The sequence below is a fragment of the Streptomyces sp. NBC_00683 genome (assembly GCF_036226745.1).
Taxonomy (GTDB): Bacteria; Actinomycetota; Actinomycetes; order Streptomycetales; family Streptomycetaceae; genus Streptomyces.
The window spans coordinates 7102122-7159792 of the sequence record NZ_CP109013.1 but is presented as its reverse complement, the minus strand read 5'-3'; the positions used below and the strand labels follow the sequence as shown (position 1 = coordinate 7159792).

Below are 57671 nucleotides of genomic sequence, written 5' to 3'. Positions count from 1 at the left end.
GCACGGCGTGATGACGATGGATCCAACGGTCCGGGTTTTCGGCATGGAGCAGGTAAGACGGGCCAGGTACGCGGTCGCCGCGGTCTTCTCCGTGCACGGAGCGGTGACCGGCAGCTTCGCGACCCGGGTCCCCTGGATCCAGGACCACGCCTCGGTGAGCGCCGGACAGCTCGGCCTCGCCCTCGCCTTCCCGGCCATCGGCGCTTCCCTGGCCATGCCGCTGGCCGGCCGGGTCAGCCACCGGTTCGGCGCACGGACGGCCCTGCGCGGGCTGCTGGCGCTCTGGACGCTGGCGCTGATCCTTCCGGCCCTGGCCCCGAACCTGGTCACGCTCTGCGCGGCGCTCTTCCTGTACGGGGCGACCGCCGGGATGTCGGACGTCGCCATGAACGCGCTCGGCGTCGAGGTGGAGAACCGGCTCGACAAGTCGATCATGTCCGGACTGCACGGCTGGTGGAGTGTGGGCGCACTGGTCGGTTCCGCGGCCGGCACGGTCGCCGCGCACATCGGCGCCGACGCCCGGCTCCATCACACCCTGGCCGCGCTCGTGCTCACCGGGCTCGGCCTGATCGCCTGCCGTCACGTGCTCGACCTGCGCAGTGAGCCGGACGAGGAGCCGCCGCCGCGCTTCACCCTGCCGCCGAAGTCCGCGCTGGTCATCGGCGCGGTGGGTTTCTGCGCCGTGTTCGCCGAGGGGGCGAGCCTGGACTGGTCGGCCGTCTACCTCAAGGACATCATGGGCAGTTCCGCCGGGCTCGCCGCGGCGTCGACGACCGCGTTCGCCCTGACGATGGCGATCGCCCGGATCGCCGGCGACCGGGTGGTCGACCGGTTCGGCGCGGTGCGGACCGTACGGGTCGGCGGCGTCCTCGCGACCGTCGGCGGGCTGCTGGTGGTCCTGGCGCCGAACGCGGCGCTGGCACTGTGCGGCTTCGGCCTGCTCGGGCTGGGCGTCGCGGTCGTCGTACCGCTGGCGTTCGCCGCGGCCGGGCGCAGCGGGGACAACCCGAGCCGGGCCATCGCGGGCGTGGCCACCATCACGTACACCTCGGGGCTCATCGCCCCGTCCGCGATCGGCTCCCTGGCGGAGGCGACCTCGCTGCTGGTGTCGTTCGGCCTCGTGACGGTGCTGGCATTCGGACTGGTGCTGGGCGCCGGGGTGCTGAGGGCCGGCGATCGCAAGGTGGCGGAGGGGGGCACTCCCGACGCTGCACCCGCCACGGCACCGTCCGGGAGCGCCGCCGCCAAGTGACTCCGTACGGCGTACGGGCCCCGCGGGCGGCGCGGGGCCCGTACGCCGCGGGTCAGCCGGCGATCGAGTCGAGCTGTTCAGCGGCGGGGCGCAGGGCCCACAGGTCACCGCCGGGGGGAGTTTCGAGGCGGGGAACCGCCGCCCGGGCCTGCCGGTCGCCCGCGTCGGCTGCCGCGTGCACGATGTCGCTCGCGGCGTACCGGTAGAACTCGAGCTCGGGGTGCGGCCACGGCGCGGCCCCGGTCGCGGCGGGCAGCAGGTAGCGCACGGCCTTGAACAGGCTCTGCCCCTGCGGCCCTTCGTAGTCCCAGAGGTCCACCCCGACCTGCCTGCCGATGGCGGCGAGCCTCGTGTAGGCGACCAGGTCGAAGGTCGAGTAGTGCCAGCTCCTGGTGCGGGCGAGTTCCTGGGGCTGGCTGCCGTCCTCGCCGATCTGCGGGTCGATCCGCAGGGCCCGCGCGTCCAGGACGGTTCTGCGGGCGAGTTCGCGGTCGCCGGTGGCGAGGGCCAGTCCGGCGATCTGCATGTCCTGGAAGGTGCCGTGGTTGTTCTTCGCGGCGGACTCCTGCTTCCCGAACTCCGAATTCACCAGCCAGTCCAGGAAGTCGGTGTTCCAGGCCCGCATCGCGGCCCGGTCGCCCGTGGACCAGCCGGGCGCTCCGGCGTCGAGCAGGGCGACGGCGTCGAGCACGCTGGTGTACTGCTGCGAGAAGTCGATGATCCCGATGGCCCGGCCGTCGTACTTGCAGGGGATGAACTGCCCGTGGTCGAGGTTCGGGTTCATCCGGGTCGCCGGGTCGAGGAACCAGGTGCGCAGGATGTCCCCGGCGTGCTCGGCGTACTGCTCGCGGCCCGTGTAGTACCAGGCGAGGCTGAGCGCGGTGACCGAGTTGAAGACCTTGCCGACGTCGGGGCGGTCGGTACCGGTGTCGACCTCGGGATTGCGCTCGCCGTCCCGCTGGACGTACGGGCAGCCCCAGGGGTTGTCCTCGGTACGCGGCTGGGACGGCCACCAGTAGGGCGCCTGGCTGAGGTAGTCGTGGACATCCCCGCCGGGCGCCGGTGCGGGCTTGTCGACCACCGTCCACGGGCCCTGGCCGAGCCAGCCGTCCGCCTGCGCGGTGAGCTTCGCGACAGCCCGGCGGAGCGCCGGATCGCCCCGGTCGAGCCGGGCCTTGGTCCGCTGCATGCGCTGACCGTCGATCACCACGGTCCTGGGCGGCGCCGCGTGCGGACGGTCGCCCGGCGCGGTGGCCGCGGCCGGTGAGGCGGTGGGTACGAGTGCGGCGCCCAGCGCGGTCACGGTGGCGAGCAGCACACCGAGGCGTCGACGGCGTCTTCCGTTCATCGAGCACTCCTCAATTTCAGGTATGTGAACACTGTTCATGAGCAGGACCGTGTGAGCGTAGATGTGACTGTTCGGACTGACAATGCTTCGCGCACGATTCACGGATGGGACCCGTCGGGCCGTCGGAGTGCCCGGGTGCCAGGACGGACCGGAATCGATGACCTGGTCGCGGCGGCACTAACATGACGCTGATCATCTCCGCGGGTGGACACACCGCACACACATGACAGGGAGCGACCATGGGCCTCGGCGTGCGCTGGACCTTGCACGGCGACGGGAAGACCCCCGAACCGGGGGCCGTGGTTCGCCCCGACGAACGGCTCTCCTGGCCCCGGACCTTCGGACTCGGCGCCCAGCACGTGGTGGCCATGTTCGGCGCGTCGTTCGTCGCGCCCGTCCTGATGGGCCTGGACCCGAACCTCGCCATCATGATGTCCGGTGTCGCGACCGCCATCTTCCTGCTGGCCACGCGCGGCAGGGTCCCCAGTTACCTGGGCTGCTCGCTCTCCTTCGTGGGGGTCGCCGCCACGATCCGGGCCGGCGGGGGCAGCAGCGCCACCGTCACCGGTGCGGTCCTCGTGGTCGGTGCCGTGCTGTTCCTGGCGGGGCTCGCCGTGCAGCGGTTCGGCGCGCGGATCATCCACGCGGCCATGCCTCCGGTGGTGACCGGCGCCGTCGTCATGCTGATCGGCTTCAACCTCGCCCCGGTCACCGCGTCGACGTACTGGCCGCAGGACCAGTGGACGGCTCTGCTCGTCATGCTGTTCACCGGTCTGGCCGTGGTCTGTCTGCGCGGCTTCCTCTCCCGTATCGCGATCTTCCTCGGACTCGTTTTCGGCTACGTCCTGTCCTGGGTGCTCGACCGGGTCTTCGGGAAGATCCACTCACCGGCGGGCGGCCCCGAGGCGGTCGACCACTGGCGGCTGAACCTGTCCGCGGTGGGCGACGCCGACTGGGTCGGGCTCCCGTCCTTCCACGCGCCGAGCTTCGAGTGGTCGGCGATCCTGGTCGCGCTGCCCGTCGTGATCGCCCTGATCGCCGAGAACGCGGGGCACGTGAAGGCTGTCGGCGAGATGACCGGCGAGTCCCTCGACGACAAACTGGGCACGGCGATCGCGGCCGACGGCGCCGCGTCGATGCTGTCCACCGCTGTCGGCGGCCCGCCGAACACCACGTACTCCGAGAACATCGGTGTCATGGCCGCGACCCGCGTCTACTCCACCGCCGCCTACTGGGCCGCCGCGTGCTTCGCGCTGCTCTTCGGTCTGTGCCCCAAGTTCGGGGCGGTCGTCGCCGCGATCCCCGGCGGTGTGCTCGGCGGCATCACCGTCATCCTCTACGGCATGATCGGCCTCCTGGGTGCCCAGATCTGGACCAACGCCAAGGTCGATCTGCGCAATCCGCTGAACCTCGTACCGGCCGCGGCGGGCATCATCATCGGCATCGGCGGGGTCAGCCTGAAGTTCTCCGACGACTTCGAACTGAGCGGCATCGCACTCGGCACCATCGTCGTGATCACCGGCTACCACGTGCTCCGGGCCTTCGCCCCCGCCCACCTCAGGACCCAGGATCCCCTGCTGGACTCGGGCACCTCCGCGTACGACGAGGAATCGCCCAAGGCCTGAGGCTCAGCCGGTTGCCAGGTCGTAGGCGTAGTCCGGGGTGAAGGATCCGGCCGCTCCCTTGCAGCCGTCGGACTCCCCCGGCAGCTTCACCCACAGGTAGGCGTCGATCCGGGACGCACCGGTCCTCGTCGTCGGGGTCCGGCCGAGGGCCCTGCCCCCGGGGTCGCACCAGTCACCGGCCTGCGGCGCCCCGTTGCCGTTGCGGCTGGTGTCGATGACCGCGCCGAGGCGGGCCGGGCCGCCGAGGGCGGCCAGTACCCGGCGGGCATAGGCCGCTTCGTCCGCCGTGCTGTGGAAGTTCGACACATTGGTGAAGATGCCGTCCCCGCTGGTCGCGGCGCCCGCCTCCTTGAGCGCGGCTGCCTGCTTGGCGGCGGAGTGCCAGCCGGAGTGCCCACCGTCGAAGTAGACCCTGGCCCGCGGGTTCGCGGCGTGCAGGGCACGGCCCGCCCTGGCCAGCGACGCGAAGCGGGCTGCCCGCTGCCCCGCCGAGAGGCAGTCCGAGAGCGCGATCGCGTCCGGCTCCAGGATCACGATGACCGGTCCGCTGCCCAGCCCTTCGGCGAACCTGTCCATCCACGCGTCGTACGCCGCCAGTCCGGGCGCCCCTCCCTCGGAGGCTCCGCCGCAGTCCCGGTCGGGTATCGCGTACGGCACGAGCACAGGGGTACGGCCCGCGGCCGCGGCGCCCGACGTCACACCGCGGACCTGCGCGGTCACCGCCGACGGGTTGTAGGCCGCGAACCAGACCGCGGCCGGCTGGGCCGCGATCCGGGACTCGATGAGCGGACGGCGCGGATCGTCCCGGTGACCGCGGACCCAGTCCAGGACCTGCGACTCCGAGTGGCGGTAGAGCCCTGCGGCCGTCGCGGTTCGCTGCGGGGGCTTCGTCTCCGACGGCTCCGGAGCGGCTTTCTTCACGGCCGTCCGGGAAGGACGCGGCGAGGCGGAGGGGGACACGGTGGCCGGTGACGCGGTGGGCACCGCGGGCAGCGGTTCCAGGACCGGTGAAACGGTCGTGTCGGGGCGGGCGGTCGTCCGCTCGCCCTCCCCCGCGGTTGCGGTGATCACGCCGGTCGCCGTACCTACGGCGACCACGGCCGATGCGGCGACGGCCATGGCGTGCCGGCGTGCGGTACGCCTGCGCTGTCTGGTCTCGGTCCTGCGTTGTGCGCGTGCGCCCGACACTGTTCGTTCCTCTCCCCCGGCGCCCCTCGTTCGTCCGTTCCGATGAACCTCAGGCCGGTCGGCGCCGTGGCGAGCCTACGGCTGGGACGCTGCCCGCATGGCCCAGTTCGAGCAGTTCGCAGACCCGGCCGGCACATCCTGCCCACGCGTGGACGGTGCGGTGGCCGATGTGGGCACGGTGATCGAGCGGATGCGCACGTACCGCTCCCACTGGCCGCCGGGGGACGGCGTAGCCGTGTTCAACCAGGTCTATCTGACGGTCACGGAGGCCGTCGGCGGGCGGATCGAGGGCGGTTCCTTCCCGGACCGGGACACCGTGTCCGCCCTGGATGTGCGGTTCGCCGAGCACTATCTGACCGCCGTCGACACCGCCGCGGCGGGCGGTCGGCCGCCCGCCTGCTGGCGTCCGCTGTTCCAGCTCCGGCGCCATCCCGGCGTACGCCCGCTGCAGTTCGCGCTCGCCGGTATCAATGCGCACATCGGCCACGACCTCGCGTTGGCCGTGGTGGACACCTGCCGTACGCTCGGCTGCGCTCCGGCGGACCTGGAGGAGGAGTTCGACCGGGTGGGAGATCTCCTCGTGATGCTGGAGGAGCAGATCCGCGAAGAACTGATGCCGGGTCCCGATCTGCTGGAGGTCGCCGACCCCCTCACGCATCTGGCGGGTTCCTGGAGCCTGGAGAGGGCCCGCGAGGCCTCGTGGTCGGCGGCGCGGATGCTGTGGCGACTGCGTGGAGTACCGCTGCTGGCCGAGGAGTTCAGGGCGCGTACGGATGCGGGGATCGGCCTGGTGGGGAGGATCCTGCTCACCCCGTGCCGCTGATCCCGTTCACCCGGACGGCGGGTCATACCCTGGGGTGTCCCCCGACCTCTTCCCTGCGGAGCTCCTCATGTCCGATCCGGCCGGCCGCCCCCGCGTGGTCGTCTCCGTACCCCCGCACCTGCGCGCCGAGTTCTTCACCGCCGAGGTCTGGCAGCAGCTGGACGCGGCGGCCGAACTGACCGTCCTGGACGAGCACCGGGACCGTACGGCGCTGGCCGCGGCCCTCCCCGGGGCACGGGCACTCGTCACCTCGTGGCGCAGTCCGCGCGTCGACGCCCGGCTCCTCGACTCCGCGGACCGGTTGGAGCTCGTCGCGCACACGGGCTCGGCCGTGGCCCCGTACGTCGACGAAGAGGTGTTCCGGCGCGGCATCCAAGTCACGCAGGCGGGCGACGAGATGGCGCGGCCGGTGGCCGAGGTGGCCCTGGCGTTCACCCTGTCCCTGCTGCACCGCATCCACCGCTTCGATCACGCCCTGCACGACGGCACCCCGTGGGCCGAGGCCGTCCAGGCACCGCCGTCGCACGAGATCCACGGCAGCGACATCGGGGTGATCGGCGCGTCCCGCACCGGTCGCGCGTACATCGCCATGGTGCGGGCGATGGGGGCGCGGGTCCGCGTCACCGACCCGTTCCTGTCCGAAGCCGACGCGGTGGCGCTCGGGGTGGAGTCCGTGCCGCTGGAGGTGCTGCTCACGCGGAGCAGGATCGTCGCCGTGCACGCCCCGGTGACCGAGCGGACGCACCGGATGATCGGTGCCGCCCAGCTGGCTCTGATGCCGGACGGCGCGGGCCTGGTGAACACCGCCCGGGCCTGGCTGGTCGACGAGAAGGCACTGCTCGCGGAGCTGGCCTCGGGGCGGCTGGACGCGGCGATCGACGTGTTCGACGAGGAGCCGCTCCCGGTGGACCACGCCTTCCGTGCCCTGCCGAACGTGCTGCTGACCCCGCATCGGGCCGCGGGCAGCGTCGAGGTCAGGCAGCGTCTCGGGGCGAGCGCCGTCGGGGAGGTCGTGCGGTTGCTCGCCGGGCAGCCACTGCTCCACACGGTGACCGCCGACGCCCTGGAACGCCTGCGCTGAGGGCACCGGCCCGGTGCCTGCGCCGACGGCCGGGCCGGTGCACCGGGGCTCAGTCCTCCGGAAGCTCGACCGGTGCGATCTCGTCGAAGACGTCGCCGGGGCCGGGGTTCGTCGGGTCCGTGGCGCCGCCGAACTGGCTCATGACACCCCATACGGCGTTGAGCGCGGTCTGCACGGCGCCCTCGGCCCAGCCGGCCGTCCACGAGATGTCGTCGCCGGCCAGGAACAGGCCCCGCTTGTCCGACGGCAGCCGGTCCTGCATGAAGTGGGTGAACAGGCGCCGCTGGTAGCGGTAGTGGCCGGGCAGGTTGGCCTTGAACGCGCCCATGAAGTAGGGCTCGTTCTCCCAGGAGACGGTGACCGGGTTGCCGATGATGTGCTTGCGGATGTCGACCTTGGGATAGATCTCGCCGAGCGACTTGAGCATGACGTCCATGCGCTCCTTCGGGGAGAGCGGCAGCCACTTCAGGCTGTCGTCGCACCACGTGTAGGAGAGACAGATGACGGCCGGCTTGCCGGGTCCGTCGTCCAGGAGGTACGTGCCCCGGGTCATCCGGTCCGTGAGCGTCATCGACATGGTGTCGCGGCCGGTCGCTTCGTCCTTGTCCAGCCAGAACGGCCGGTCGACGGGCACGAACAGCTTGGACGACTCCATGTAGTGGGTGCGCTCCATCGCCGTCCAGTGGTCGATCGGGAAGAGCGCGTCGTCGCAGGCGATCTTGGAGAGCAGCAGCCAGGACTGCCCGGTGAAGACCGCGGCCCGGTAGGAGCGGATGTCGCCGGTGGCGTCCGTGACCGTGATCCGGTTTCCAGCGGTGCGGTCCAGGCGGGTCACGGCGGGGCGCGGCTGCCCGTCGTGCAGGGAGGCCAGCGACGTACCGAGCGGCCAGTGGACGATCTTGCGCGGTTCGCGGTCCCACAGGCGCAGCGGCAGCTGCTGGCTGCCGCCGACGATCCCGCGGTGGTGGTCGTCGGCCTCGGTGTAGACGACGCGGAGGATCTCCAGGATGGAGTTGGGGAAGTCGGTGTCCCAGCCGCCGGTTCCGAAGCCGACCTGGCCGAAGATCTCTCGGTGCCGGAAGGACTTGAAGGCGTCCGAGGCGCAGAGGAACCCGTAGAAGGTCTGGTTGTCGAGCTTCTCGACGAGCTTCGCCCAGATCTCCCGGATGCGCGGGACATCGCGCTCGCGCATGGCCCTGTTCATGTCGGAGAAGTCGGCGCCCTCTTCCAGGCACGAGTTCCAGGCGTCCATCACATCGCGGTAGACCTGCGGCAGATCGGCGATGGTCTCGGCGTAGTGGGACTCGCCCTTGAGGTCGACGACGGTCGACGGAGTGGCCGGGGAGAGCGGGTTGGGGAACGGCTCGGTCTCCAGGCCCACCAGGTCGATGTAGTGCTGCAGCGCCGTGGACGAGGGCGGGAAGCGCATGGCGCCCATCTCGGCGGTCAGCGAGGGGTCGCAGCCCTCGAAGCCGACCGTACGCAGCCGGCCGCCGATCTGGTCCGCCTCGTAGACGACGGGCCGCAGCCCCATCTTCATCAGTTCGTACGCGGCGATGATGCCGGAGAGGCCACCGCCGATGACGGCGACCTCGGATCCGTGCTCGGTCGCCGGTATCTGGCCGATGCCCGCCGGGTGCGTGAGGAAGTCGTCGTACGCGTAGGGGAAGTCCGGCCCGAACATGGTGATCGGCGGCTGCGCGTCGGTGTGCTGGACGGCGTTGGGCACCGTGGACGTCATGGGGTACGGACTCCTTGCACAGGTGAGAAGGGGGGACGAAGGGGAGGGCTCGGGTCAGGCGAGGGAGCCGTACAGACCGGGACGGCGGTCCTTCAGATACGGGTTGGCCGCCCGCGAGGCACCGAGGAACGCGGGGTCCACCTCACCGATGACGAGCTCCTCGCCGCGGCCGGCACGGGTCCGCACGGTGCCGTCGGGGCCTGCCAGACAGCTCAGCCCGACGAACTCGAACTCGCCCTCCGGACCGGTCCTGTTGACGTACGCGACGTACATCTGGCTCTCGAAGGCACGGACCGGGACCACCGACTCGGCGACGAACTGGAAGGGGTGCATCTGCGCGGTCGGCACCAGCAGCAGGCCGGTCCCGGCCAGGGCGTGTGCCCGGACGTTCTCCGGGAACTCGACGTCGTAGCAGATCAGCACGCCGATCCGGACGCCGTCGAGGTCTGCCTGCACCACGGCCTGCTCGCCGGGCGTGAACCACTTCTGCTCGAAGCTGCCGAACAGATGGGTCTTGCGGTAGTTCGCGAGGGCGGTCCCGTCCGGGCCGATGAGCTGCGCCGCGTTGAAGATCAGCTCGCCGGCGCGCTCCGGGTAGCCGTACAGGACGGCGATGCCGTGCCGCGCGCAGAGCTCCGCGACCGCCCGTGCTCCCGGTCCGTCCGCGGGTTCGGCGAGCGTGGGGACGGCGTCGCCGACGGCGTATCCGGTGAGGAAGAGTTCCGGGCAGACGAGCAGTCGGGCACCGGCCTCGGCGGCGCGTCCTGCGGCCTCGTCGAGCACCTTGATGTTCTCGTCCACGGAGCCGGGTCGTCCGGAGCTCTGGAGCAGGGCGGTACGCAGCGGCGGCATGGCTGACCTCGGGCGGTGCGGGCGGAGTACGGGGAGACGTATTGAAGGTACGGGGCGCCGATCGGGCCGGACAAGGCGCGAGTGTTGCGCGCACACCATCGATTCATTGCGTCGTACAGGGCTGCCGCGGTGATTCGTTGCGTACGGCGTCCACGCAGGTCAGAAGGGTGATTTCGGTCTCGTACGGGCGGGGGCGGGGCCCCGCGCAGCCTCAGGCGGGAGAGCCGGAGGCGTACCGTCGCAGAAGCGGGGAGAGGACGAGCACCGACTTGGTGCGCTCCACGTACGGCTCGCCCGCGATGCGCTCGAGCACCTGCTCGAAGTGCCGCATGTCGGCGGCGAAGACCTGCACGATCGCGTCGGCGTCTCCCGTCACGGTGGACGCGGACGCGATCTCCGGATAGCGGGCGAGGCCCTGCTTGATCGCTTCCGGTGCGGTGTTGCGGCTGCAGTAGATCTCGATGAATCCCTCGGTGTGCCAGCCGAGCGCCGCCGGGTCCACCCGCACGGTGAAGCCTGTGATGGCGCCCTCGGCGCGCAACCGGTCCACGCGGCGTTTCACGGCGGGAGCGGACAGTCCGATGATCGCGCCGATGTCGGCGTAACTGCGCCGGGCGTCTTCGGCAAGGGCGTGGACGATGCGTTCGTCGAGGTCGTTCAGGCGCACTTCAGAGGGATCACTTCTCTGCGACGGTCGGATTCGGGGGCGGCACGGGCCGCCCCCGAAGTAGACCATGCGCGCCCGCGCGGGGCGCGCTCACCGCAGAGGGCGGCCGGTCAGAAGGGGAACTGCGAGCGGCCGTGCTGCACCGAGATCCACTTCTGGGTGGTGAAGGCCTCGATCGTCGAGTCGCCGTTCAGCCGTCCCAGGCCCGAGGCCTTCTCGCCGCCGAAGGGGACGATGGGCTCGTCGTGGACCGTGCCGTCGTTGATGTGGATCATGCCGGTGCGGATGCGCTGCCCCACGCGCACCCCGCGCTCGATGTTTCCCGTGTGCACCGCGCCGCTCAGCCCGTACGGGGTGTCGTTGGCGATCCGGACCGCCTCGTCCTCGCCGTCGAAGGGCACGAGGAGGGCGACGGGCCCGAAGATCTCCTGCTGCAGGACGGGGGAATCGGGGGCTATCGCGGTCAGCACGGAAGGGCTCACGAGGTTGCCCTCGGCCCTGCCGTGCAGCAGCGCCGTCGCGCCGGCCTCCACGGTCTGGTCGACGATCTTGGACACCGCCTCGGCCTGCGAGGAGTTGATCAGCGGGCCGATATGTGTGGAGGGGTCGGCCGGGTCCCCGACGCGCAGGGAGGCGACCTTGGCGACGAACTTCTCGGTGAACTCCTTCTCGATCGCGCGGTCGATCAGGATCCGGTTGGCGGCCATGCAGACCTGGCCCTGGTGCACGTACCGGCTGAATACGGCCGCGTCGACGGCGTAGTCCACATCGGCGTCGTCGAGGACGATCAGCGCGCTGTTCCCGCCGAGTTCGAGCACGGACTGCTTGAAGTTGGACGCGCACACCGTCGCGACGTGGCGGCCCACCTTGTCGGAACCGGTGAAGGAGATGAGCCTCGGGACGGGGTGTTCGAGCAGCGCGTCGCCGATCTCGGCGATGTCGGTGACCACGACGTTCAGCAGCCCGGCGGGCAGACCGGCGTCCTCGAACACCTTGGCCAGCAGCGTGCCGCCGCAGATCGGCGTGTTCTGGTGGGGCTTGAGGACCACGGCGTTGCCGAGGGCCAGTGCGGGCGCAACGGACTTGAGCGACAGCAGGAAGGGGAAGTTGAAGGGGCTGATGACGCCCACGACGCCGACGGGCACGCGGTAGACGCGGTTCTCCTTGCCCTCGGTCGGCGAGGGGAGGATCTGCCCGGAGGGCCGCAGCGCGAGCTGGACGGCCTCGCGCAGGAACTCCTTGGCCAGGTGCAGTTCGAATGCGGCCTTCAGCCGGGTGCCGCCGAGCTCCGCGACGATCGCCTCGGAGATCTCGGGCTCGCGCTCCTCGACGATCTGCAGCGCCTTCTCCAGTACGGCCCGGCGGGTGTACGGATTGGTGTCCGCCCATTCCTGCTGCGCACGCTCGGCCGCGCGGTAGGCCTGGTCGACCTCGTCCGCCGTGGCGACGGTGATGGCTGCGAGCTTCTCACCGTTGTACGGGTTGAAGTCGATGATGTCCCAGGACCCCTTCCCCGGCCTCCACTCGCCGTCGATGTACTGGTGGGCCAGGTCAGTGAAGAAGGACATGAGATCCCTTACCGCAGAGAGGCGGGCAGCTGATTGCGACTCATATTACTTACAATTCAACAGAGTTGAAGATGGTCAATAGTGCCCGACAGTCGACTAGAAGCAGTCGTATTCGGTCATGTAACGATGCCTGAACAGACAGGTGCCCCTCCCGGCACGAACACCCGGGAGGGGCACCTGTGATGCGTGGACCGCTCGGTCAACTCCAGCTGGCGTGCAGCGGCTTGCCCTCCGCGTATCCCGCGGCGCTCTGCACACCCACGATGGCCTTCTCGGCGAACTCCTCGAGCGAGGCCGCACCCGCGTAGGTGCAGGACGAGCGGACACCGGCGATGATCGAGTCGATCAGGTCCTCCACGCCGGGGCGCGCCGGATCCAGGAACATCCGCGAGGTGGAGATGCCCTCCTCGAACAGCCCCTTGCGGGCCCGGTCGTAGGCGGACTCCTCCGACGTGCGGTTCTTCACCGCGCGCGCGGAGGCCATCCCGAAGGACTCCTTGTAGTAGCGGCCGTCCGCGGACTGCTGGAGGTCACCGGGCGACTCGTACGTACCGGCGAACCAGGAGCCGATCATCACGTTCGACGCACCGGCGGCGAGCGCCATGGCGACATCGCGCGGGTGGCGGACGCCTCCGTCCGCCCAGACGTGCTTGCCGTGCTTGCGGGCCTCGGCCGCGCACTCGAGCACGGCGGAGAACTGGGGCCTGCCCACACCGGTCATCATCCGGGTGGTGCACATGGCGCCGGGGCCGACCCCGACCTTGATGATGTCCGCGCCGGCCTCGATGAGGTCGCGCACGCCTTCGGCCGCGACGACGTTGCCCGCCACGATCGGCACGCGCGGGTCGAGCGCCCGCACCGCGGCGACCGCGCTGATCATGGACTCCTGGTGGCCGTGCGCGGTGTCGACGACGAGCGTGTCGACGCCCGCGTCGAGGAGCTGCTTGGCCTTGCCCGCGACATCGCCGTTGATTCCGACGGCCGCGGCGATGCGCAGCCTGCCCTCGGAGTCCGTCGCCGGGGTGTACAGCGTCGCGCGCAGCGCGGCCTTGCGGGTGAGGATGCCGACGAGCCTGCCGTCCGCGTCGACCGCGGGGGCGAGCTTGCGGTTGGCGCCGTCGAGCTTGCCGAAGGCGTCGCGCGGGTCGATGTCCGCGTCGAGCAGCACCAGGTCCTTGGACATGACCTCGGACAGCTGCGTGAAGCGGTCGACACCGGTCAGGTCGTGGTCGGTGACGACACCGACCGGCCTGCGCTCCGCGTCGACGACGACACCCGCTCCGTGGGCCCGCTTGTGCAGCAGGGACAGGGCGTCGGCAACGGTCTGGCCCGGGGACAGCTCGATGGGCGTGTCGAGCACGAGGTGGCGTGTCTTGACCCAGCTGATGACCTCGGTGACCACCTCGATCGGGATGTCCTGGGGGATGACGACCAGTCCACCGCGGCGGGCGATCGTCTCCGCCATCCGGCGCCCCGCGATCGCGGTCATGTTCGCGACGACGAGCGGGATGGTGGTGCCGGTGCCGTCGGGCGAGGAGAGGTCCACGGCCTGCCGGGAACCGACCGCGGAGCGGCCGGGGACCATGAAGACATCGTCGTACGTGAGGTCGTAGGGGACCGAGGGGGACGCCGTGTAGCGACCGGTGCCGGGCTCAAGAAAACGCATAACACTCATTTTTTCATACGAAACGGTGCAGGTCGTTTCCACGAAGACACAGCAATGGACCCCCGCGTTCGTGAGTTCCTCCAAGGAGGTGCTCCGGGGGGCCTGGCAAGTGGAACCTGCCTTACTCGAAGACCCTACCCGAACGCCTTTCAACCATTCGTGATCACGATCCCTGGACCGGGTGACAGGGGGTCAGGTAGCTTCAAATCCGCAGGTCTCGGGGGTGACCGCAACACCGTGCACGAGAGCGCGGAGAAACCCGTCACGTCTGTGGCCGGAGAGGATGCGGATCCGTCTGTGGAGAGCGAACTGCCCGACATCTACTGCCCGTTCCCTCAGCGGACGAACCCGCACGTAGGGCACACGCGCGAGCACATCGACGCGTGGACGCGCCGCACCGGTCTGGTGCACCGGGAGTCCGCGAGGCGCCGTTTCGAGCAGGCCGACTTCGGCGCGTTCGTCGGCATGGTCTACCCGACGGCGGGCAGTGAGCACCTCGACCTGGTCGCCGACTGGTTCGTATGGCTCTTCCTCGTCGACGACCAGCTGGACGACGGCCATCTCGGCCGCAACCCCGAACGGGTACGCGACGTGGTGGCCCGGATGCGTTCCGTGGTGGAGGGAACGGCTCCCGGCCCCCTGCCGGGCGAGGATCCGCCCGCCGCCGTCGTCGCCCTGGCCGATCTGTGGGAACGTACGATCCCGCAGGCGGCCCCGCACTGGCGCACACGTTTCGCCTGGCACCTCATGACGTACCTGATGACCGCCACCACCTGGGAGGCAGGGAACCGGGCCGAGGGCGTCGTACCGGCCGAGGAGACCTATGTGGCCCAGCGCCGGCACACCGGGGCGATCCATGTGTGCATGGACCTGATAGAGATCGTGGCGGGCATCGAGGCGCCCGAGTCGGTCCACAACGACCCCCGGTTCATCACGGCTCTGGAAGCCTCGTGCAACGTCGTGTGCTGGGCCAACGACGTGTACTCCTTCGAGAAGGAACAAGTGCTCGGCGAGATCCACAATCTCGTTCACCTGGTACGGCACCACCGGGGCTACGGGGAGCAGCAGGCCCTCGACCACGTGTGCGCCGAGATAGCCACCGAGACCGAGCGCTTCCTCACGGCCGAGGACGAGCTGCTCGACATGTATCCGCAGCTGTCCGAGCTGCTCGTCCCGTATCTCGACGGGATGCGGAGCTGGATGCGCGGCAATCTGGACTGGTCCCGGCAGACCCCCCGCTACAACCCGGCGGACGTCAGCCAGTACGCGGAGCCCGCGGAGTACCTGGAGGAGACCGTCCTCGGCGTGGCCGCGGACCCGGCGGGATCGGGTGCGTCCGACGTGCAGCGGAGCCGGTAGACGAACGGAGGCCGGGCACCTGTGCGGTGCCCGGCCTCCGTCACGTTCCGTGACGGTCAGTCGTCGGGGTCGGCCCGCTCCAGGGCGGGGCGCTGTCCGGCGGCGGACTCCGTCAGCAGGTAGTCGGCCGCGGCCGTGTCCGTCACCAGGCTGGTGACCAGGCCCGAGCGGAGCACCGCGCCGATCGCCGCCGCCTTGCGCTGTCCGCCGGCGATGGCGACCACCTCGGGGATCCGGCGCAGCCGGTCCGCCTCCACGGTGATGCACCGCTCGCCCAGGTCCCGGCCGACGCGTCGGCCGTCGGAGTCGAAGAGGTGCGCGGACATCTCGGCCGCGACCCCGAGCGAGGCGTAGTGTGCCCGCTCCTCGTCCGAGAGCATGTCGTGGACGGTGGAGATGCCCGGCTCCCAGGAACCGATGGAGACCGCGGCGACGGTCACCTTGTCGAAGTACTCGAAAGCGCGGGCGATACCCGTCTGGTGCCGCAGGGCCGCCGCCGTCGCCGGATCGGGCAGGAGCATCGGCGCGTAGATCGGATGCGCCTCGCCGCCGGACACCTGAGCCGCGCGGCGCACCGCCTCGACCGACCCGCGCTCGGCCGTCCCCGCGTCGTAGACGCCGGTCAGCTGCACGACCGTGCAGGGCGGCAGCCGGTCGAGCGCCGCGGCCATGTGGATCGTGGAACGACCCCAGGCCAGGCCCAGCACATCGCCCTCGTTCACCAGCTCACCGAGCAGTTCGGCCGCGACCTCGCCCAGGTTCTCCGGGTCGGCGGCGTCGTCCTGCTCGTCCGCCGGGGACTCGACGACGACCGCGTGGCGCAACCCGTAGCGGGCCCGGAGCGCGTCGGAGCGCTCCGCGTCCAGCTCGGCCGGTACCCGGATCTCGATACGTACGAGATCACGCTCGAGGGCCGTCTCCAGAACCCGGGCCACCTTGAAGCGGCTGACGCCGAACTCCTCGGCGATCTGGATCTTCGACTTTCCCTCGAGGTAGAACCGACGGGCCATGGCCGCCGCCTGAACCAGCTCCGCGGGTCCCATCCGCATGGCTGACCGACCCGCCGAGATGCCAGACACCGCGATCTCCTCACTGCTGTTCACACGCCCGATACACCGTCATCCTGTCAGATCCGGCGATCCTTGATCCGGCCCGTCGGGCCGCGTTCATCTGCCCTTTGTTCAGTGGCCGCACGCCCAGGGCGCCGCGGCGGTGGCCGCGTCCGCCTGCTCGCGCAGGGCACGCACCGCCTGGGCCGGGTCCTGCGCCCCGTAGACCGCGGATCCGGCGACGAAGACATCGGCTCCGGCCTCGGCGCATCGCTCGATCGTGGTGGCGGAGACGCCGCCGTCGACCTGGAGCCAGAGCTCGAGACCGTGCTTGGAGATCAGGTCACGGGTCCGGCGGATCTTCGGCAGCATGATGTCCAGGAAGGACTGGCCCCCGAAGCCCGGCTCCACCGTCATGATCAGCAGCATGTCGAGCTCGGGGAGCAGGTCCTCGTACGGCTCGATCGGGGTCGCGGGCTTGAGTGCCATCGAGGCGCGCGCGCCCTTGGCCCTGATCTCCCGAGCCAGCCTCACGGGCGCCGCCGCCGCCTCCACGTGGAAGGTGACGGAACCCGCGCCCGCCTCGACGTACTGCGGCGCCCAGCGGTCCGCGTCCTCGATCATCAGATGGCAGTCCAGCGGAGTGTCCGTGGCCTTGCTCAGCGCCTCCACGATCGGCACGCCGAGCGTCAGATTGGGCACAAAGTGGTTGTCCATCACATCGACATGGAGCCAGTCGGCGCCTTCGACGGCCTTCGCCTCGTCGGCGAGTCGCGCGAAGTCGGCGGACAGGATGCTGGGGTTGATCTGGGCCATGCACCAAGCCTGCCATGTTCCGCGCCACTTCCCCGCCCCGGTGCCCCCCAAAGCCTCACGGGATCATTACGGTTCGCACAATCCCGGCTTTTCGCCCGGCCCGCGGAGGGGTTCGCCAGACTTCCGGCAGTGTCGCGTGCGACACGGCCACCGAGGGAATCCTGCTCGGGCGGCCTGAAGGTCCGCCGTGCCGCGAACCCGGCCCGTCGGCTGTACGCGAGGGCGCGCGCAGGCGAACGCGATGGCATCGAGTGCTGGGCGCACAGGCCGGACCAGCCGGACGGCGTGTACGGCTACAGCCCTACGCCCCGCTTCTCGTTCTCGTTCAGAAGGTTCGATTCGGGCATTGCCCTTCGCCCGAAGCGGTGCAACCGGTATGAATTACGTTGCCGTGGGGGCAAGGCCGGGGAAGCGGGGCGTCATGTCGGTACAGGGGAACGGGCCCAGGCAGCGCTGGGAAGGTGCACCATTGGGCGCGGCAATCATCTCCGCCGCCATTTCGATCATTTCCGTGCTCTTCAACAGGACCGACTCCTACCTGCTGCCCTTCATGCTCGCCGGAGTGCTCGCTGCGGGCATCACGGTGTGGCTGTCGTCCTACCGCCACAGCGGCTTTCTGTCTCGGTACCTGCGGTACGTCATGGAACTCTCCACCCCCTCAGGTTCCGGAGGTCCCACCGGGGCGCATGTGTTCGGACCTGCTGTCTCCCTGCCGGGCGACACGTTCGCCGATGTCGATCTGATCGAGGACGGGCTGGCGGGGCGGCATCCGGTCACCCGCTACCTGCGGGGCTCCAAGCCGGTCGTCCTGCTCCTCATCGGTGCTCCGGGCGCCGGGAAGACGACCCTGCTCAGGCAGACGGCCCTGGCCGCGGCGGAAGGCCGGCTCAAGTCACCGAGGCGCATGCCGATCCTGTTGCGCCTGGGAGCCCTGGCAACCGACGTCGCCGAAGCGCCTGAGCCGTCCCTGGCCGACGTCGCCCATTCCTCTCTCGGCGATCTCCGGAGCAGGGGCCGGGCCGGGTGGTTCGAGCGCAGACTCAAAAAGGGCCGTTGCCTTGTCCTCCTCGACGGCCTCGATGAGGTCCCGGACCCTGACCGACAGAGAGCTGTGTCCGCCTGGATCGAGGCACAGACACAACGCTATCCGCGCAATGACTTCCTGATCACCTCCCGCCCGTTGCCGGAAGCTCGGCAGTCCCTCCCCGCCGCCCGGACACTGACTCTGCAACCACTCACGGACCAACAGGTCGCCCAGTTCGTGAAGCGATGGCTGAGCAACAACCACGCATCTCTCCGGCACCCTGCGAGGCGAGGTGCGGATCCCGGCACCTCGGTGCTGCTGGACAGACTGCGGGATCGCTCGGACCTCTTCGAACTGGCATCGAACCCCATGCTGCTCTCCCACCTGATGAGCAGCTTCCGCCTCACCGGTCAACTGCCCGGCAACCGCACCGCCCTGTACGGGGAGGTCCTCAAACAGGCGCTGTCACGGCACCGTCCGCCGACCGAGGACTTTCCCGATCTGTCGCCGTCTCGAAAGGAACGAGTCGTCCGGGTGCTGGCCCTGGCCATGCTGCAACGGGGAACGGAGTACGCATCCGAGGCGGAGTGCTCGCGGATGATCGAGAAGGCCCTGCGCCGATCCGGCGCCATGGACGCCAAACGGTTCCTGGAAGTAATGGTCGAGGACGGCATCCTCGTACGGCACGACGGACAGGCGTACGCCTTCGTTCATCGCGCGTTCCAGGACTTCCTCGCCGCACAGCAGATTGCCGCCCAGGGATCCTTCCGGCTGCTCGTCGAGCACATGGAAAGCCAACGGTGGCGCGACGTCATCCTCACGTGGGCCTCCTCGTCCGATGCCAGCCCCTTCATCGAGGCATGCCTCGCGCGCGGCACGCGGCACGCCTTGGCCCTGGCAGTCGCCTGCGCGGAGGTCAGCCCGCAGATCGAGCCGGGACTGCGTTCGGTGCTGGCCAGGGTGCGCAGCTCGCAGCCAACCGCCGGGGCGACGGCGGACGCGCTGACCGAATTCGTGGAGAAGGCGTACTCGGCTCCTGCGGCCGAGCTGCTGCTGCGCGCCCACGACGAACACCGGCCGGTCAGCCATGAGGACGTCGAAGGGCTGCCGGCACGGAGGAACCTGCGCCCGTCCCACGAATGGTCCGAGTCCGACGCCTCCGCGTTCCTGTCGGCTGCCGTGCTTGCCGGCGAACTCGCCGACTACGACGAAGCGAGGGGCTACCGTTTCAAGGGGCTGATCGCCCTGTCGTATGCCCTGCGCGACCAGAGTCCCGCTTCCTCCCGGGATCTGTGCCTCTCCGCACTGCGCCAGCTCGACCCCGACGAGCCGCGTGCCGCCGACGTGCGCCTGGCCTGTCTCGCCTACCTCGGTCATGTGGCGGACCCTGAGGACGAGGAGGAGTGCTTCCGGGCGCTGCGCGCCTCCTGCCGGGCGGCGGGGGGCACGGCATGCGAACTCATGATTCCCCTGGTGGCCGCACACCGGAAGGCCGCACAGCTGGTTGTCGGCGCCTTGCGCGCGGACGAGGAACTGGCCCGTCGGATCGCGGACGGTCTCGGTACGGACCGGGCCGGTGCGACAACGACCGCTGGCTGGGACGCGGCGGTGGAGAGGTGGCGCCGCGCCCGTCGGGAACTCGTCCACCAGTTCTGCGACCTGGCCCATCTGGTTCTCGGAAAGGACGAACTTCTGCACGCCCGGGAACTGGTGGCCGACCGTCTGAGGGAGGAACCGCCCCCGATGCACGAACTGGAGGGGCTGGCCAGAGCGCTCGACCGACTCGACCACTCCCTGCGGCGGTCGCAGTTCGGCGAACGGGACGCCGCCCTGCGCGCGGCTGCGCGCCACGCAAAGGCAATGCGCGCTGCCGTCCGCAGTGCTCCGACGGGCCTGTCCGTCGAACTCTCCGAGCCTGCAGCAGCCCGGATCGAGGACCTCGTTCGCAGCGAGAGACGCCGTCTTGTACGGGAGCACCCGCCACGGCCCAGGCTCAGCGCGGCCCTGCCCTTCGCACGCTTACGGAACGGGGTGGTAACCGTGCCGGTCGAGGTGGCGAACGATGGAGAGCGGAGCGCCCCCATCGAAGCCGCCTCGCTCACCACGGGTGACCCGGCTCCGCCCGGTGCCCAGGGAACCGGGCGGATCGAGGTGCCGTCGCCTGTGCGCGGCGGCACGGCCACGACCCTCCTGCTGAGGTTGGTTCCCACTCGGATCGCCCAGGACACCGCCGAGATCGAGACGGAGGTGACCCTCACCTACCGGCCCCGTCACAGCTCGCAGGACTCCACGTGCACGGAACGTCTGAGGGTCGCCCTGGCCAGGGAGTACGTAGCGGTCGATCCCAATCCCTTCACGGAAGGCGGTATGGGCCGGCCGGTGCACGACCCCGCCATGCTCTTCGGACGGGAAGAGCTGATCGAAAAGGTGCGCGCCGCACTAGGCGCGGCGTCGGCCCCGGGAGCGGGCATAGCGCTCTTCGGCCAGAAGCGCACCGGCAAGTCCTCCATCGGCCTGGAGCTGATGCGACGGCTCGGCACGTTCGACGGTCTCCCCGTCGTGGATGTGGGGAACCTCGGTGAACTGACTCCGCAGCGGAAGACCGACGAGGATCAGTCGACACTGCTCGGCACATTGCTGTGGCGGATCCTGGAAGGGGCCGACGCGACGATCACGGAAGGGCCCAGACTGCTTCCCGTCGGCTTCGACCGCAAGTCGCTGATCGAGAGTCCCGACCCGGTGCTGGACTGCAACAGCCTGTTCACCCGGTACCGGGCCGCGCGGCCCGGCAGTCCGCCCTGGGTCGTGTTCATCGACGAGTTCCAGTACATGGACCAGTGGATCCGTGACGAGTTGGTGCATCCGTCGTTCCTACGGACGTTCAAGGCCATCGTCGAACGCAGCCTGTTCCATCTCGTGCTGGTCGGGCAGGTCCATCTGGAGCGGCTGGTCGAGGAGGACCCGAACGCCTTCGGCGTCTTCGGCCTCGAACGCGTCACCTGTCTCGCCGAGGCCGATGCTCGCGCGCTCATCCAGCAGCCCGTCCAGCTCGGAACCCCGTCGGGGCCAGTCAGCCGCTATCACGAGCGCGCTGTCGAGGAGATCATCCGGCTCACCGGCGGAAACCCCTTCTACATCCAGAAGATCTGCTACGCACTGGTCGAGCACATGAACAAGGAGCGGGCCGACATGATCACGGATGCCGACGTCCGAGAGGTCACGGGGCAGCTCCTCGACACGCTGCGGGCCGGGGACTTCGACGGTCTCGAGTCCCCCGACGCCGGCGATCCGCGGTGGAACGCGGCCGAACTGCGCGCAGCCCTTGTCGCGGTGTCCTGGGCCTGTCGTGACAAGCCCGCAGTGCACAAGGCGATCCTCCGGTGCCACGAGGGCCCTCTCCCCGTCGAACTCCTGGACCATCTGGTCTCGCGCGAGGTCGTCCGCCGAGTGGGCGACGGGTATCAGTTCGTCGTAGGCCTGTACGAGGAGTGGCTGCGGCGGTACTTCGCAGCCCCGGAAGGACGCCTGTGAACGGGACGAATCCGTACCAGGACGCGGGCGGCGGCCCGGCCGCACCAGGTTTCATCGACCGACCGGACCTGGTCGCGGAGATCGAGTCGGTGTGGCGGTCGCCCGGACGGCCGCGGAACCTCAGCGTCGTCGGCCAGCTCCTGTTCGGCAAGACCAGTGTGGTCGAGCAGGCGCTGCGCCGGGTGAACCGGGCCGACTTGGCCGTCGTCCGCGTCTCCGTGGTCGAGCTCGACTCGGTATTCGGGCTGTTCCGCACGTTGACGAGCGAGGTCACAACCCGGTTTCCCGGCGATGGGGAACTGAACCGACTGAACGCCACGGCGCAGAGCGCGCGGGGTTGGTACGACCTGAGGAACGCGGTCACCAGCTACTTCGAGATGGTTGCTCAGCGCGACCTGCATGTTCTGCTGGTCCTGGACGAATTCGACCGCGCCCCCTGGGTGCTGGTCGACCTGTCCGCCTACCAACTGTTGCGATCTCTGGTCAGCGAACGCAAGTACTCGATAGGGGTCGTAACGATCTCCCGGCGTTCGGTCTTCGAGATCGAGGCGGACGCGGCCGGGGGATCGCGGCTCGACGGAGTCATGTCCCTCCGGTGTCACGTCGGCCTCCTGGAACCGGAAGAAGCTACGTCGCTGCTGGGCATGGCCGGAAAGGCCGGAGTCGACCTCCGCCCCGTGGAGTCCGAACTCCTGGCCCGGTGCGGACGCCATGCCTATCTGCTGGGGATTGTGTGCAGGCGCATGGTGGACGAGTTCCACAGGACGGGCTCGCTCGATGTACTCAAGGCCCTGGAGCTGGAGGCAGGGGCCTTTCACGCGTACTTCGACCGGCTCATCGAGGAGATAGACCTCGATCTGTCCGGGCGCGGCACGCCGTTGCTGCACACCGTTGCCTCGGGTGGGCCCGTGTCCGAGCTGCCGGCCCTGGATGAGCAGACCCTTGTCAACAAGGGTGTGCTCCTGCGCGGGCCGGAGACTGTCCGGTTGTTCTCCGACGAGTTCGCAGCCTATCTGCGTACCGCGCTCTCCGGTACGACGGTGTCCCGGTCGAAGCCTCACGACCGGTATCGGTGCACGGCTCTGGTCGTCGCCACCGAATGGGCGTCCGGGCACGGCGGCCTGAGCACCTTCAACCGCGAGTTCTGCCGGGCGCTCGCCCGTCTGCGGGTGCGTGTCCTGTGTCTGGTGCTGAACGCCACCGATGCCGAGGTGGCCGCGGCGAAAGACGCCGGAGTCACACTGCTGCCATGCCGACCCGTCGCCGGGGCCGACGAGATGGCCAGTCTGATGCGACCGCTCCAACTCCCCGGGAACGTGGTTCCCGAGCTGGTGATCGGGCATGGCCGGATCACGGGTCCCGCCGCCCAGGTACAGGCGGAGCACTTCCAGAAAGCAAAGCCGAAGACACTTCACTTCGTACACATGGACCCGGACGAGACCGAATGGCACAAGCTCGACCGGCGAGACGACGCCATGGGGACCGCCGACAGCCGGAAGCGGATCGAGGTCAGCCTCGGCCGTGACGCGGACCGGCTGGTCGCGGTGGGCCCACGGTTGCACGGCTTGTTCCTCGGCCACCTCTCCCGGCGCGACGACACGGATCCTCTGCGTTTCGATCCGGGCTTCGACCTCACCGACACCAGGGCGCGCAAGGTGCCGGACGGAACACCGCTCACCGTCCTGCTCATCGGGCGCACCGAGGACTGGCACCTCAAGGGCCTGGACCTGGCAGCCGCTGCCTGCGGCCGAGTCGCGGGCTGGCGCCGGGAAGCGAAGAAGCGGGCGATCGAACTCGTGGTCCGCGGCGTCCCCGAGGAGCAGTCGGCCGAGCAGACACAACAGCTGATCGACTGGGCGGGCGATCCCAGACTGCGTATCGTGCCGCGGCCGTACACCACGGAGGCCGAGCATCTTCAGGACGACCTCATCCGGGCCAGCCTCCTCATCATGCCGTCCCGTGCCGAGGGTTTCGGGCTTGTGGGGCAGGAGGCGATCGTTGAGGGCACACCCGTCCTGGTGAGCGAGACGAGCGGGCTCGGCGAACTTCTGCGGGAGGAACTCGGCAACGAGCGTGCCGCCTCCTGGGTGGTCCCGATGTCGGGCGGGAGCGCAGCCGACATCGAGACGTGGGCCCGACTGATCGACGGCATGCTGACCGAGAGCGAGCAGAAGTTCATCGCCGCCGAGGCGCTGCGCGTCGAGCTGGCGGAGAAAAGGCCGTGGTCGCGGTCGGTGGAAGAGCTGCTGACCGCCATGGGACTCTGACGCCACCGCTCTCTCGGGGCTCAGGGTGCACAGGCCCCGCGTTACCGCAGCAGGGCGCGGACCGCGCGTCGCGGTACCGCCCTGCGGCGGCGGTACGTCAGCTCTGTGCGGTGTCGTCGTCCGCCCGCCCGGCGCCCTCGGCCGCGGCTGCCTTCTCACGCATCTTGCGCACCAGCTCCGCCTTCTGGTCGGCGGCACCCTGGCGGTCGAGGTTGCGGTGCGGACCGTTGTTCTGCCGTTCGGCGCGGGACAGCCTCTTGCGCTGGCCGCCGCCCATGCCCACGGGGTTGTTGATGTTCTTGCTGACGGTCATGGGTTCTCCCGGTAATGATGTGAAGTGATGTACGGATTCATCGGTGGGGCGGGATTGCGGCCCGGGGTCAGCCCGTACGCCGCAGCAGCGCCAGATACATCGCGTCGGTGCCGTGCAGATGCGGCCACAGCTGGACGTCGGGACCGTCGCCCAGCGCCGGCACTCCAGGCATCAGGGGGCGGGCATCCACCCACTCCGCCTCGACCGGCGCTCCGCCGCGTCCCTTGAGCACGTCCTCGACGACGACGCGGGTCTCGGCCAGATGCGGCGAGCAGGTCGCGTAGCCGACGACCCCGCCGATCCGGACTGCCTTCAACGCCTCGCGCAGCAGGCCCCGTTGGAGCGGTGCGAAGCTCTCCAGGTCCTTCGCCCGGCGACGCCACCGGGATTCCGGGCGACGGCGCAGCGCCCCGAGGCCCGAGCACGGTACGTCCATCAGGATCCGGTCGAAGGTGCCCGGCTGCCAGGGCGGCCGGGTGCCGTCCGCGGTGACCACCTGGTAGGGGCCCGGGTTGCCGGCCAGTGCCCGCTCGACGAGCCGGGCGCGGTGCGGCTGCTTCTCGGCGGCGAGCAGCGCCGCTCCGCGTCCGGCGGCGAGCGCGGCCAGCAGGGCCGCCTTGCCACCGGGTCCGGCGCAGCCGTCGAGCCACCGTGTGTCGCTGCCCTCCACGGGCGCGTTGGCGAGGGCGGTGGCGACGAGCTGGCTGCCCTCGTCCTGCACACCCGCGCTGCCGTCCTGCACCGCGGTCAGGGCACCGGGCTCGCCGCCCTCGGCCATCCGCACGGCGTAGGGGGACCAGCGGCCCGGCAGTCCGCTCTCCTCACCCAGGGCAGCCAGCAGCTCGTCGGTGGTGGAGCGGCCGGGGCGGGCCACGAGAGTCACCTCGGGGCGTTCGTTGTCGGCTTCGAGGAGGTCCTCGATCCCGGCGCGGCCACCGCCCAGGGCGTCCCACAGCGCGGAGACGATCCACCGCGGATGGGAGTGGACGACCGAGAGGTGCTGCTCGGCATCGTCCTCGTACGATGGCGCGACGCGCTCCACCCAGGTGTCGAGATCGTGCGCCGAGACCTTGCGCAGCACGGCGTTGACGAACTTGGCCCGCCCTTCACCCAGCACGACGCGGGCCAGCTCCACGCTGGCGGAGACGGCCGCGTGGGTCGGGATGCGGGTGCCGAGCAGCTGGTGCACGCCCATGTTGAGCACGTCCAGCACGGGCGGGTCGACCTCGCGCAGCGGCCGGTCGATGCAGGCGGCGACGATCGCGTCGTACGTGCCCTGGCGGCGCAGGGTCCCGTAGACCAGCTCGGTCGCGAGCGCCGCGTCACGGCCGTCGAAGTCGCCCTTGGCGCGTGCCTTCTTCAGCAGCGGGGGCAGGACGAGGTTGGCGTACGCGTCGCGTTCGTCGACGGCCCTGAGCGCTTCGAAGGCGAGGAACCGGACAGGGTCCTTCTGCGGGCGGCGATGCGGCTTGGCGGGACGGCGACGCTGCTGGTCGTTCACGTGAAAGGTGCTCCGCTGATGGTGAGAGTGGCGAACCCACCCAGCGTACGTCGCCGCCCGGACCGGCGGCGCGGGCGGCGGTACGGGCGGCGATGTGGGCCCCGGAGGCGCGGGCGCCTGCCCGGCGTCAGAGTCCCAGGAGCTCGCCCGGGACGATGCGGACACCGCGCGCCCAGTCGGCGGCCTTCATCGGCTTCTTGCCCTGGGGCTGGACCCAGAGGAGCTCCACGGCGTGCGACCCGGTGCCCACGTACACGTTGTTCTTGCCCGCGGACAGCTCGCCCGGCGCCAGGTCGGCGCGGTCCAGGACGGGCGCGGCCTGGACCAGCTTGAGGCGCTCGCCCCGGAAGAGGGTCCACGCGCCGGGGGCGGGGGTGCAGCCGCGCACGATGCGGTCGACCCGCAGCGCGGGTGCGGACCACTGCACCTGGGCGTCCTCGACGGTGATCTTGGGCGCGAGCGTGATTCCTTCGGCGGGCTGCGGTACGGCGTGCAGGGTGCCGTCCTCGATGCCGTCCATGGTCGCGGCGAGCAGCCCGGCGCCGGCGAAGGCCAGCCGGGTGAGCAGGTCACCGCTGGTGTCCGTGGGCCGTACCTCCTCGGTCAGAACGCCGTACACCGGTCCGGAGTCCAGGCCCTCCTCGATCAGGAAGGTCGACGCGCCGGTCACCTCGTCCCCGGCCATCACCGCGTGCTGCACCGGTGCGGCGCCGCGCCAGGCGGGCAGCAGCGAGAAGTGCAGATTGACCCAGCCACGGGCGGGGACGTCGAGGGCCGTCCTGGGCAGCAGCGCACCGTACGCCACCACGGGGCAGCAGTCGGGGGCGATCTCCCGCAGCCGTGCCAGGAAGGCCTCGTCGCGCGGGCGCACCGGCTTGAGCACCTCGATCCCCGCCTCCTCGGCGCGCTCGGCCACCGGGCTGGCGACGAGCCGGCGGCCTCGCCCGGCCGGTGCGTCGGGACGGGTGACGACGGCGGCCACCTCATGGCGGCCGGAGGCGATCAGGGCGTCCAGGGCGGGGACAGCAACCTCGGGGGTGCCTGCGAAGACGAGCTTCATGGGTGGCGGACTGCCTCTCGGGCCGAAACGTACGGTGTGGCGAGCAGCACACCAGTCTAGGGGCTTTCCCGTTGTCCCCCGCGGGCGCACACCCGGGACGACGGGACGCCCCCCGGACCCGGCCGTGCGGGGGGCGTACGCACGCCCGTGCGCCCCGCGCATATGCGCATACGCCCCTGTTGCGTGACCACATGGCCGGGTGAGGCGTTGGTCAAGAGAGATTGACCGAAGTGGGCCGCCGCGATGCGGTCCGATCCCTTTCAACGCCGGTTCGAGAGGCTTGTTCATGGCCGACCACGCAACCCACGACGCCCAGGCGCGTGCCAGTCTGCACCTGCTGGTGCGGGACATCGAGCGGGTCCGGCGGCAGGTGGACGCGCTGCGCACCCTCACTGCGCAGCTGGGCAATGTCTACCGTCCGCGCCGCTCCGGCCCGTCCGCGGGCTTCGTCGTCTACGGCAGGGCCCCGGCGCCCACCGTCCGACTGGCTCAGGAACTGCGGGACAGCGTCGAGACGCTGGTCACGGCGGCGGTGGACTTCGACCGCTCGCTCGGCTTCTCGTGGGACGCGGTGGGCTCGGCTCTCGGGGTCACCAAGCAGGCGGTGCACCGCCGTTACGGTGCCCGGCGCAACACCCCGCAGCCGGGTGCCGCCGAGGTCGCCCCCGAGTCCGCGCCCCGTCCGCTGCCCGCGCCGCCCGGTTCCTCCCCCGCGCTGCCCGCGGTGCCCGCGGCCCGTTCCATGCCGCCGCAGCCGTCGGCGGACCGCCCCGCGCCGCGCGAGGAGCTGCGCCCCGGCGCCTTCCCCGGCCCCCGCAACGGCTGACCGGAGCGCACCTCACCGCGTCCGCACGGCGAGGGAGGCGGCCATGGCGGCGGGGCCTGTACGGCCTCGTCAGCCGATGTCCGGCGGGTCGATCCTGATCCGTACCGGATCTCCGGTCCCCCGGGCCGTCCGCGCTGCCTGAGCCGCCTTCAGGGCGGCCGCGAGCGCCGCCCCGCGCCCCGGCGGCACCCTGACCAGCGCCCGCTCCCAGGTCTCGCCCGGCGGCGCGTCCCCCTGCCTGCGGGGCCTGCCCGGGACGGCCCCCGGCAGCGGTACCGGTCCAAGGACCTCTGCCTCCGACGGCAGTTCCACGGCGGCCAGGTAGGCGGCGATCGCCTCCGGCGGCCCGGTCACCGAAGCCATCCGGGACACGGGCGGAAATCCGAGCTCGGCCCGCTCCGCGAGCTCGCGGCGGGCATGGCCGACGGGGTCCCAGCGCACCAGTGCCTGGACGGGCCGCAGGGTCGGCTCGGCCACGATCACCACCGTGCCCCCCTCCGGCTGCCCCCGCACCAGTGAGGCGGCGGCCGTCCAGCGCCGCAGCGCCTCCTCACCGGCCCGCAGGTCCGGCCGGCCCACCATCGCCCAGCCGTCCAGCAGCAGCGCGGCCGCGTAGCCGCCCTCGGCCACGGGTTCGGCGCCGGGTGTGCTGACCACCAGGGCGGGCTGGTCCGGTACGGAGTCGAGCACATGGTCCCGGCCCGACGTACGCACCGGGACGGCGGGAAAGGCCCGGCCCAGCTCCTCGGCGGTCCGCCGGGCACCGACGATCTGCGCCCGCAGCCGCCCGCCGCCGCAGGCGGAACAGCTCCACGCCGTCTCGGCGCGTCCGCACCAGGCGCAGTTGAGGTCCTGCTGGTCCGGAGCTTCAAGCGGCCCCGCGCAGTGCCCGCACCGCGCGGGTTCGCGGCAGCGTTCGCAGGCCAGCCGGGGTGCGTACCCCCGGCGCGGCACCTGGATCAGCACGGGGCCGCTGCGCAGCCCGTCCCGTACCGTCTGCCAGGCGAGGCTGGGCAGCCGGGCGGAACGCGCCGCCCCGTCCCTCGCGAGCTCACCGTCGCCGACGGTACGCACCAGGGGCGCCGCGATCCGCAGCTGCTCCCGCTCAGCGCGCAGCGGCAGTGCCCAGCCGCTCTCGACCAGCTGGGCGGCCTCGACGGTGCAGTTCGTCCCGCCCAGGAGGAACGCGCACCGGCCGTGCGCCGCCCTGAGCTCCAGGACTTCCCGGACGTGCGGGAACGGGGCGTTGTCGTCGCTGTGGCTGGAGTCCCCGTCGTCCCAGACGGCCACCAGGCCCAGATCGGCGACCGGGGCGAACATGGCGGCCCTGGTCCCGACCACCGCGCGCACCGAACCGCGCCGGACGGCGAGCCACTCCCGGTAGCGCTTCTCGGGCCCCGAGTCGGCGGTCAGCAGCGCGTGGCGCCCCTCCCCCATCACCTCGGTGAGCGCGGCGTCCACCCGCCCCGCGGTCCGCCCGTCCGGTACGACGACGAGTGCGCCCCGTCCCGAGGCCAGCGTGGCGGCGACGGCCCTGGCGATCTCCTCGGGCCAGTGCGGCCCGGGCAGTGCGGTCCAGACGGCTCTGGGCGCGCCGCCCTCGGCCAGTGCGCCGAGGAACGCGGGCCCCTGTGCGTACCGCTCCCAGGTCCCGGGCTCCGGGGCCGGGGGCGGGGGCAGCGGCGCGGGTGACGCCTTGGACTCCGCCCGGCCGTTCCTGGGCGGCACGGCGAGCTGCAGAACATCGGCGAGGCTGCCCGCGTACCGGTCGGCGACGGCCCGCGAGAGCGCGAGCAGCTCGGGCCCGAGCACCGGCTCGGGCGAGACGACGTAGGCGAGCGCGGCCAGGGCGCCCTGGTAGTCCGACTCGGCACGGCGCTCGATCAGGAATCCGTCGATCAGCCCACCGCCCTCGCGCCGCCCGCCGCGGACCTGGCGCCCCCCGGCCCCGAACCGCACCCGCACCCTGACACCGGGCTGTGCCTCGGCGTCGAGCTCCTCCGGGACGGCGTAATCGAAATACTGATCGAGGTGGAGTGCGCCCTTGTTCACCAGGACCCGGGCGACGGGCAGCTCCTCGGCGAGCGTGGCACCCCGCCAGGTGCGGGGCTTGGCCCGCGGCACCTTGGCCTTGCGCACGGTCTCCCGGATGAGCGCAAGCTGCTCCGGTGCCCCGGCCTCGGGCTCGTCGGACCGCTCGTTGTCGCTGCTCACAGCCAAATTCCTACCAGACGCCACTGACACCGGTTGCGGCTCCCGCAGCACACGCACCGGGGCCCGGACACCGTGTACGGCATCCGGGCCCCGGAGTACGGGCTGACTGCGGCGGGCTCTAGAGCCCCGCCGCCGTACGCAGCGCGTCCACCCGGTCGGTGCGCTCCCAGGTGAAGTCGGGCAGCTCACGGCCGAAGTGGCCGTACGCGGCGGTCTGGGCGTAGATCGGGCGGAGCAGGTCGAGGTCGCGGATGATCGCGGCCGGGCGGAGGTCGAAGACCTCTCCGATCGCGTGCTCGATCTTCTCCGTCTCGACGGTGGCGGTGCCGAACGTCTCGACGAACAGGCCCACCGGCTCGGCCTTGCCGATCGCGTACGCGACCTGGACCTCGCAGCGGGCCGCGAGACCGGCCGCGACGACGTTCTTGGCGACCCAGCGCATGGCGTACGCCGCCGAGCGGTCGACCTTCGACGGGTCCTTGCCGGAGAAGGCACCGCCGCCGTGGCGGGCCATGCCGCCGTAGGTGTCGATGATGATCTTGCGGCCGGTCAGACCGGCGTCACCCATCGGACCGCCGATCTCGAAGCGGCCGGTCGGGTTCACCAGGAGCCGGTAGCCCTCGGTGTCCAGCTTGATGCCGTCCTCGATGAGCTGCGCCAGGACGTGCTCGACGACGAACTCACGGATGTCGGGCGCGAGCAGCGAGTCCAGGTCGATGTCCGACGCGTGCTGCGAGGAGACGACGACCGTGTCGAGGCGGACGGCCTTGTCACCGTCGTACTCGATGGTGACCTGGGTCTTGCCGTCGGGACGCAGGTACGGGATGGTCCCGTTCTTGCGGACCTCGGACAGCCGGCGGGAGAGCCGGTGCGCCAGGTGGATCGGGAGCGGCATCAGCTCGGGCGTCTCGTCGCAGGCGTAGCCGAACATGAGGCCCTGGTCGCCGGCGCCCTGCTTGTCGAGCTCGTCCTCGTCGCCCTCGACGCGCTTCTCGTACGCCGTGTCGACACCCTGCGCGATGTCCGGGGACTGCGCGCCGATGGACACCGACACGCCGCAGGAGGCTCCGTCGAAGCCCTTCTTGGAGGAGTCGTAGCCGATCTCCAGCACCTTGTTGCGCACGAGGTTGGGGATGTCGGCGTAGGCCTTGGTCGTGACCTCACCCGCGACATGCACCAGACCAGTGGTGATCAAGGTCTCGACGGCGACACGCGAGGAAGGGTCCTCGCGCAGGAGCGCATCGAGAATCGTGTCGCTGATCTGGTCAGCGATCTTGTCGGGGTGGCCCTCGGTAACGGACTCCGAGGTGAAGAGACGGCGGGACACATCGCTCCCTGGGGTTGCAGCGGCTGCTGGCTGATCATTGATGGACCACCGGGAGCTGCGCCCGGCACGTTCCGTCGACCAGTTTATCGGTCGCTTCCGGTGAATGGGCCACGCGTCTCGCCCCTTGGGAGCTCTGTGACCTGCGGCACTGTTGACGGCAGTACGACAATCACTCCTTCCGGGTGTGAGAAATGACCGAAAATCTTGAGCTTCCATCCCGCCGGAGCGGCAACTACGCAATCTAGCCGAAGCGTGCCGCCACCAGGTCCCAGACCGTGTCGGCGAGTGCTTCTTTCGGCCCGTACGGCACAGCGGTCTCGCCCCCGTCGGCCGCGAGCACCACCGCTTCGTTCTCCTCGGACCCGAAGGTCTTGCGCTCCCCCACCTCGTTGACGACGAGCAGGTCGCAGCCCTTGCGGCGCAGCTTCTCGCGGCCGTTGGCGAGGACGTTGTCGGTCTCCGCGGCGAATCCGACGACGACCTGGCCGGGGCGGGCGCGGTCCGCGGAGACCTCGGCGAGGATGTCGGGATTGCGGACGAGGACGAGGGGCGCCGGCTCCTGGCCGTCCTTCTTCTTGATCTTGCCCGCGGCGTAGTCCGCGGGACGGAAGTCGGCGACCGCCGCGGCCATCACCACCACATCGGCGTCGGCCGCCGCCTTCAGCACGGCCTCGCGCAGTTGCAGGGCGGTTCCGGCGCGCAGGACGTCGGCACCCGCGGGGTCGGGCAGTCCGGTGTTCGCCTCGATCAGCGTCACCCGGGCGCCGCGGGCGACAGCGGTGCGCGCCAGTGCGTAGCCCTGCTTGCCGGAGGAGCGGTTGCCCAGGTAGCGGACCGGATCGAGGGGCTCACGGGTGCCGCCGGCGCTGATGACCACGTGCCGGCCCGCGAGGTCGGGTTCGGCCGGGCCGCGGGTGAGGACCCTGCGGCAGACCTCGAAGATCTCCCCCGGGTCCGGCAGCCGGCCCTTGCCCGTGTCGACGCCGGTGAGGCGGCCGACGGCGGGCTCGATGACGACGGCGCCGCGGCGGCGCAGTGTGGCCACGTTCTCCTGGGTGGCCGGGTGCTCCCACATCTCGGTGTGCATGGCCGGTGCGAAGACGACCGGACAGCGGGCGGTGAGGAGCGTGTTGGTGAGGAGGTCGTCGGCGAGCCCGTGGGCGGCCTTGGCGAGCATGTCGGCGGTGGCGGGTGCGACCACGACGAGGTCGGCCGCCTGCCCGATCCGGACGTGCGGCACCTCGTGCACGCTGTCCCAGACCTCGGTCGACGCGGGGTTGCCGGAGAGGGCCGACCAGGTGGCGGCCCCGACGAAGTTCAGCGACGCCTCGGTCGGCACGACCCTGACGTCATGGCCGGACTCGGTCAGCCGGCGCAGCAGCTCGCACGCCTTGTAGGCGGCGATGCCACCGCTGACCCCCAGGACGACCTTCGGCTTGTCCACTGCGTCTCCCCGCACTCGTTTCTCCGCGCAACCGATGCGCACCCGGCTTCCTGCAGCCGGGGGACGTACGCACTCCATGCTGCCTCACCGCGTGGGACGGCCCCCGGCGGGCCCGGCCCCGGACACACCACAGGCCCGGCGGTGTGACCGCCGGGCCTGTGGTGAAGGTGCGTCTCCTGCTTACTGCGCGGGGCCCTCGATGGCCTCGGAGGTCAGCAGGCCCGCGTTGATCTCGCGGAGCGCGATCGAGAGCGGCTTCTCGTGCACGTGGGTGTCGACGAGCGGACCGACGTACTCGAGGAGGCCTTCACCGAGCTGCGAGTAGTACGCGTTGATCTGGCGCGCGCGCTTGGCCGCGTAGATCACAAGGCTGTACTTCGAGTCGGTGGCCTCGAGGAGCTCATCAATCGGCGGGTTGATGATGCCCTCGGGCGTGGTGATGGAAGAGGACACTCTCTGCCTTCCGAAGGGGATAGTGATCAAAGAGATCTTTGATCATGCTGGTTCCGCAGTGTGATGCTCTGCGTCAGCGGGGCCGACGAGGTCAGTCGTCGATGCCGCGGAGGCCGGAAGCCTGCAGCATCAACGTTAGCAGCTCACGTGCCACGTCCTCGACCGAGGTGTTGACAAGTGTCGTATCGAACTCCGCCTCGGCGGCCAGCTCGACCTTCGCCGCCATGAGCCGGCGCTCGATCACGTCGGGCGCCTCGGTCCCTCGGCCGGTGAGCCGGCGCACCAGCTCGTCCCAGCTCGGCGGGGCCAGGAAGACCAGCTGCGCGTCGGGCATCGACTGGCGGACCAGCCGGGCGCCCTGCAGATCGATCTCCAGCAGTACCGGCTCGCCCGCTTCCAGGCGCTCCAGCACGGCCCGGCGCGGGGTGCCGTAGCGGTTGCCCGCGAACTCCGCCCACTCCAGCAGCTCGCCGTTGGCGATCAGCTTGTCGAACTCCTCGGTGTCCACGAAGAAGTAGTGGACACCGTTGCGTTCGCCGGGGCGCGGCTTGCGGGTCGTGGCCGACACCGAGAGCCAGACCTCGGGGTGAACCTTGCGCATATGAGCGACGACCGTGCTCTTACCGACCCCGGAGGGGCCGGAGAGCACGGTCAGCCGCGGACGTACGTCCGGGGGTACGGGGGAGTTCCCCCGGGATGTTGCAGCCATGGAGCGATTATCCCGCTTCTCAGGAGTGCCTGAGAACGTCAGGCGGCGCTGCCGCCGAACTCACGCTCCAAAGATGCGATCTGGTTGGAGCCAAGACCCCGGACCCGGCGGCTCTCGGAGATGCCGAGCCGCTCCATGATCTGCTTGGCGCGGACCTTGCCCACGCCCGGCAGGGACTCCAGCAGGGCGGAGACCTTCATCTTGCCGATGACGTCGTTCTCCTGTCCCGACTTGATGACCTCGTGGAGGGAGGCGCCGGAATGCTTGAGTCGATTCTTGACCTCGGCCCGCTCCCGGCGAGCCGCGGCGGCCTTTTCGAGCGCGGCTGCGCGCTGTTCAGGGGTAAGGGGCGGAAGAGCCACGCCTACGTCACCTCGGATGTCGATCTGTCGGATACGGACCGGTGAGGAACGTGAAAGCCCCACAGCCGGTGAGCTACGAACAACCTGTGCTCGTTGGCTCTCGACGGAGACTAGCGGCCACGGCCGCCTGAGTCAGCGAGAACAGACGAAAAGTCCTGGTCAGCCTCAGCCGACCGGGACATTTCCGTCATAACAACCCGGATTTCTGCTCAGGATTCCGTCAACGCGCTGTTACGTGGCATGGTCAGCCATCCGAGACGGCTGCGCGGACCTCGTCCGCGAACCGACCGGCGGCTTCGCGCAGCCCTGACGCGTCCGGTCCGTGGCGCAGCACGCCCCGGCTCACGCTCGGCACCACATTGCCCACCGAGGCGCCGAACACACCGGGCAGATCCGCGGGAGTGGCGCCCTGGGCGCCGATGCCGGGAGCGAGCAGCGGACCGTTGATCGCCAGATTCACACCCGCGTCCCCGAGCGTGGCACCGACGACCGCCCCGACCGAGCCGAGCGGAACCGCGCCCTCGTTCTCGGCGGCCATGTGGTCGAGCATCAGCTGGGCCAGCGGCCTGCCGTCCGCGGCGGTGGCGCGCTGGACCTCGGCGCCCTCCGGGTTGGAGGTGAGGGCGAGGACGAAGACACCCGAGCCGGAGACCGCGGCCGCGTCGAGCGCCGGGCGCAGCGAGCCGAAGCCGAGGTACGGCGAGACGGTGACCGCGTCGGAGAACAGCGGCGAGTCCTTGTCGAGGTACGTGGCCGCGTAGGCGCCCATGGTGGAGCCGATGTCCCCGCGCTTGGCGTCCATGAGCACCAGGGCTCCGGCGGCGCGCGCCTCCTCGACGGCCTTCTCCAGGACCGCGATGCCGCGCGAGCCGAAGCGCTCGAAGAACGCCGACTGCGGCTTGAGCACGGCGACCCGGTCGGCCAGCGCCTCGACGACCGTACGGGTGAAGCGCTCCAGGCCCGCGATGTCGTCGTTCAGGCCCCAGGAGGTGAGGAGCGAGGCGTGCGGGTCGATGCCCACGCAGAGCGGCCCGCGGGTGTCCATGGCGCGGCGCAGGCGGGCGCCGAAGGGTTCGAGGGTCACTGCATGACCTTCCGTGTCGAGGCGCCGACGGCTTCGGCGAGGGTGGCGTACGGGGAGGCGGCCAGGCGTGCGGCCAGGCCCTTGTGGATCGAACGGGCGTAGAACGGGCCCTCGTAGATGAAGGCGCTGTAGCCCTGGACGAGCGTGGCACCGGCGAGGATGCGCTGCCAGGCGTCCTCGGCGTTCTCGACGCCCCCGACGCCGACGAGGGTGATCCGGGTCCCCACACGGGCGTACAGGCGGCTCAGGACCTCCAGGGAGCGCTCCTTGAGGGGTGCGCCGGAGAGTCCGCCGGTCTCCTTGACCAGCGACGCCGGGGACTTCAGTCCGAGACTGTCGCGGGCGATGGTGGTGTTGGTGGCGATGATGCCGTCCAGACCGAGCTCGACGGCGAGGTCCGCGACCGCGTCGACGTCGTCGTCGGCCAGGTCGGGAGCGATCTTGACGAGCAGCGGGACCCGGCGGTCCGTGACCGTGCGGTCGGCGGCCTCGCGCACCGCCGCGAGCAGCGGCCGGAGCGCCTCGGTGGCCTGGAGGTTGCGCAGGCCCGGGGTGTTGGGCGAGGAGACGTTGACGACGAGGTAGTCGGCGTGGGCGGCAAGCCGCTCGGTGGACTTGACGTAGTCCCCCACCGCCTCGGCCTCGGGGACCACCTTGGTCTTGCCGATGTTGACGCCGACCGTCGTACGGAAGACGGGCCTGCGGGCGGCCAGGCGTTCGGCGACGGCCGCGGAGCCCTCGTTGTTGAAGCCCATGCGGTTGATCAGCGCGCGGTCCGCGACGAGCCGGAAGAGGCGCTTCTTCGGGTTGCCCGACTGCGGCTCGCCGGTGACCGTGCCGATCTCGATGTGGTCGAACCCGAGCATCGACATCCCGTCGATCGCGATCGCGTTCTTGTCGAAGCCGGCGGCGAGCCCGAACGGGCCGTGCATCCTCAGCCCGAGGGCCTCGGTGCGCAGCTCCTCGTAGCGGGGGGCGAGCGCGGCGGCGACGAAGGTCCGCAGGCCGGGGACGCGGGCCGCGAGGCGGATCCAGCGGAAGGCCAGGTAGTGGGCCTGCTCCGGGTCCATGCGCTTGAAGACCAGCTGGAAGAAGAGTTTGTACATCACACAGTCCTCATGAAGAGGGGGACACCGTTTCCGGTGTCCCCCTGCTGGCGTCCTAGTCTCGGGCCGCGGTCAGATGTTCCGCGTGTTCCTGGAGGGAACGCACTCCGACGTCGCCGTGGTTGAGCGCGTCGATGCCCTGGACGGCGGCGGCGAGCGCCTGGACCGTGGTGAGGCACGGCACCGACCGGGCGACGGCCGCGGTGCGGATCTCGTAGCCGTCGAGCCTGCCGCCCGTTCCGTACGGCGTGTTGACGATGAGGTCGACCTGGCCGTCGTGGATCAGCTGGACGATGGTCTTCTCCCCGTTGGGGCCCTCGCCCTCGGACTGCTTGCGCACGACGGTGGCGTTGATCCCGTTGCGCTTGAGCACCTCGGCGGTGCCGGACGTGGCCATCAGCTCGAAGCCGTGGGCGACGAGCTCGCGGGCCGGGAAGATCATCGAGCGCTTGTCGCGGTTGGCGACGGAGATGAAGGCGCGGCCCTTGGTGGGCAGCGGGCCGTACGCACCGGCCTGCGACTTGGCGTACGCCGTGCCGAAGACCGAGTCGATGCCCATGACCTCACCGGTGGAGCGCATCTCCGGGCCGAGGACCGTGTCGACGCCGCGGCCGTGGATGTCGCGGAAGCGCGACCACGGCATGACGGCCTCCTTGACGGAGATCGGCGCGTCGAGGGGCAGGGTGCCGCCGTCGCCGTGCTTCGGCAGCAGCCCCTCCTCGCGCAGCTCCGCGACGGTCGCGCCCAGCGAGATACGGGCGGCGGCCTTCGCGAGCGGGACCGCGGTGGCCTTCGAGGTGAAGGGGACGGTCCGCGAGGCACGGGGGTTGGCCTCGAGGACGTAGAGGATGTCGCCGGAGAGCGCGAACTGGATGTTGATCAGGCCGCGTACGCCGACGCCCTTGGCGATGCCCTCGGTCGAGGCCCGCAGGCGCTTGATGTCGAAGCCGCCGAGCGTGATCGGGGGCAGTGCGCAGGCGGAGTCGCCGGAGTGGATGCCGGCCTCCTCGATGTGCTCCATGACGCCGCCGAGGTACAGCTCGGTGCCGTCGTAGAGCGCGTCGACGTCGATCTCGATCGCGTCGTCGAGGAAGCGGTCGACCAGGACCGGCCGGGTGGGGCTGATCTCGGTGGACTCGGCGATGTACGAGGAGAGGCGGGCCTCGTCGTACACGATCTCCATACCGCGGCCGCCGAGCACGTACGACGGGCGTACGAGGACGGGGTAGCCGATCTCGTCGGCGATGGCCTTGGCCTCGGAGAAGGTGGTCGCCGTGCCGTGCTTCGGGGCGGGCAGACCCGCCTCGGCCAGGACCCGGCCGAAGGCACCGCGGTCCTCGGCGGCGTGGATGGCCTCCGGGGAGGTGCCCACGACGGGCACGCCGTTGTCCTTGAGCGCCTGCGACAGACCGAGCGGGGTCTGGCCGCCGAGCTGGACGATGACACCGGCGATCGGGCCCGCGAGGGACTCGGCGTGCACGATCTCCAGGACGTCCTCGAGCGTGAGCGGCTCGAAGTACAGCCGGTCGGAGGTGTCGTAGTCCGTGGAGACGGTCTCCGGGTTGCAGTTGACCATCACGGTCTCGTAGCCCGCGTCGCTCAGCGCGAAGGAGGCGTGGACGCAGGAGTAGTCGAACTCGATGCCCTGGCCGATGCGGTTCGGACCGGATCCGAGGATGATCACCGCGGGCTTGGTGCGGGACGCGACCTCGCTCTCCTCGTCGTAGGAGGAGTAGAAGTACGGCGTGTTCGCGGCGAACTCCGCCGCGCAGGTGTCGACCGTCTTGTAGACCGGGCGGATACCGAGGGCGTGCCGCACCTCGCGCACGACGTCCTCGCGCAGACCGCGGATCTCGCCGATCTGGGAGTCGGAGAAGCCGTGCCGCTTCGCCTCGGCGAGCAGCTCGGTGTCGAGGCGCTCGGCGGCGGCCAGCTCGTCGGCGATCTCCTTGATCAGGAAGAGCTGGTCGACGAACCAGGGGTCGATCTTCGTGGCGTCGAAGACCTCTTCCTGCGTGGCGCCGGCGCGGATCGCCTGCATGACGGTGTTGATGCGGCCGTCCGTGGGGCGGACCGCCTCGGCGAGCAGTTCGGCCTTGTCGCCGGGCTCGCCCGTGAAGGCGAACTGCGAGCCCTTCTTCTCCAGGGAGCGCAGGGCCTTCTGCAGCGCCTCGGTGAAGTTGCGGCCGATCGCCATGGCCTCGCCCACCGACTTCATGGTGGTGGTGAGGGTGGAGTCTGCGGACGGGAACTTCTCGAAGGCGAAGCGCGGGGCCTTCACGACGACGTAGTCGAGGGTCGGCTCGAAGGAGGCCGGCGTCTTCTCGGTGATGTCGTTGGGGATCTCGTCGAGCGTGTAGCCGACGGCCAGCTTGGCGGCGATCTTGGCGATCGGGAAGCCGGTGGCCTTCGAGGCCAGCGCCGAGGAGCGGGAGACGCGCGGGTTCATCTCGATCACGATGACGCGGCCGTCGACCGGGTCGATGGCGAACTGGATGTTGCAGCCGCCGGTGTCGACACCGACCTCGCGGATGATCGCGATGCCGATGTCGCGCAGCCGCTGGTACTCGCGGTCGGTGAGGGTCATCGAGGGGGCGACGGTGATCGAGTCGCCGGTGTGGACGCCCATCGGGTCGAAGTTCTCGATGGAGCAGACGACCACGACGTTGTCGTTCTTGTCGCGCATCAGCTCCAGCTCGTACTCCTTCCAGCCCAGGATGGACTCCTCCAGGAGCACCTCGGTGGTCGGCGAGAGCGTGAGGCCCTGTCCGGCGATCCGGCGCAGCTCGTCCTCGTCGTGGGCGAAGCCGGAGCCGGCGCCGCCCATGGTGAAGGAGGGGCGGACGACGACGGGGTAGCCGCCGAGGGTGTCGACGCCCTCGATGATGTCGTCCATGGTGTGGCAGATGACGGAGCGGGCGGACTCGCCGTAACCGATCTTCGCCTTGACGGCTTCGACGACGCCCTTGAAGAGGTCGCGGTCCTCGCCCTTGTTGATGGCCTCGACGTTGGCGCCGATGAGCTCGACGCCGTACTTCTCCAGGACACCGTTCTCGTGCATGGAGATCGCGGTGTTGAGCGCGGTCTGGCCGCCCAGCGTCGGGAGGAGCGCGTCGGGGCGCTCCTTGGCGATGATCTTCTCGACGAACTCGGGGGTGATCGGCTCGACGTACGTGGCGTCGGCGATCTCCGGGTCGGTCATGATCGTCGCCGGGTTGGAGTTGACCAGGATGACGCGCAGGCCCTCGGCCTTGAGGACGCGGCAGGCCTGGGTGCCGGAGTAGTCGAATTCGGCGGCCTGCCCGATGACGATCGGGCCGGAGCCGATGACCAGGACGGACTGGATATCGGAGCGCTTAGGCACGCTGGCCCTCCATCAGGGAAACGAAGCGGTCGAAGAGGTACGCGGCGTCGTGCGGGCCGGCGGCTGCTTCGGGGTGGTACTGGACGCTGAAGGCGGGCCGGTCCAGGAGCTGGAGGCCTTCGACGACCTGGTCGTTCAGGCAGACGTGGGAGACCTCGGCGCGGCCGAACTCCGTGTCGGAGACCTTGTCGAGGGGGGCGTCGACGGCGAAGCCGTGGTTGTGCGCGGTGACCTCGACCTTGCCGGTCGTGCGGTCCTGCACGGGCTGGTTGATGCCGCGGTGGCCGTACTTCAGCTTGTACGTGCCGAAGCCGAGTGCGCGGCCCAGGATCTGGTTGCCGAAGCAGATGCCGAAGAGCGGGGTCTTCCGCTCCAGGACGCCCTGCATGACGGAGACCGGGTGGTCGGCGGTGGACGGGTCGCCGGGGCCGTTGGAGAAGAAGACTCCGTCGGGCTTCACCGCATACACCTCGTCGAGGGTGGCGGTGGCGGGCAGGACGTGCACCTCGATGCCGCGCTCGGCCATGCGGTGCGGGGTCATGCCCTTGATGCCGAGGTCGATCGCGGCGACGGTGAACTTCTTCGTGCCGATCGCGGGGACGACGTACGTCTCCTTGGTGGCGACCTCGGCGGAGAGGTCGGCGCCGCTCATCTCGGGCGCCTGGCGCACCTTGGCCAGCAGTATGCCCTCGTCCGCGATGGCGTTGCCGGAGAAGATGCCGACGCGCATCGCGCCGCGCTCGCGGAGGTGGCGGGTCAGCGCACGGGTGTCGATGCCGCTGATGCCGACGATGCCCTGGCTGACGAGCTCCTCGTCCAGCGAGCGCCGGGAGCGCCAGTTGGAGGGCTTGCGGGCGGGGTCGCGGACGACGTATCCGGCGACCCAGATCTGCTTCGACTCGGCGTCCTCGTCGTTCACACCGGTGTTGCCGATGTGCGGGGCGGTCATCACGACGACCTGGCGGTGGTACGAGGGATCGGTCAGCGTTTCCTGGTAACCGGTCATGCCGGTGGAGAACACCGCCTCGCCGAAGGTCTCCCCCACGGCCCCGTAGGCGCGGCCGCGGAAGGAGCGGCCGTCCTCCAGGACGAGTACGGCGGGAGCTTTGTCGGCTCCCCGGGTGGAGATCGTCATCGTGCGGTGCCTTCCGTAGTGCTGGTGAGGTGGTTGACGGCGTCGACCCAGGCCTGGTGCTCGGCCGCGCGGTCGGAGCGGAATCCGGAGTCGATCAGCTTGTCGCCGTGCGCCCAGGTGATGACCAGGAGGCCGCCCTCGGGGAGGACCTTGCCGGCGAGTGCCTTGTCCAGCCGGGCCTCGCGCAGTGCGGCGGCGGGGACGAAGAAGTCGGCCGCGCCGGGGCGTACGACGTCGAGGCCCTGCTCCGTGAGGGTGAGTTCCACCCGGCTGCGGGTGCCGAGGCCGTGGGCGACGATCCGGTCGAGCCACTGTCCCGCGGTCGTCGACGCGTGGTAGCGGCCGGTCAGCGTGAGCAGCTTCTCGCCGTCCGCGAATCCTTCGGGGGCCGTGGCGAGCTCGGGCAGATCGGACTGGAGGCTCCCGCGCCACTTCCACCCCTGGCGCATCAGCCAGTAGACGAAGGCGATGAAGACGACCAGTGCGAGGACCCAGCTGATGCGGGCGGACCAGTCGGTCACTTCCGCCGACTTCGGCTCGGCGGCCAGCTGGTACAGCTGATAACTGGGGTTGAGTGTTGTCACGCGAGCTTCCCGTCGACGACCGTGGCACGGCCCCGCAGGAAGGTGTGGGTCACTCGGCCCGGCAGCTCGCGACCCTCGTACGGAGTGTTGCGGCTGCGGGACGCGAAGCCCGCGGGGTCCACGGCTCCACGGTATGCCGGATCGACCAGGGTGAGGTTGGCGGGCTCACCCGCCGAGACGGGCCGGCCGTGTCCGTCGAGCCGGCCGATGGCCGCGGGACGGAACGACATGCGGTCGGCGACACCCGCCCAGTCGATGAGACCGGTGTCCACCATCGTCTGCTGGACCACGGACAGTGCGGTCTCCAGGCCCACCATGCCCATGGCGGCGGCGGCCCACTCGCAGTCCTTGTCCTCGTGCGGGTGCGGGGCGTGGTCGGTGGCGACGCAGTCGATCGTGCCGTCGGCGAGCGCCTCGCGCAGGGCCATCACGTCGGCCTCGGTGCGCAGCGGCGGGTTCACCTTGTAGACGGGGTCGTAGGTCCGTACGAGCTCGTCGGTGAGGAGCAGGTGGTGCGGGGTGACCTCGGCGGTGACGTTCCAGCCCTTGGACTTGGCCCAGCGGACGATCTCCACGGAGCCGGCGGTCGAGAGGTGACAGATGTGCACCCGGGAGTCGACGTGGGCCGCGAGCAGTACGTCGCGGGCGATGATCGACTCCTCGGCGACGGCGGGCCAGCCGCCGAGACCGAGCTCGGCCGAGACGATGCCCTCGTTCATCTGGGCGCCCTCGGTGAGGCGGGGCTCCTGGGCGTGCTGGGCGACGACACCGCCGAACGCCTTCACGTACTCCAGGGCGCGTCGCATGATCACCGCGTCGTCGACGCACTTGCCGTCGTCGGAGAAGACCTTCACTCCGGCGGCGGAGTCGTGCATGGCTCCGAGCTCGGCGAGCTGCTTGCCCTCCAGGCCGACGGTGACGGCGCCGATGGGCTGCACGTCGCAGTAGCCGGACTCCTTGCCGAGCCGCCAGACCTGCTCGACGACACCCGCGGTGTCGGCGACCGGGAAGGTGTTGGCCATGGCGTGAACTGCGGTGAAGCCGCCGACGGCCGCGGCCCGGGTGCCGGTGAGCACCGTCTCGGAGTCCTCGCGGCCGGGCTCGCGCAGGTGCGTGTGCAGGTCGACGAGGCCGGGCAGCAGGACCTGGCCCGCGGCCTCGATGACGGTGGCGTCGCCGGCGTCGAGCCCGGTGCCGACCGCGGAGATGGTCTCGCCGTCGATGAGGACGTCCTGGGGCTCGCCGCCGAGGACCTTCGCACCGCGGATAAGGATCTTGCTCATGGTTACTTGTTCTCCTCGGTACGGGTGTGAACGGCGGGAGCGGCGGGCTCGGAGCCGCCGAGCAGCAGGTAGAGCACGGCCATGCGGATCGACACGCCGTTGGCCACCTGTTCGACGACCGTGCAGCGGTCGGAGTCGGCGACGTCGGCGGTGATCTCCATGCCGCGGACCATCGGGCCGGGGTGCATGACGATGGCGTGCTCGGGCATGCGCGCCATGCGCAGGCCGTCCAGGCCGTAGCGGCGTGAGTACTCGCGCTCGGTCGGGAAGTACGCGGCGTTCATCCGTTCGCGCTGCACACGGAGCATCATCACCGCGTCGGACTTCGGCAGCACCTCGTCGAGGCTGTAGCTGACGTCGCAGGGCCACTGCTCGACACCGACCGGCACCAGGGTGGGCGGGGCCACCAGAGTGACGTGCGCGCCGAGTGTGGTCAGCAGGTGGACGTTGGACCGGGCCACCCGGCTGTGCAGGATGTCGCCGACGATCGTGATCCGGCGGCCTTCGAGGTCCCGGCCGAGCCCCGCGTCGGCACCGACCAGCCTGCGGCGCATCGTGAAGGCGTCCAGCAGTGCCTGGGTGGGGTGCTCGTGCGTGCCGTCGCCCGCGTTGACGACGGCACCGTCGATCCAGCCCGATGTCGCGAGGCGGTACGGAGCCCCCGAGGCGCCGTGCCGGATGACGACGGCGTCGGCACCCATCGCCTCCAGCGTCAGGGCGGTGTCCTTGAGGGACTCGCCCTTGGAGACGGACGAACCCTTCGCGGAGAAGTTGATGACGTCGGCGGACAGCCGCTTGGCGGCGGCCTCGAACGAGATCCGGGTGCGCGTCGAGTCCTCGAAGAAGAGGTTGACGACGGTTCGGCCGCGCAGGGTGGGGAGCTTCTTGATCGGCCGGTCCGCGACCCGGGCCATTTCCTCGGCGGTGTCGAGGATCAGGACGGCGTCGTCGCGGGTGAGGTCTGCGGCCGAGATGAGGTGACGCTTCATCTGGGGTTCTCCGTGGATGGTGGAGGGATCAGGCATGCGGGCGTGCGGAAGCTGCCGTACGGCCACTGGAGCGGCGTACGGGGCGCGGAGCTACTGCTCGCCCGCCGGGACGGTCTGCTTGACGCCGAGCAGCACGGCGTCGCGGCCGTCCTCCTCGGCGAGCTGGACCTTGACCGTCTCCCGCAGCGACGTGGGGAGGTTCTTGCCGACGTAGTCGGCACGGATCGGGAGTTCGCGGTGGCCGCGGTCGACGAGGACCGCGAGCTGCACGGCGCGGGGGCGGCCGATGTCGCCGAGCGCGTCGAGTGCGGCGCGGATCGTGCGGCCGGAGAAGAGCACGTCGTCGACCAGGACGACGAGCCTGCCCTCGATGCCCTCACCGGGGATCTCGGTGCGGGCCAGGGCGCGCGCGGGGCGCATCCTCAGGTCGTCGCGGTACATCGTGATGTCGAGCGATCCGACCGGCGTCTTCCGGCCGGTGATCTCTTCGAGTTTCCCGGCGAGCCGGGAGGCGAGGTAGACCCCCCGCGTCGGGATGCCGAGGAGCACCACGTCGTCGGCGCCCTTGGCGCGTTCGACGATCTCGTGGGCGATTCGGGTCAGTACCCGGGCGATGTCGGGAGCCTCGAGAACGGGGCGTGCCGCATTGCCGTGGTCGTCATGCTGTGCGTCCATAAGAAACGGACCTCCTTCTCCGCCTCACTGGACGGACGTTAAAGGACGTCGAAATTGCGTCATCCACGTTACCAGGGCTTGTGCGAGCCCCGACCCCGCCCCCGGGAGGTGGCAGTCCGGACCTTTCAGCTTGACGCATCCAAGTAACGCTGCGTAACCTCACAGTGAGTTACCAGCCACGCGGCGGAGCCGCAGAATGTTCCAGCGTCCGGGGAGCCTTATGTCCAGCGAATACGCAAAACAGCTCGGGGCCAAGCTCCGCGCCATCCGCACCCAGCAGGGCCTCTCCCTCCACGGCGTGGAGGAGAAGTCGCAGGGCCGCTGGAAGGCCGTGGTGGTCGGTTCGTACGAGCGCGGCGACCGCGCCGTGACCGTGCAGCGCCTTGCCGAGCTGGCGGATTTCTACGGCGTCCCCGTGCAGGAGCTCCTGCCCGGCACGACGCCCGGCGGGGCTGCCGAGCCGCCGCCGAAGCTCGTCCTCGACCTGGAGCGCCTCGCCCACGTCCCGCCGGAGAAGGCCGGTCCGCTGCAGCGTTACGCGGCGACGATCCAGAGCCAGCGCGGCGACTACAACGGCAAGGTGCTGTCGATCCGCCAGGACGACCTGCGCACCCTGGCCGTGATCTACGACCAGTCGCCGTCCGTGCTCACGGAGCAGCTGATCAGCTGGGGCGTGCTGGACGCCGACGCGCGCCGCGCCGTGGCCCACGACGAGGGCTGACAGGCCTCAGCAGAAACGTACCGCCGGGTAGGCGGGGGCCCTCGGGCACCCCGCCGGCCCGGCGTTTCCGTTTCCCGGGGCCTTTCCGCTTCGCGGTCCGTCTCCCTGGACGGGCAGGTGCCGGGTACGCCGAAGGGCCCACAGCTCACGCCATGGGCCCTTCGTTCGGCTGAACGCCGCCGGAGAGGCTACTGCTCCCGGCGAAGGTTCGGCTTGAGGTCCTTGAAACGGGCCAGCAGGCCGTTCACGAAGGACGGGGAGTCGTCCGTGGAGAACTCCTTGGCGAGCTGGACCGCCTCGTCGATCACCACGGCATCCGGGGTCGAGTCCATCCAGATCAGCTCGTACGCGCCGAGCCTGAGGATGCTCCGGTCGACGACCGGCATGCGGTCGATCTCCCAGTCCACGGCATAGGTGACGATGAGGTCGTCGATCCGGTCCGCGTACTGCGCGTACCCCTCGACGAGCTCCATGGTGAATTCGCCGACCGGCGGCTGTCGGTCGTCGGTCCGCGAGAGCCGAACCCAGTCCGCGAGGACCGTCTGCACGGACTCACCGCGCTGGTCGGCCTCGAAGAGGATCTGGAAGGCGCGCTTGCGGGCCTTGTTCCGGGCAGCCACGGTTAGCTGTTCACCCGGCCGAGGTAGTCGCCCGTACGGGTGTCGACCTTGATCTTCTCGCCGGTGGTGATGAAGAGCGGCACGCCGATCTCGTAGCCCGTCTCCAGGGTGGCGGGCTTGCTGCCACCGGTGGAGCGGTCGCCCTGGACGCCCGGGTCGGTGTGCTGGATCGTCAGCTCGACCGCGGCCGGCAGCTCGACGTAGAGCACCTCGCCCTCGTGCTGCGCGACCGAGGCGGTGAAGCCCTCGATCAGGAAGTTGGCGGCGTCGCCGACAGCCTTGCGGTCGACCATCAGCTGGTCGTACGTGTTCATGTCCATGAAGACGAAGTACTCGCCGTCCATGTACGAGAACTGCATGTCTCGGCGGTCAATGGTGGCCGTTTCGACCTTCACGCCGGCGTTGAACGTCTTGTCGACGACCTTGCCGGAGAGCACGTTCTTGAGCTTGGTACGCACGAAAGCCGGGCCCTTGCCGGGCTTGACGTGCTGGAACTCGACGACGGACCAGAGCTGGCCTCCGTCGAGCTTGAGCACCAGGCCGTTCTTGAGGTCGTTCGTGGAAGCCACGGTTGCGGAATCTCCTGGACTGAAGCTGGTGGACGACAAAGGATGCGCGCTAGAGCGCGAGCAGCTCCTTGGTCGTAATGGTGAGTAGCTCGGGTCCGCCGTCCGCCTCGGGGCGCACGACGAGCGTGTCATCGATCCGGACACCGCCCCGGCCCGGGAGGTGGACCCCCGGTTCGACGGTGACCGGCACACAAGCGTCCAGTTTACCCATGGCTGTCGGTGCCAGCTGCGGGTCCTCGTCGATTTCGAGCCCGACCCCGTGCCCGGTCCAGGCCTGGAGGCCCTCCGTGTGACCCGCCGAGTCCAGCAGATGACGGGCCGCGTGGTCCACGTCGCGGTAGGCGGCACCGGGCACCAAAGCCTCCCGTCCGGCCCGCTGAGCGGCGAAAACAAGGTCGTACAGCTCGATCTGCCATGCGGCGGGAGCGGTCCCGATGACGAACGTCCGCCCGATCTCGCACCGGTAGCCGCGATAGTTCGCGCCCAGGCAGACGGAGAGAAAATCGCCTTCCTCCACCCTCCGGTCCGAGGGCCGGTGACGTCCCTGGCCCGAATTGGGGCCGGTGCCGACGGAAGTGGAGAAGGCGGGGCCGTCCGCTCCGTGGTCCACCAGGCGGCGCTCCAGCTCCAGGGCCAGGTGCCGCTCGGTACGGCCCACCAGAATGGATTCGAGGAGCTCTCCGAGGGCCTGATCGGTGATCTCGGCGGCGATCCGCAGACAGGCGATCTCCTCCTCGTCCTTGACGACCCGCAGCTGCTCCACGGTGAAGCCGAGGTCGGCCAGGCGGAGGCGGGGGGCGACCGAGCCCATGGCACGGTGCCGGGAGACGGTGAGGTCGTGCTCCTCCACTGCGAGGGAGTCCGCGTCGAGGGAGAGGGCCAGATCCGCGGCGGCGACGACGGGGTCCCCGTCGGGCGCGGGCAGCACCGTCAGCCGCAGCTGTTCGTCGGGGCGCCCGTGGGCGGGATCGCCCGTCGGGGCACGGGGGCAGAGCAGGACGTCCTGGCCGGGGCCGAGCAGCAGCACGGCGCCGGGCGGGGCCCCGCCCGCGAGATAGCGGACGTTGGCGGGGCGGGAGACCAGGGCCGCAGCGGATCCGGCGGCGGCGTACCGGTCGCGGAGCAGCCCGCGTCGGACGGCGTACACCTCTGACATGTTCCGAGCCTACGAGCGCGGGCGGCGGGCCGCCCGGTCAGCGCATCCGACCGGGGGCGCCGCACCCGCGGCTACCAGGTCGGCGGGCTGGCTATGGAGCGGGCCAGCACGTCGTCCAGGACCCTCGCTGTGGTCTCGACGTCGTACGTGGAGTTGTCGATGATCGGCAGGCCGGAGCCGTACCAGCCGGCCATCCGGCCGTGGATCCGGGCGACCTCCTCGTCGGAGAGGCGGCGGTTGCCGCTGCGTGCCGCGTTGCGCTCCAGGACGACCTCCAGGCCGGGCAGGAGGACGACGGGCAGCAGGCCGGGGCCGACATGGCGCTTCCAGCCTCCCAGGCCGACGACGGGCCGGTCGGGGAAGACCGCGTCGTCGAGGATGCAGGAGATGCCGTTGGCCAGGAAATTACGGGCGGCGAAGCCGCAGGTGCGGCGCGCCAGCCGGTACTGCGCCTCGGAGTGGTCGTTCCACCCGGCCTGCGGGTCGGCGAAGCCCGAGCAGACCCATTCGCGGACGTCGTCGAGGGAGACGTGCGCGGTCGGGACGCGGCGGCGGCCCGCCCAGAGCTTGGCGACCGTGGTCTTGCCGGCTCCTGCCGGGCCGATCAGCAGCACGGCCAGGGTCGCGGCGCCGGTGCCCGCCTCGGCGGGCGGCGCGGGCAGCGGAACGGGCCCGCCCGGCGGGAGCTGGATGTGCCCGGTGGTCTCCCGCGAGGGAGGGGACGGGGCGTGCTGGGGTGCGGGGCCGGTCCAGCCCTGCCCCTGGGGGGCGGGAGGTATCGGCGGCGGTCCCGGCGGACCGGGGTGGCCGGGGTGCTGGGCCTCCTGCGTCCACAGCCCGTTTCCGGGGCCGTGGGGCGGCGGCAGCGGGGCCCCCACTGCGTGCTGCATCCGGTGCCACTCCGTCTCGTGCAGGCAACTGGCGCTGGTCGACGGCAACCGTACCTTCCTGGGCCGCCACCGAGTGAACGGCCCAGGGAGGCACGAAGTGCCCGTTGACGGTCCGTCAGTCCGTCAGGCCGTCAGCTCGTCGGCCAGGGCACGCAGGGCGAGGCGGTAGGAGCCGATACCGAATCCGGCCACGGTGCCGGTGGCCACCGGGGCGACCACCGAGGTGTGGCGGAATTCCTCACGCGCGTACGGATTCGAGATGTGCACCTCGATCAGCGGAGCGGTGCGCTGGGCGGCCGCGTCGCGCATGCCGTACGAGTAGTGGGTGAACGCGCCCGGGTTGAGAACGACCGGAATCGATCCGTCGGCTGCCTCGTGGAGCCAGCGGATCAGCTCGCCCTCGTCGTTGGTCTCGCGGACGTCGACGTCGAAGCCGAGCTCCTTGCCGACGGTGCGGCACGTGTCGACGAGACCCGCGTACGACGTCGCCCCGTACACGTCGGGCTCGCGGGAGCCGAGCCGTCCGAGGTTCGGGCCGTTGAGCACGAGGACCCTGCGGGTGGTCATGCGGAGACCTCCCCGTAGGCGGCGAGGAGGACCGCCGGGTCGGGTCCCTCGAGCACGGTGGGCTTCCCGATGCCGTCCAGGACGATGAAGCGCAGCAGGTCGCCGCGCGACTTCTTGTCGACCTTCATGTTCTCCAGGAGCTTGGGCCACTGGTCGCCGCGGTAGGTGAGCGGCAGTCCGACGGACTCCAGGACGGCGCGGTGCCGGTCGGCGGTGGCGTCGTCGAGGCGTCCGGCGAGCCGGCCCAGTTCGGCGGCGAAGACCATGCCGATCGAGACGGCGGCGCCGTGGCGCCACTTGTAGCGCTCGTTCTTCTCGATGGCGTGGGCCAGGGTGTGCCCGTAGTTGAGGATCTCCCGGAGTCCGGACTCCTTGAGGTCGCTGGAGACGACCTCGGCCTTCACCCGGATGGAACGCTCGATCAGCTCGGCGGTGTGCGGTCCCGCGGGCGTACGGGCGCCCTGCGGGTCGGCCTCGACGAGGTCGAGGATCACCGGGTCGGCGATGAAGCCGGCCTTGATGATCTCGGCCATGCCGGAGACGTAGTCGTTGACCGGCAGCGAGTCGAGCGCGGCGAGGTCGCAGAGCACTCCGGCGGGCGGGTGGAAGGCGCCGACGAGGTTCTTGCCCTCGGCGGTGTTGATGCCCGTCTTGCCGCCGACGGCCGCGTCGACCATGGCGAGCACCGTCGTCGGCACGGCGATCCAGCGGACCCCGCGCAGCCAGGTGGCGGCGACGAAGCCCGCCACGTCGGTGGTGGCGCCGCCGCCGACACCGACGATGACGTCGGTGCGGGTGAAGCCGGTCTGGCCGAGCGCCTTCCAGCAGTAGGCCGCGACCTCGACGGTCTTGGCCTCCTCGGCGTTCGGCAGCTGGATCGCGATGGCCTCGTAGCCCTGGTCGGCCAGGTCCTGGCGGACCGCCTCACCGGTCTCGGCGAGCGCTTCGGGGTGCAGGACGGCAACCCTCCTGGCGCGGTCGCCGATGAGGTTCGCCAGCTCACCGAGGAGCTGGCGGCCGACGAGCACCTCGTACGGGTCGGTGCCCGCCGTGCCGGCGATCTGGATGCGCGTGGTGCCCTGCTCGGTCATACGTGTGTTCTCCTGGCCGGACAGCGGGGACTCGCCCGTGCGCTCCGGCAGTTCCAGTGCGTCGAGGACCGCCTGGGCGACCTCTTCGGGGGTGCGTTCGTCGGTGGCGACGACGGAGCGGGCCACCTCTTCGTAGAGGTGGCGCCTGGCCTCCATCAGCTCGCGCCACTGCCGTCGCGGGTTGACGGCGAGCAGGGGCCGGGCGGTGTTCAGCCCGACCCGCTTGACCGCCTCGTCCACGTCCATCGACAGGTAGACGACGGCGTGGCCCGCGAGCAGCTCACGCGTCTTCTCGTCGAGTACCGTTCCGCCGCCGAGGGAGAGGACGCCCGGGTGCTGGGCCATGGCGTCCTGCACCGCCTGCCGTTCCAGCGCCCGGAAGTGCTCCTCGCCCTCGTCGAAGAAGATCTCGGAGATCGCCTTGCCCGCCGTGGCCACGACATCCGCGTCGGTGTCCCGGTAGGTGGTGCCGAGGCGCTCGGCGAGCAGCTCGCCCACGGTGGACTTGCCGACCCCCATGGGGCCGACGAGGACGATCAGCGGGCCGCTCACCGGATCTGCAGGTGGGAGAGGTACGACTGCACGTTGCGGTGGGTCTCCGCGACGCTGTCGCCGCCGAACTTCTCCGCGACCGCGTCGGCCAGGACCAGCGCGACCATCGCCTCGGCGACGATCCCGGCGGCCGGGACGGCACAGACGTCGGAGCGCTGGTGGTGCGCCTTGGCCGCCTCACCGGTGACCACGTCGATGGTGGCGAGCGCGCGGGGCACGGTGGCGATCGGCTTCATCGCGGCGCGGACCCGCAGCAGCTCACCCGTGGTCAGGCCGCCCTCGGTGCCGCCGGAACGGCCGGAGGTGCGCCTGATCCCGTCCGCGGTGGCCACGATCTCGTCGTGCGCCTTGGAGCCCGGCACCCGGGCCAGGTCGAAGCCGTCGCCGACCTCGACGCCCTTGATGGCCTGGATGCCCATCAGCGCGGCGGCGAGCCGGGCGTCGAGCCGGCGGTCCCAGTGCACGTGCGAGCCGAGACCGACGGGCACGCCGTACGCGAGCACCTCGACGACTCCGCCGAGGGTGTCGCCGTCCTTGTGGGCCTGGTCGATCTCCGCGACCATCGCCTTCGACGCGTCGGCGTCCAGGCAGCGCACGGGGTCGGCGTCGAGCCGCTCGACGTCGGAGGGCTTGGGGTAGACGCCGTAGGGCGCCTTGGCCGCGGCCAGCTCGACGACGTGGGAGACGATCTCGATGCCCGCGGTCTCCTTGAGGTAGGAGCGGGCGACGGCGCCGAGGGCGACACGTGCCGCGGTCTCCCGGGCGCTGGCGCGCTCCAGGATCGGCCGGGCCTCGTCGAAGCCGTACTTCTGCATCCCGGCGAGGTCGGCGTGACCGGGCCGGGGCCGGGTCAGCGGGGCGTTACGGGCCTGTTCGGCCAGTACGTCGGGGTCGACCGGGTCGGCCGACATGACCTGCTCCCACTTGGGCCACTCGGTGTTGCCCACCATCACGGCAACGGGCGAACCCATGGTCAGACCGTGCCGGACGCCGCCGAGGAAGGTGACCTCGTCCTTCTCGAACTTCATACGAGCGCCGCGCCCGTAACCGAGCCGTCGCCGGGCGAGCGCGTCCGCCACCATCTCCGTGGTGACCGGGATGCCGGCGGGAAGACCCTCCAGCGTCGCCACCAGTGCGGGGCCGTGCGACTCTCCTGCGGTCAGCCAGCGCAACCTGCTCAACGGTGCTCCTCATGCTCGCGCCTGAAAACTGCAACGGCGCGACCGGGTGCGCGGCCCTGGCCCGCCACCCCGATCCTCCCACGCCCGGGGACGCGAACCACCCGCCGGTCCAGCAGACGGACCGTTACGGCGCTCGGCGCGGCCCCGCGAAACGGGACGAGGCGGGCCGCAATGTGCACTTCGCCCGCCCGTGCTCCGCGCGGCGTCAGTGCTCGCGAGCCGCCAGGGCCTCTTCGCCCGCCACCCGCATCGCGGCCAGCGGACCGGGGCCTCGCCCGGTCATCTGCTCCACCTGGAGGACTGCCTGATGGACGAGAAGATCGAGACCCGCGACCACGGTCCCTTCCGCTGCTGACCAGCGAGCGGCGAGCGCGGTCGGCCACGGCTCGTAGAGCACGTCGAACAGAGTGCCCGGGGCATCCGGTACCGCACCGGCCAGAGCGTCCGTGGTGCCGGCCGGGGTCGTGGCGATCACCAGCGGGGCCCGCAGCGCCTCCCCCGCCGATGTCCAGTCCGCGACCCGGACATCGACGCCGAGGCGGTCGCCCCAGCCGCGCATCTCGTCGCCGCGTTCCCTGCTGCGGACGTAGACGGTGACCGGTCCGGTGCAGATCGCGGCGAGTGCGGCGACGGCCGAGGACGCGGTCGCTCCGGCGCCGAGGACGGCGGCGGACTCCACCTTCTCGACTCCGCGTTCGTGCAGGGCCGCGATCATTCCGGGGATGTCGGTGTTGTCGCCGACCCGGCGGCCGTCCTCGGTGAACACGACGGTGTTGACCGCCTCGACCGAGGCGGCCGTCTCACTGATCCCGTCGAGCAGCGGGATGATCGCCCGCTTGAGCGGCATGGTCAGGGAGAGTCCCGCCCAGGAGGCGTCCAGGCCCTCGACGAACCCGGGGAGTGCGGCCTCGTCCACGTCGAACCGGTCGTACGACCAGTCGTCGAGGCCGAGCTCCGCGTACGCGGCCCGGTGCAGTGCCGGGGAGAGCGAATGGGCGATCGGCGAGCCGAGGACGGCCGCGCGTCTGGGGGTACTCACTCGTCGGCCTTCTGGTCCTCGTACTTCTGACGGTTCCGCTCGTGCTCCTCGTTCGTCACCGCGAACACCGTCTTGTCCTCGCTGATCGACACGAAGTAGTACCAGGGGCCGGGGGCAGGGTTGGCCGCCGAGTTCAGCGCTTCGGCCCCGGGGTTGTTGATCGGCCCCGCCGGCAGCCCCTTGACGTGGTACGTGTTGTACGGATCGTCGAGCTTGCGCAGGTCATCGACCGCACCGATGTCCAGCGTGCTCTCCTTCTTGACGTAATTGACCGTCGAGTCGAAGTCGAGCAGACCGTATGTCTCGGTGTTGTCGGGCTTGAGACGGTTGTAGACAACCCTCGAGACCTTGTCGAAGTCCTCTTTGTGCTTGCCTTCGGCCTGGACGAGGCTCGCGACCGTGATCAGCTGCCAGGGACCTTCGAGACCGAGTTTTTCCGCAGTGGCCTGGAGGTCGGCCTTGCCGTACTCCTTGTTCGCCCGCGCGACCATCTTCTTGAGGACGTCCTCGGGCTTCGCCCCCTTGCTGACGGGATAGGCGGCGGGGTAGAGGAAGCCCTCCAGGGGATCCTTGATATCCGGATCGTCCGGCGCCCAGTCGGGCAGGTCGAAGCTTTCGCCCTGGGTCTCGGCAACCTTCGCGGTGGTACCCGCCTTGACGCCGATCCGATCGTCGATCTTGGCGTAGATCTCCCGATTGGTCCGGCCCTCGGCGATGATCAATGCATTCTTGCTCGTCGGGGACAGCATCAGCTTCACGGCATTGTCCGCGGACATCTCCTTTTTCAGGAGATAAACGCCTGCCTGGATGGATTTCCCCTTGGGATTACCGTTCTGAGCAGAAATGAAGGCGTCGGCCGACTTCACGACGCCCGCCTTCTTCAGAATGTTCGCGATCTCATTCCCGAGTGCACCCTCCGGGATCTCGACCTCGACCTCGCCCGAACCGCCGCCCGCGAAATCGGGCGCCTCGCCGAACTGGCTCTTGTAGTAGGAGTAGCCGAAGTAGGAGACCCCTCCGAGGCCGCCCACGAGGACCAGCGAGACGACGAGGCAGGCGCAGCCGCTGCGGCTCTTCTTCTTGCCCTTGCCCCGGCGGGGTTCGCGCGAGTCGTCGTCGTAGCCGTCGTCGTCCCGGGAGCCGCGGGGCTTCCGGGAATCGCGTCCCTCGGCCGGCTCGTCCGCACCCGTGAAGAAAGGATGCGTCTCCTCCTGGGGCTCATCCGGATCCCAGTCCGGGTTCTGCCGCTCAGGCTGCTGCTGCGGCTGCTGCTCGGGGGCCTGCTCGCGGCGGCCCGGGGGCTGCGGCGGGGGGTATGCCTCGGCGGTGCCGTAGTAGTCGGCCTGCTCGCCGTAGCCGCCCGGGGCATTGCCGTACGGCGGCTGGGGCTGGGGCTCGTACGGCATCGCGGCGTGCTGGCCCGTGTCCCAGCCACCGTTGTACGGGGGCTGCTGGGGCTGCTGGGGCTGCTGGGGCTGCTGGGCGTACGGGTCCTGCGGATAGCCCTGCTGAGGGTGCTGCTGGGCATACGGGTCCTGCTGGTGCGCGTACGGGGCCTGCTGCTGGGTATACGGGTCCTGCGGGTAGCCCTGCTGAGGCTGCTGCTGGGCGTACGGGTCCTGCGCATAGGGCTGCTGCTGGCTGTCGTACTGGCCCTGGCCGTGGGCAGCCTGCCGGCCGCCTTCCCACCCCTGGTCCCCGTACAAGGGGTCCTCGGGGTGCCACGGTTCGGAGCCGGGGCCCCGGCCATACTCAGTCATCGATCCCCTAGAGCCGCGAGACGCGTTCCGTCTCTTCGCTTCGCTGTGCGGTGTTTGTTCGAACACCGACGCATCGCGCGGAACGTTACCGTATCGCGATCAGACAACCACTTCGACGCCCTCGCCGGGAGCTCGGCCCGAAGCCCGTTCGGACTCCAGAGCGTTCTGGAGGATCACCACAGCGGCAGCCTGGTCGATGACAGACCGGCCCTTCTTGGACTTCACGCCCGAAGCGCGGAGTCCCTGAGTGGCCGTCACTGTGGTCATCCTCTCGTCCACCAATCGCACCGGAATGGGTGCGACCGAGCGGGCGAACACCTGGGCGAAGGCCCGGACCTTCGCCGCCGCGGGACCTTCGCCGCCGCCCAGCGAGCGGGGCAGACCGACGATGACCTCGATCGGCTCGTACTCCTCGACGATCTGGCCGAGCCGCCGGTGGGCGGCCGGGACATCACGTCCCGGAACGGTCTCCACCGGCGTGGCGAGGATCCCGTCGGGGTCGCACGAGGCGACCCCGATACGGGCGTCACCGACGTCGATGGCGAGTCGACGTCCACGGCGCATCTGCGTCATCTCCGGCTCACGCCGTCTCGGTGACGAGGCGTTCGACAGCGGCGACGGCGTCACCGATGGCGTCCGGGTTCTGGCCGCCGCCCTGGGCGACGTCCGGCTTGCCGCCGCCACCGCCGCCGAGGGTCTTGGCGGCGGTACGGACCAGGTCACCGGCCTTGAGGCCGCGTTCGCGGGCGGCCTCGTTGGTGGCGATGACGGTCAGCGGGCGCCCGTTGGCCGTGGTGAACAGGGCCACGACGGCCGGCCGGCCGCCCTGGATGCGTCCACGCACGTCCAGGACGAGCTTGCGCAGGTCGTCGGCCGAGGTGCCGTCCGGCACCTGCCCGGTGACCAGGGCGACGCCCCGTACGTCCTTGGCGGAGTCGACCAGCCCGGCGGCGGCCGCCAGGACCTTCTCCGCGCGGAACTTCTCGATCTCCTTCTCGGCGTCCTTCAGCTTGCCGAGCATGCCGGCGATCTTCTCCGGGAGCTCCTCGGACCGGCCCTTGACCAGTTCCTGGAGCTGGGCGACGACCGTGTGCTCCTTGGCGAGGAAGTTGTACGCGTCCACGCCGACCAGGGCCTCGATACGGCGCACCCCGGAACCGATCGAAGACTCGCCGAGGAGCTTCACCAGGCCCAGCTGGGCGGTGTTGTGGACGTGCGTGCCGCCGCACAGCTCCTTGGAGAAGTCGCCGATGGTGACGACCCGGACCCGCTCGCCGTACTTCTCGCCGAACTCGGCGATGGCGCCCTGCTTCTTGGCCTCGTCGATCGACATGACCTCGGCCTGGACGTCCAGTTCGCGGGCCAGGACCTCGTTGATCTTCTGCTCGACGTCGGTGAGGACCGTGCCGGGTACGGCGGCGGGCGAACCGAAATCGAAGCGGAAGCGGCCGGGCGAGTTCTCGGAACCGGCCTGGGCGGCCGTCGGGCCGAGGGCGTCGCGCAGCGCCTGGTGCGTGAGGTGCGTGGCGCTGTGGGCGCGGGCGATGGCGCGGCGGCGGGTGTTGTCGATGGAGGCGTAGGCGGCGGCGCCGACCGTGACCTCTCCGACCTGGACCGAGCCCTTGTGGACGGAGACACCCGGGACCGGCTGCTGTACGTCGCGGATCTGGATGACGGCGCCGGTGTCGAGCCGGATCCGGCCCTGGTCGGCGAGCTGGCCGCCGCCCTCGGCGTAGAACGGGGTCCGGTCGAGGACGACCTCGACGTCGTCGCCCTCGGAGGCGGCGGGCGAGGGAACACCGTCGACGAGCAGGCCGACGATCCTCGACTCGCCCTCGGTGCTGGTGTAGCCGGTGAACTCGGTGGCGCCCGAGGTGTCGGCCACCTGGCGGTAGGCGGACAGGTCGGCGTGACCGGTCTTCTTGGCCTTGGCGTCGGCCTTGGCCTTGTCCCGCTGCTCCTGCATCAGGCGGCGGAAGCCCTCCTCGTCGACGGAGAGGCCCTGTTCGGCGGCCATCTCCAGCGTGAGGTCGATCGGGAAGCCCCAGGTGTCGTGGAGCAGGAAGGCCTTGTCACCGGCGAGGACCTGGCCGCCCGCGGCCTTGGTCTCGGTGACGGCGGTCTCGAGGATGTTCGTGCCGCCCTTGAGGGCCTTGAGGAAGGCGGCCTCCTCGGCGAGGGCGACGGTCTCGATGCGCTTGCGGTCGGTGAGGAGCTCCGGGTACTGCTCGCCCATCGTGTTGATCACGACGTCGACCAGGTCGCGGGCCACCGGTCCGGTGGCGCCCATGAGGCGCATGTTGCGGATGGCGCGGCGCATGATGCGGCGCAGCACGTAGCCGCGGCCCTCGTTGCCGGGGGTGACGCCGTCGCCGATGAGCATGACCGACGTACGGATGTGGTCGGCGACGACGCGCAGGGAGACGTCCGAGCCCTGCTCGGCGCCGTAGCGCACGCCGGTGAGCTCGGTGGCCTTGTCCATGACGACGCGCAGGGTGTCGGTCTCGTACATGTTCTGTACGCCCTGCAGGATCATGGCGAGGCGTTCGAGGCCGAGACCGGTGTCGATGTTCTGCGACGGCAGGTCGCCGAGGATCGGGAAGTCCTCCTTGCCGTCGCCGGCGCCCCGCTCGTACTGCATGAAGACCAGGTTCCAGATCTCCACGTAGCGCTCGTCGTTGACGGCGGGGCCACCCTCGACGCCGAACTCCGGGCCGCGGTCGTAGTTGATCTCGGAGCAGGGGCCGCAGGGACCGGGGACGCCCATGGACCAGAAGTTGTCCTTCTTGCCCAGGCGCTGGATGCGCTCGGCCGGAACGCCGATCTTCTCGCGCCAGATCTGCTCGGCCTCGTCGTCGTCCAGGTAGACCGTGATCCACAGACGCTCGGGGTCGAGGCCGAAGCCACCGTCCTCGACGGAGTTGGTCAGGGCCTCCCAGGCGTACTGGATGGCCCCTTCCTTGAAGTAGTCGCCGAAGGAGAAGTTGCCGCACATCTGGAAGAACGTGCCGTGCCGGGTGGTCTTGCCGACCTCTTCGATGTCCGGCGTACGGACGCACTTCTGCACGCTGGTGACGCGCGGGGCGGGCGGCTTGACCTCGCCGAGGAAGTACGGCTTGAAGGGGACCATGCCCGCGGGGACCAGCAGCAGAGTCGGGTCGTCCGCGATGAGCGACGCCGAAGGCACGACGGTGTGACCGCGCTCCTCGAAGAAGCTCAGCCAGCGGCGGCGAATTTCA

46 protein-coding genes (1 of these 46 only partly in view) are annotated in these 57671 nt (G+C 70.4%); 9 read left to right on the top strand and 37 right to left on the bottom strand.

Annotated features, from left to right (window positions below; translation table 11 throughout):
• The first annotated feature begins 10 nt into the window (after window positions 1-10).
• Complete coding sequence (locus tag OG257_RS31935; protein ID WP_329212997.1) at window positions 11-1252, top strand: MFS transporter; 1242 nt, start codon at window positions 11-13, stop codon at window positions 1250-1252.
• 52 nt (window positions 1253-1304) lie between these two features.
• On the opposite strand, the gene OG257_RS31930 is transcribed toward OG257_RS31935, so the two are convergent.
• Window positions 1305-2600: an alginate lyase family protein gene (locus OG257_RS31930; protein ID WP_329212995.1), complete on the bottom strand. Its 1296-nt coding sequence runs from the start codon at window positions 2598-2600 to the stop codon at window positions 1305-1307.
• A gap of 239 nt (window positions 2601-2839) precedes the next feature.
• On the opposite strand from OG257_RS31930, the gene OG257_RS31925 reads away from it, so the two are divergent.
• Entirely contained in the window at window positions 2840-4225 is a 1386-nt protein-coding gene (locus tag OG257_RS31925; protein ID WP_329212993.1) for a uracil-xanthine permease family protein, read from the top strand.
• 3 nt (window positions 4226-4228) lie between these two features.
• Here the strand turns inward: OG257_RS31925 and OG257_RS31920 are convergent, their stop codons facing one another.
• Complete coding sequence (locus tag OG257_RS31920; protein ID WP_329212991.1) at window positions 4229-5413, bottom strand: glycoside hydrolase family 6 protein; 1185 nt, start codon at window positions 5411-5413, stop codon at window positions 4229-4231.
• A 97-nt stretch (window positions 5414-5510) separates the two neighbouring features.
• Between OG257_RS31920 and OG257_RS31915 the strand changes: the two genes are divergently transcribed.
• Both OG257_RS31915 and OG257_RS31910 read left to right on the top strand, forming a co-directional pair.
• On the top strand, window positions 5511-6236 hold the full coding sequence (locus tag OG257_RS31915; protein WP_443054509.1) for a DUF5995 family protein: 726 nt from the start codon (window positions 5511-5513) through the stop codon (window positions 6234-6236).
• 67 nt (window positions 6237-6303) lie between these two features.
• Window positions 6304-7317, top strand: coding sequence for a hydroxyacid dehydrogenase (locus OG257_RS31910; protein ID WP_329212989.1), 1014 nt, complete (start codon window positions 6304-6306; stop codon window positions 7315-7317).
• 49 nt (window positions 7318-7366) lie between these two features.
• Here the strand turns inward: OG257_RS31910 and OG257_RS31905 are convergent, their stop codons facing one another.
• The 5 genes from OG257_RS31905 to OG257_RS31885 all read right to left on the bottom strand — a co-directional run bounded on the left by OG257_RS31905 (window position 7367) and on the right by OG257_RS31885 (window position 13811).
• The gene (locus OG257_RS31905; RefSeq protein ID WP_329212987.1) at window positions 7367-9058 is read right to left on the bottom strand and encodes a flavin monoamine oxidase family protein; all 1692 of its coding nucleotides are present in this window, start codon (window positions 9056-9058) and stop codon (window positions 7367-7369) included.
• A gap of 54 nt (window positions 9059-9112) precedes the next feature.
• Window positions 9113-9910 carry a carbon-nitrogen hydrolase family protein gene (locus tag OG257_RS31900; RefSeq protein ID WP_329212985.1) on the bottom strand — a complete coding sequence of 266 codons (798 nt, stop codon included), beginning with the start codon at window positions 9908-9910 and terminating at the stop codon, window positions 9113-9115.
• Between the two features lie 211 nt (window positions 9911-10121).
• Window positions 10122-10577 (bottom strand): Lrp/AsnC family transcriptional regulator, encoded by a 456-nt coding sequence (locus OG257_RS31895; protein ID WP_329212983.1) that lies wholly within the window; start codon window positions 10575-10577, stop codon window positions 10122-10124.
• 110 nt (window positions 10578-10687) lie between these two features.
• Complete coding sequence (locus tag OG257_RS31890; RefSeq protein ID WP_329212981.1) at window positions 10688-12145, bottom strand: aldehyde dehydrogenase family protein; 1458 nt, start codon at window positions 12143-12145, stop codon at window positions 10688-10690.
• Between the two features lie 199 nt (window positions 12146-12344).
• A complete protein-coding gene (locus tag OG257_RS31885) occupies window positions 12345-13811 on the bottom strand; it encodes a GuaB1 family IMP dehydrogenase-related protein (RefSeq protein WP_329212979.1) in 1467 nt (488 codons plus the stop codon).
• A gap of 297 nt (window positions 13812-14108) precedes the next feature.
• Between OG257_RS31885 and OG257_RS31880 the strand changes: the two genes are divergently transcribed.
• Entirely contained in the window at window positions 14109-15170 is a 1062-nt protein-coding gene (locus tag OG257_RS31880) for a terpene synthase family protein (protein ID WP_329212977.1), read from the top strand.
• Between the two features lie 56 nt (window positions 15171-15226).
• On the opposite strand, the gene OG257_RS31875 is transcribed toward OG257_RS31880, so the two are convergent.
• Window positions 15227-16219 carry a sugar-binding transcriptional regulator gene (locus OG257_RS31875; protein ID WP_443054589.1) on the bottom strand — a complete coding sequence of 331 codons (993 nt, stop codon included), beginning with the start codon at window positions 16217-16219 and terminating at the stop codon, window positions 15227-15229.
• Window positions 16220-16351: 132 nt separating this feature from the next.
• Complete coding sequence (gene rpe / locus OG257_RS31870) at window positions 16352-17035, bottom strand: ribulose-phosphate 3-epimerase (protein WP_329212974.1); 684 nt, start codon at window positions 17033-17035, stop codon at window positions 16352-16354.
• Window positions 17036-17504: 469 nt separating this feature from the next.
• Between rpe and OG257_RS31865 the strand changes: the two genes are divergently transcribed.
• The gene (locus OG257_RS31865; protein ID WP_329212972.1) at window positions 17505-21590 is read left to right on the top strand and encodes an NACHT domain-containing protein; all 4086 of its coding nucleotides are present in this window, start codon (window positions 17505-17507) and stop codon (window positions 21588-21590) included.
• Window positions 21587-23857 carry a glycosyltransferase gene (locus OG257_RS31860; protein WP_329212970.1) on the top strand — a complete coding sequence of 757 codons (2271 nt, stop codon included), beginning with the start codon at window positions 21587-21589 and terminating at the stop codon, window positions 23855-23857. Before OG257_RS31865 ends, OG257_RS31860 begins: the two co-directional genes overlap by 4 nt.
• Window positions 23858-23954: 97 nt before the next feature.
• Here OG257_RS31860 and OG257_RS31855 read toward each other — a convergent pair whose 3' ends face one another.
• From OG257_RS31855 to fmt, 3 genes are all read right to left on the bottom strand, one after another.
• The gene (locus OG257_RS31855; RefSeq protein ID WP_329212968.1) at window positions 23955-24170 is read right to left on the bottom strand and encodes a DUF6243 family protein; all 216 of its coding nucleotides are present in this window, start codon (window positions 24168-24170) and stop codon (window positions 23955-23957) included.
• A 67-nt stretch (window positions 24171-24237) separates the two neighbouring features.
• Window positions 24238-25671, bottom strand: a complete 1434-nt coding sequence (locus OG257_RS31850) for an RsmB/NOP family class I SAM-dependent RNA methyltransferase (protein WP_329212966.1) — start codon at window positions 25669-25671, stop codon at window positions 24238-24240.
• Between the two features lie 127 nt (window positions 25672-25798).
• Entirely contained in the window at window positions 25799-26731 is a 933-nt protein-coding gene (gene fmt / locus OG257_RS31845; protein WP_329212964.1) for a methionyl-tRNA formyltransferase, read from the bottom strand.
• A gap of 286 nt (window positions 26732-27017) precedes the next feature.
• Here fmt and OG257_RS31840 point away from each other — a divergent pair, with 286 nt between their 5' ends.
• Window positions 27018-27557, top strand: a complete 540-nt coding sequence (locus OG257_RS31840; protein WP_329212962.1) for a hypothetical protein — start codon at window positions 27018-27020, stop codon at window positions 27555-27557.
• Window positions 27558-27626: 69 nt separating this feature from the next.
• Here OG257_RS31840 and OG257_RS31835 read toward each other — a convergent pair whose 3' ends face one another.
• From OG257_RS31835 to pyrR, 14 genes are all read right to left on the bottom strand, one after another.
• Complete coding sequence (locus OG257_RS31835) at window positions 27627-29771, bottom strand: primosomal protein N' (protein ID WP_329212960.1); 2145 nt, start codon at window positions 29769-29771, stop codon at window positions 27627-27629.
• Window positions 29772-29889: 118 nt separating this feature from the next.
• On the bottom strand, window positions 29890-31098 hold the full coding sequence (metK, locus tag OG257_RS31830) for a methionine adenosyltransferase (protein ID WP_329212958.1): 1209 nt from the start codon (window positions 31096-31098) through the stop codon (window positions 29890-29892).
• Between the two features lie 241 nt (window positions 31099-31339).
• Window positions 31340-32542: a bifunctional phosphopantothenoylcysteine decarboxylase/phosphopantothenate--cysteine ligase CoaBC gene (gene coaBC / locus OG257_RS31825; RefSeq protein ID WP_329212956.1), complete on the bottom strand. Its 1203-nt coding sequence runs from the start codon at window positions 32540-32542 to the stop codon at window positions 31340-31342.
• A gap of 180 nt (window positions 32543-32722) precedes the next feature.
• Window positions 32723-32995: a DNA-directed RNA polymerase subunit omega gene (gene rpoZ, locus OG257_RS31820; protein WP_003970369.1), complete on the bottom strand. Its 273-nt coding sequence runs from the start codon at window positions 32993-32995 to the stop codon at window positions 32723-32725.
• Between the two features lie 91 nt (window positions 32996-33086).
• Window positions 33087-33704 (bottom strand): guanylate kinase, encoded by a 618-nt coding sequence (gene gmk / locus OG257_RS31815; RefSeq protein ID WP_329212954.1) that lies wholly within the window; start codon window positions 33702-33704, stop codon window positions 33087-33089.
• 38 nt (window positions 33705-33742) lie between these two features.
• Window positions 33743-34066, bottom strand: coding sequence for an integration host factor (locus OG257_RS31810; protein ID WP_018524251.1), 324 nt, complete (start codon window positions 34064-34066; stop codon window positions 33743-33745).
• A gap of 244 nt (window positions 34067-34310) precedes the next feature.
• Window positions 34311-35150 (bottom strand): orotidine-5'-phosphate decarboxylase, encoded by an 840-nt coding sequence (pyrF, locus tag OG257_RS31805; RefSeq protein ID WP_329212952.1) that lies wholly within the window; start codon window positions 35148-35150, stop codon window positions 34311-34313.
• Complete coding sequence (locus tag OG257_RS31800) at window positions 35147-36256, bottom strand: quinone-dependent dihydroorotate dehydrogenase (protein WP_329212950.1); 1110 nt, start codon at window positions 36254-36256, stop codon at window positions 35147-35149. Before OG257_RS31800 ends, pyrF begins: the two co-directional genes overlap by 4 nt.
• A gap of 55 nt (window positions 36257-36311) precedes the next feature.
• On the bottom strand, window positions 36312-39620 hold the full coding sequence (gene carB / locus OG257_RS31795; RefSeq protein WP_329212948.1) for a carbamoyl-phosphate synthase large subunit: 3309 nt from the start codon (window positions 39618-39620) through the stop codon (window positions 36312-36314).
• The gene (carA, locus tag OG257_RS31790; RefSeq protein ID WP_329212946.1) at window positions 39613-40755 is read right to left on the bottom strand and encodes a glutamine-hydrolyzing carbamoyl-phosphate synthase small subunit; all 1143 of its coding nucleotides are present in this window, start codon (window positions 40753-40755) and stop codon (window positions 39613-39615) included. Before carA ends, carB begins: the two co-directional genes overlap by 8 nt.
• Window positions 40752-41339, bottom strand: a complete 588-nt coding sequence (locus tag OG257_RS31785) for a PH-like domain-containing protein (RefSeq protein WP_329212944.1) — start codon at window positions 41337-41339, stop codon at window positions 40752-40754. The genes carA and OG257_RS31785 overlap by 4 nt, the downstream gene beginning before the upstream one ends.
• Window positions 41336-42622 (bottom strand): dihydroorotase, encoded by a 1287-nt coding sequence (locus OG257_RS31780; protein WP_329212942.1) that lies wholly within the window; start codon window positions 42620-42622, stop codon window positions 41336-41338. The genes OG257_RS31785 and OG257_RS31780 overlap by 4 nt, the downstream gene beginning before the upstream one ends.
• 2 nt (window positions 42623-42624) lie before the next feature.
• Window positions 42625-43611: an aspartate carbamoyltransferase catalytic subunit gene (locus tag OG257_RS31775; RefSeq protein WP_329212940.1), complete on the bottom strand. Its 987-nt coding sequence runs from the start codon at window positions 43609-43611 to the stop codon at window positions 42625-42627.
• A gap of 90 nt (window positions 43612-43701) precedes the next feature.
• Window positions 43702-44286, bottom strand: a complete 585-nt coding sequence (gene pyrR, locus OG257_RS31770; RefSeq protein WP_329212938.1) for a bifunctional pyr operon transcriptional regulator/uracil phosphoribosyltransferase PyrR — start codon at window positions 44284-44286, stop codon at window positions 43702-43704.
• Window positions 44287-44506: 220 nt separating this feature from the next.
• On the opposite strand from pyrR, the gene bldD reads away from it, so the two are divergent.
• Window positions 44507-45007 (top strand): transcriptional regulator BldD, encoded by a 501-nt coding sequence (gene bldD / locus OG257_RS31765; RefSeq protein ID WP_014157378.1) that lies wholly within the window; start codon window positions 44507-44509, stop codon window positions 45005-45007.
• Window positions 45008-45195: 188 nt separating this feature from the next.
• Here the strand turns inward: bldD and nusB are convergent, their stop codons facing one another.
• From nusB to alaS, 11 genes are all read right to left on the bottom strand, one after another.
• Window positions 45196-45627, bottom strand: a complete 432-nt coding sequence (gene nusB, locus OG257_RS31760) for a transcription antitermination factor NusB (protein ID WP_056787023.1) — start codon at window positions 45625-45627, stop codon at window positions 45196-45198.
• A gap of 2 nt (window positions 45628-45629) precedes the next feature.
• On the bottom strand, window positions 45630-46196 hold the full coding sequence (gene efp / locus OG257_RS31755; RefSeq protein WP_031097761.1) for an elongation factor P: 567 nt from the start codon (window positions 46194-46196) through the stop codon (window positions 45630-45632).
• A 49-nt stretch (window positions 46197-46245) separates the two neighbouring features.
• Window positions 46246-47352, bottom strand: a complete 1107-nt coding sequence (locus OG257_RS31750) for a M24 family metallopeptidase (protein WP_329212935.1) — start codon at window positions 47350-47352, stop codon at window positions 46246-46248.
• Between the two features lie 71 nt (window positions 47353-47423).
• A complete protein-coding gene (locus OG257_RS31745) occupies window positions 47424-48242 on the bottom strand; it encodes a Pro-rich N-terminal domain-containing protein (protein ID WP_329212934.1) in 819 nt (272 codons plus the stop codon).
• A gap of 123 nt (window positions 48243-48365) precedes the next feature.
• Window positions 48366-48809 (bottom strand): type II 3-dehydroquinate dehydratase, encoded by a 444-nt coding sequence (aroQ, locus tag OG257_RS31740; RefSeq protein ID WP_329212932.1) that lies wholly within the window; start codon window positions 48807-48809, stop codon window positions 48366-48368.
• Entirely contained in the window at window positions 48806-50452 is a 1647-nt protein-coding gene (gene aroB, locus OG257_RS31735; protein ID WP_329212931.1) for a 3-dehydroquinate synthase, read from the bottom strand. Before aroB ends, aroQ begins: the two co-directional genes overlap by 4 nt.
• Complete coding sequence (aroC, locus tag OG257_RS31730; protein WP_329212930.1) at window positions 50449-51633, bottom strand: chorismate synthase; 1185 nt, start codon at window positions 51631-51633, stop codon at window positions 50449-50451. Before aroC ends, aroB begins: the two co-directional genes overlap by 4 nt.
• 205 nt (window positions 51634-51838) lie before the next feature.
• Entirely contained in the window at window positions 51839-52672 is an 834-nt protein-coding gene (locus tag OG257_RS31725; RefSeq protein ID WP_329212929.1) for a shikimate dehydrogenase, read from the bottom strand.
• Window positions 52669-54432 carry an endolytic transglycosylase MltG gene (gene mltG / locus OG257_RS31720; protein ID WP_329212928.1) on the bottom strand — a complete coding sequence of 588 codons (1764 nt, stop codon included), beginning with the start codon at window positions 54430-54432 and terminating at the stop codon, window positions 52669-52671. The genes OG257_RS31725 and mltG overlap by 4 nt, the downstream gene beginning before the upstream one ends.
• Before the next feature lie 99 nt (window positions 54433-54531).
• Window positions 54532-55005 (bottom strand): Holliday junction resolvase RuvX, encoded by a 474-nt coding sequence (ruvX, locus tag OG257_RS31715; RefSeq protein WP_329212927.1) that lies wholly within the window; start codon window positions 55003-55005, stop codon window positions 54532-54534.
• A 7-nt stretch (window positions 55006-55012) separates the two neighbouring features.
• Window positions 55013-57671: the 3' portion of an alanine--tRNA ligase gene (alaS, locus tag OG257_RS31710; RefSeq protein ID WP_329212926.1), read on the bottom strand. Its footprint extends 11 nt past the window's final position; the window shows 2659 of its 2670 coding nt (coding positions 12-2670); the start codon falls outside the window, past its right edge; its stop codon occupies window positions 55013-55015.

Excerpts from the sequence above, each read along its gene's own strand:
- OG257_RS31935 (WP_329212997.1), top strand. The coding sequence starts at position 11 with ATGACGATGGATCCAACGGTCCGGGTTTTCGGCATGGAGCAGGTAAGA.
- OG257_RS31930 (WP_329212995.1), bottom strand. The coding sequence starts at position 2,600 with ATGAACGGAAGACGCCGTCGACGCCTCGGTGTGCTGCTCGCCACCGTG.
- OG257_RS31925 (WP_329212993.1), top strand. The coding sequence starts at position 2,840 with ATGGGCCTCGGCGTGCGCTGGACCTTGCACGGCGACGGGAAGACCCCC.
- OG257_RS31915 (WP_443054509.1), top strand. The coding sequence starts at position 5,511 with ATGGCCCAGTTCGAGCAGTTCGCAGACCCGGCCGGCACATCCTGCCCA.
- OG257_RS31910 (WP_329212989.1), top strand. The coding sequence starts at position 6,304 with ATGTCCGATCCGGCCGGCCGCCCCCGCGTGGTCGTCTCCGTACCCCCG.
- OG257_RS31905 (WP_329212987.1), bottom strand. The coding sequence starts at position 9,058 with ATGACGTCCACGGTGCCCAACGCCGTCCAGCACACCGACGCGCAGCCG.
- OG257_RS31900 (WP_329212985.1), bottom strand. The coding sequence starts at position 9,910 with ATGCCGCCGCTGCGTACCGCCCTGCTCCAGAGCTCCGGACGACCCGGC.
- OG257_RS31890 (WP_329212981.1), bottom strand. The coding sequence starts at position 12,145 with ATGTCCTTCTTCACTGACCTGGCCCACCAGTACATCGACGGCGAGTGG.
- OG257_RS31885 (WP_329212979.1), bottom strand. The coding sequence starts at position 13,811 with ATGCGTTTTCTTGAGCCCGGCACCGGTCGCTACACGGCGTCCCCCTCG.
- OG257_RS31875 (WP_443054589.1), bottom strand. The coding sequence starts at position 16,219 with ATGCGGATGGGACCCGCGGAGCTGGTTCAGGCGGCGGCCATGGCCCGT.
- rpe (WP_329212974.1), bottom strand. The coding sequence starts at position 17,035 with ATGGCCCAGATCAACCCCAGCATCCTGTCCGCCGACTTCGCGCGACTC.
- OG257_RS31855 (WP_329212968.1), bottom strand. The coding sequence starts at position 24,170 with ATGACCGTCAGCAAGAACATCAACAACCCCGTGGGCATGGGCGGCGGC.
- fmt (WP_329212964.1), bottom strand. The coding sequence starts at position 26,731 with ATGAAGCTCGTCTTCGCAGGCACCCCCGAGGTTGCTGTCCCCGCCCTG.
- OG257_RS31840 (WP_329212962.1), top strand. The coding sequence starts at position 27,018 with ATGGCCGACCACGCAACCCACGACGCCCAGGCGCGTGCCAGTCTGCAC.
- gmk (WP_329212954.1), bottom strand. The coding sequence starts at position 33,704 with ATGGCTGCAACATCCCGGGGGAACTCCCCCGTACCCCCGGACGTACGT.
- OG257_RS31800 (WP_329212950.1), bottom strand. The coding sequence starts at position 36,256 with ATGTACAAACTCTTCTTCCAGCTGGTCTTCAAGCGCATGGACCCGGAG.
- carA (WP_329212946.1), bottom strand. The coding sequence starts at position 40,755 with ATGACGATCTCCACCCGGGGAGCCGACAAAGCTCCCGCCGTACTCGTC.
- OG257_RS31780 (WP_329212942.1), bottom strand. The coding sequence starts at position 42,622 with ATGAGCAAGATCCTTATCCGCGGTGCGAAGGTCCTCGGCGGCGAGCCC.
- OG257_RS31775 (WP_329212940.1), bottom strand. The coding sequence starts at position 43,611 with ATGAAGCGTCACCTCATCTCGGCCGCAGACCTCACCCGCGACGACGCC.
- pyrR (WP_329212938.1), bottom strand. The coding sequence starts at position 44,286 with ATGGACGCACAGCATGACGACCACGGCAATGCGGCACGCCCCGTTCTC.
- bldD (WP_014157378.1), top strand. The coding sequence starts at position 44,507 with ATGTCCAGCGAATACGCAAAACAGCTCGGGGCCAAGCTCCGCGCCATC.
- OG257_RS31750 (WP_329212935.1), bottom strand. The coding sequence starts at position 47,352 with ATGTCAGAGGTGTACGCCGTCCGACGCGGGCTGCTCCGCGACCGGTAC.
- OG257_RS31745 (WP_329212934.1), bottom strand. The coding sequence starts at position 48,242 with ATGCAGCACGCAGTGGGGGCCCCGCTGCCGCCGCCCCACGGCCCCGGA.
- aroQ (WP_329212932.1), bottom strand. The coding sequence starts at position 48,809 with ATGACCACCCGCAGGGTCCTCGTGCTCAACGGCCCGAACCTCGGACGG.
- mltG (WP_329212928.1), bottom strand. The coding sequence starts at position 54,432 with ATGACTGAGTATGGCCGGGGCCCCGGCTCCGAACCGTGGCACCCCGAG.
- ruvX (WP_329212927.1), bottom strand. The coding sequence starts at position 55,005 with ATGACGCAGATGCGCCGTGGACGTCGACTCGCCATCGACGTCGGTGAC.